Source organism: Fibrobacter sp. UWH4, assembly GCF_900142475.1.
In the GTDB taxonomy this organism is placed as follows: Bacteria; Fibrobacterota; Fibrobacteria; order Fibrobacterales; family Fibrobacteraceae; genus Fibrobacter.
The window spans coordinates 346,030-403,700 of the sequence record NZ_FRAY01000005.1; the positions used below are offsets into that span (position 1 = coordinate 346,030).

Here is a 57,671-nt window from a genome sequence, read left to right on the forward strand (position 1 = left end):
ATTTCCAGGTGCCTCCCAAAATCAGGGATAACGAAATTGATGCGACGCTCCGACTCAGTTTTTGCGTGGACGCGGGTGGTCATGTGTATGACATCAAGGTGTTGGAAGAATCCCCGGCGGGTTCTGGCCTTGCCGCTGCTGGCCGCGAAGCCCTTTCTCGCATGACATTTACTCCGGCTGAAAAGGCGGGAAAAGCGGTGCCCTTCTGTGGCATGGAACAACCATTTGAAGTGAAGTTTAGGGACTAATGGCTATGAGGTGTGAGCTCGGGCCTAGCGGCCCTTTGGGCTATGAGGATTGATGAATGTGTAATTATGGTAAGACAAAAAAATCTTGGTTAAGAGTTTTTTCGCTCATAGCTCATAGCTCATGGCTCGTAGCTATTTTCCTCGCTGTTTCTTGTTTCGCGGCGCAGTCTTCTTATGACCTGATGGAACGCGCGAACGCACTTTACCGCGATGGAAAATTCAAGCAGGCCATTATGCTTTACCGCAAGGCGGAATCTCGTGGCGCCGACCCCGTCGCGACCAGTTTCAACATCGCCAACAGTTATTACCAGCAGAATGACTTGCCGAATGCCGCCGCCACTTATCGCAAGGCAATCGATTTTTCGAACGGTTCGTTCGCTCCCGCTCTTTTTAACATGGCGAGTGTCTATTTTCGGCTCAAGCAGTATCCCGAATGCGTGGCGGCGTATCACCGTGCGTTGAAACTGGAACCGGAAAATGTTTCCGGTTGGCTTTACTTAGGCGAAGCCTACAGTAAAACCGGCGACGCGGTCGGCGCCCTGCGTGCCATTGAAAAAGCCTACCAGCTTGACAAAGAAGACATCAGCATCGTGTACCAGCTTTCCGAAGCGAATATCTCGCTCAACGATTTTGAACGCGCCGTTGCCGTAATTCGCGAAGGCTATGCCGCTCACCCCGAAGAAATTGACTTCTTGGTTTACCTGGGTGACGTTTACCGTCTGAACAAACAGTATGAAGAAAGCGCTGGCGCTTACCGCGAAGCATTGGGCGTTCGCCCTGATGACCCTGCAACCATGTATAAGCTCGCCGATGTTCTCGCCGAAGACAACAAGCCTTTCGTGGCGATGGACGTGCTCAACAATCTCACGCAAATCAAGCCCGACTTTAGCGACGCCGCCATCTTCCTCGGGAACCTCGCATACGACGCCAAGTTCCTCGACCGTGCCGAATCCGCCTACGAACTTGCCGCCAAACAGGGGAACGCCGAAGCCGTATTCGGCTTCAAGAATATGGCCTACGATGCCCACGCTCAAAAGCGCGATGACGAGGCTCTCCGCCTGCTGCGTATTGCCCAAAACTATTTCCCGGATGACGTTACCTTGCAGGCCGACATTCTCGAGTTCGAAAAGGAATAAATAATTGAAGACCGGAAATTCTTTTTTATATTCTCTCTAAACAGGAGCCCTTATGAAAAAGCGTTTTCTCCCTCTCTTTGCCTTGATGGCGTCATTTGTCGCTTTCGGCTGCAGCGACACCAAAAACCAAGTTGCCGAAAAAAATGCTGAACAGGCAAAGCCTGCTGCGGAATCGGCAGAAAAAGCGGCCCCCGCAGAAACCGCCAATGTCGTTCATGTGGCTAAAACGATCAAGCTCGCAAATGGCGCAAGCGTGACCTGGATTCAGGACAATCAGGGCGAAAAGCTGAACCCCCGCAGCCTCTTTAGCGATGCAAGCGATTCCCTGTTTGCAAGTTTGAACTTGCCCGACGGCATTCCCGCCTCGGTGAGCGTATTCCTGCTGCAGGTCGCTGGCAAGAACATTCTGTTTGATGCCGGCCTTGGCGCGTTCGGCGGCCAAATGTTGAACCGCCTTGAAGCCCTCGGCGTAACACCCGAAAACGTCAACTTCATTTACTTGACGCACTTTCATGCTGATCATATTGCAGGCATGATTGCAAAAGACTCTACTGGCAAGGACGTAAAACTCTTTAAGAATGCTGCTGTCTACGCGGGCAAAATGGAATACGATGCCTGGATGAACGACATCGCGAAAAATGATTTGCAGAAGGTGATTATGGGCATCTATAAAGATAGCCTGCATTTGTTCGCTTTTGGCGACACGTTGCCGCAGGGGGTGATTGCACTTGACGCCGTGGGGCACACGCCCGGCCATACTGCGTTCCAGTATAGTAACCTGCTCGTGATTGGCGACCTGATGCATGGTTATGCGTTGCAGAAGGACCACCCCGAAATCAATTCCAACTATGACATGGATAAGGAAAAATCCATCAAGAGTCGCAAGCGCCTAATGCAATACGCCCGCGACAATAAACTTACCATGGCCGGCATGCACCTGCCGCCGCCGGGATTTGCGGAATAGTTCTGTGCGGACAAGGATTTGCCTATGCAATGGAATGCTGAAACAAAAAAACAAATTGAATCTCGCCTGAACGACAAGGAAAATTCGCTTGCGCCTTACGCTTGCAAGTCTGCACAGGCGGTTCGTTTTCATGAGGCTCCCAAAGATATACGCCCGGATTTCTTTCACGATTCGGACAAGATTATCCATTCCTATTGCTACAGCCGCTACATCGACAAGACCCAAGTTTTTTACCTGGTCGAAAATGACCACATCACGCATCGCGTGCTCCATGTGCAGCTGGTGGCGAAAATCGCAAGGACCATCGGGCGTTTCTTGAACTTGAACGAAGATTTGATCGAAGCAATCTCGCTAGGACACGATGTCGGCCACACGCCTTTTGGACACGACGGCGAACGCATTATTTCTGCGTTTTTGCAGGAACAGGGCGCTGGCATTTTTGAACATAACGTTCAAAGTTTCCGTTTGTTCCACGACCTCGAAGCCTACGGAAAAGGCCTGAACCTTACCGCACAAGTGCTTGACGGAATTATCTGCCACAACGGCGAAATCCTGCAGAACAGCTACGGCTGCGACCGCAGCAAGACTCCGGAAAAGTTGCTGACGGAATACCGCGAAAGCCTCAACGGGAATTTCAAGTCGAAAGATATGGTCCCGATGACGCTCGAAGGCTGCGTCATGCGCATCTCGGACGTAATCGCATACATTGGCCGAGACATCGAAGATGCCATCATCTTGAAACTGGTGGAACGCGAAAGCCTGCCCCGCGAAGTCACGGAAGTGCTTGGCAACAAGAACGGCGAAATTGTCGACACGCTTATCAAGGACCTCGTGAACAACAGCATCGACAAGGAAACGCTCAGTTTCTCGCAGGAAGTTTTTGATGCGCTGAATCGCCTGAAAGATTGGAACTACAGGAACATTTACCTGAACCCGAAAAAGTCTACGCAAGACACAAAAATCAAGACGATGTTCCGCACCGTTTTGGAAGAATGTCTCGATGAACTCGGTTCTGACAAAAAAGTCACCGGAATCAATCACTGGTTCAATTCCATGAGTGCTGAATATAAAGAGGCAACATCCAAGTTGCGCGTCGTTGCCGACTATGTTGCAGGTATGACCGATGATTACTTGATGAACGCCTACAAGGAAATCGTAGTTCCCAAGTCGTTCGGGATTAACTTTAAGTAAAAGTTTTGCTTGCGACATTATTTGTCGCATACATCTCCTATATTTTTATCGAACTTTTTGACAATTTGGATTAAAAAGGCGATATATAATGGCGGCTCCATGTGAAAAGTTATGTGGGCGACACCGAAAAGAACATCCGCAAAATGTTCAAGGAGGCCGAAGAGTCAAAGGCTATCTTGTTCCTTGACGAAGCCGATAGCTTGATTCGTGACCGCAATGGCGCAAATCACAGCTGGGAAGTGACTCAGGTGAACGAGATGCTCACGCAAATGGAAAACTTCAAGGGGATCTTTATCGCCGCTACGAATTTTGACGGCACGCTTGATATGGCCTCCCGCCGTTGCTTTGCGCTCAAGGTGAAGTTCGGCTATCCATCTTGAACGCCCTCAAGTCCGAAATGGCCTACAAGGATGGTCGCGAAGGAAGGACCATGGGGCTGTAGGGGAGGCGAATGCCCTTTTTAGCATAAAATAGCCGTTGTAAATCATTCAATATTTTTTTAGGATATGACGCTTAATTTGCTCTGTTTGCTTTTTCTCAGTATAAATTTAAGGTGAAACAAGAAAAAAGGATCGAAAATGAAGCGTATTCTTGCTAAAACCGCCCTCATCGCCCTCGCAGGAACCCTTTCGCGACCGCAGCGACACTCCCCACCGCCAAGGAAGTCCAGGCCAACATGGGTTTGGGTTTCAACATCGGCAACTCGATGGAAGTGCCTAATGATCCGACCGGCTGGGGCAACCCCTACCCGACGCAGGACCTGATGGATTCCATCAAGGCAGTCGGCTTCAATACGGTCCGAATTCCCTGCGCCTGGGACAGCCACACTAGTGGAGGCAAAGTTACCGAAACTTGGCTTGACTCCGTAAAAACGGTGGTCGACTACGCCATGCGCGCAGGCCTCTATACGATTTTGAACATCCACCACGAAGGTGAAGGTGGCTGGTTCCAGAGCAACATTGGCACGAGTGTCGATAACACCATCGACAACAAGATGAAGACTTACTGGACGCAGATTGCAAATAAGTTCAAGGACTACAACGAACGTTTGATTTTTGCTGGCGCCAACGAACCCGGTCCGAATGTGAATACGTGGACCTCGCAGCATGTGTCTACGCTTATGCACTACTACCAGACTTTTATCGATGCCGTTCGCGCTACGGGAGGCAACAACGAGACCCGCACCCTGGTTATTCAGGGCCTTAACACTGATATCGACAAGTCTGTTGCAAATGCTCCGGTGACCACCTTCCCGACGGACAAGGTCGAAGGTCGCCTGATGTTCGAAGTGCACTACTACGATCCGTACCAGTACACACTCATGACTGGGGAACAGGATTGGGGTGCAAAGGAACCCATTCAGCCGCAGTACTATTACGGCGACTACACCAAGGCGAGCGAACCTAAACGCAACGCGGGCTACAACGCCTGGGCGGGTTCCGTTGATTCTAAGATCGGAAGCATCATCCATCCGCAGGAACAGTTCGCCAAGATGAAGACGAACTATGTTGACAAGGGTTACCCGGTCATCGTGGGCGAATTTGGCGCAAATGTCCGCTCTCCGGAATTGAGTGGCTCCGACCTGAATCTCCACAAACAGGGCCGCGTGCAGTGGCATAAGGATGTCGTTTCGGCAGCCAAGCAGTATGGGCTCACGCCAATCCTCTGGGATATGGGTAACGAAAGCGATACTGGCTATGACAATATGGCTTACATCCGTCGTCAAAGTGCGCCGGTGGGCAAGGTCCTCGAAACGGATGTCATCAACGCCATGCGTAGCGTCTATGGGCTTGGCGACTACGTAAATACGGGTGTCACCCATGTGGAAGACTTCATTTCGGGAGAAAGTTCGACCGCGCTTAAGAGCTTTGCTAAAACGAGTGTCAAGTTCACCCGTAACGGAAACACCCTTTACGGTATAGGAAACATTTCGCTTTATGACCTGAAGGGCAACCTGGTCCGCACCGCCGGCAACAACGCCTCCGAAGCGACCACCATGCAACTGCAGGGAATCCATCAGGGAGTCTACATTGCAAAGTGCCAGGGCCAAACGATGCGTATCCAGGTGAAGTAAAAAATAGCTGCTTTGACCGCTGCTGCATAATCACGGCAGGGTCGCAACATACGGTTTGGCTTGACAGAACCATATAAGGCACTGTCAAGCCTTTTTTTCAAAAAAATGCTAAAACCGCTCTGTATGTCAATAATTGTCGCGTGGAGAATGTATATTAATGGGCGAAATCAAATAACGCAAAGGAGCTTTTATGGAAATTGACAAGAACTGGCCCGTAAGCTGGATGGAAGACGTGGGTGTCACATGTACTGAATGTGGCGAGTCTTGCGACATGGATGGACATTTTACTGAAGTTGCCGGCGATGAGCGCTTGAATTTCTATAAGGTCAGATCAACGACTCTTCGCGGGAAAGAGAGTCCGCATTGCGGAAACGAGATGGAACTGGATGTACGGTTCTGGAAACGCGAGTTTATGGGCGTTCGCCCTGATGGCAGGGAAGTATGCCGCGTCTTTACTCTGTGGGAACGCGATGAATGCCCTGGCTGTTCGCCGGATTCCCTTTTTGGATATTACGAGACGGACTGCCCCGAAATGCATTCCGCGGACCTCACTCTCGATGATTCCAGTGCGCAGGAACTCGTTGACCTTCTCTACAAAACGACCCATGACGAGGCTCTGCTTGCTGTTGGTGAGTCGTTGGAGAAAGGGAACTCCGTGGAATCCGTAATCCCCGAACTCAAGCGGATCATCGATGCTCACGATGACGTGCTGAAGGATAAATACCTGGGCGATTTTTTGCCGTAAATGGCCATATAAAAGCCAAAATTCCCTAAAAATTACCTGAAAACGACAAAATCGAGACAGTATTTGTCGCATGGGGTTTGTATATTACGTTTTAGATTTATGCGTATATTTGCATTTATGCATAAATAAGCGATAATATAATGCAGCCGGCAATGTGGCGTTGATGCGCAAACTCAATGCCTTTGACAGGAGGTCATTTATGGCGACAATACATCTGGACAATAATCACGAAGGCTTTGCCGATTTTTGCAAGCGGGAGGCGGCCGGTCTCAAGCTCACGAGCGACGAGATGCATCAGGAAAACAGGGAACAGGAGGAACTGAACGCACTTCAGAAAAAATGTTTTGAACGCAAGTGCGCGTTGCTTTACAATAATCTGGACCTGATTCTGCGGCACCGGGACGAAATTATCGCAACCCCGCGGTATGCGAATATCGATGTACAATACGCAATCAAGGGTGGCGGGCTTTATGTGGGACACCTGTCCGCTGTAAGGCATTTTAACTTCGCCGGCACCCTCGTCAGCATCGGCCTCAAGCTATCCTCGCTCCTCAAAATCTGGGACAATGAACAGTTCAAGGTGGAATGCAAGTGCGGCGGCACGGCGCTCATCCGCTCGTTTTCGGGTTCGCCCCTTTCGGGTGGTTCGCAGGCGACTGCGGTTTGTCCCAAGTGCAAAAGGGAAATCCGCGTCAATAACCGTAGCTTTGGCGGTTATTGTGGCCTGATGAGCATAGGGCACGATAGGGATATCGAAAAGGTCGTAAAAAGCATTATCGCCAAGTGGATCCTTGCCGAGGTTGCATACGGAAAGAATGCTGCCGAAGGGAAAGATGCGAAATGGAAAAAAGCGGGGCGCGAATTGCATGACGACGGCGAGCCCTGTAACCTTGAAACTATGATCAACGAACTGAAGCTGAAGGAATTCCGGCTTGCTTCACGATGATGAAATATAAGGACGGTAAAAATGGAACAATGCAAAATCAAACCATGGAATATCCGCAAGCTGCACTTCGCAATCGACCAGCTGCAGGGTGCGGGGAAACGCAGGGACCGGAAGGAAATGCACCGTGAGCTGGATGTCATGACGCGCCTGCTCTGCGAATCGCGCAAGATGACCTTGCCCGACTATGGCCAGGCGGGCGGAGCGCCAGTTTCGGGCAACGGGATGAATATGGCGGTGTTTACCGTCAAGAAGGGAAAGTTCCCGCAAGAGATTGAAATGCAGGAGAATTACTTCCCTTGCAGGCTTGTCGAGGGCGAACATGGCGATTGCCTGGTTTGCGTTGTCGCCTCGGCAGAAATTGCCAAGGCGTTGGCTGCGAAATTGGAGGTGGACAGCTACATCTTCATGGAGCGCGTGGGCGCCCGTGCACCTGAATTCTCGCAGTATTCCAAGACGACGGATGACACCGGCTATTACTATCTGGTCCAGGTGAATTCGAGCCTTCCGCTTCAGGAACCGTCGGCAGTATTCGACGCCATCGCGCAGATCGATGCGCTTGTGGATGGGCTGGACGAAAAAACGCGGATGATGCTTTCCGAAGAGAACGTGGATGAATTTTTGGAATTCCGGAAGCGTGCGTACTATATGCATAATGGCCTCGGAAAAAACGAAACTTACGAGGCGGCTCTTGATTGGCTCAGGGTACAGCAGTTCGCGTTGGTGGAGTTGCCTGAATCGGAAAAGAAGCTTACCCCCATGTTCAACCTTACCCGTTTTGAACTCTGCATGAACCATCTGGGGTACGCCGTAAAGAAGATTGCAGGGGACTGCCGTTACGTTGTATTCAATACGCATGAATCGGCGACCTTCGAGCATAACATGCAAACGGTCGCGGAGCGCATGCACGCCGTAACAATCCAGATGTCGCCGGAAGAGAGTCTCTCCTTGATTGCGGAAAGCCTCCGCGACGAGGTTCTCTGCTACGACAAGGAAAAATACTACAGCGTAGAAGCCCTGAACGAGAAGGAGTATTTCCCCATAAACGCGAGTGTTCCGAAGCGGCTAGGGAGCTTTATGCGGGCCGTGTACTATTGGGGCGCCGCGCTCCGCCCAGTCTTGGACTTGAAATGATGGGTGAAAATGCGATAAAAGAGCGATTTTAGAAAAAAAATATGATACGCTGTCCTCTTTTTTATAAATTGTTGGTATGCCGGAACAGCAGCAGATACTCTTTATGCAGATTCGGATTCTGAGGATGGCCTCGGAACGGTTTTGCCTGACATTGAAGGCTACTGCGGAGCTTTTCAAGAAGTTCGATGTCCTCAGGTATATCCGCGAATGTTTTGGTATTTTCCATGTAGAAGGCGACGAGGCTGTTTTTGAAGATGTCAAGGCCTACCTCAAGGCGAAGGGGGCTGATTTATGAAGCAGCTGGAAACAGGACTGATTCTCTATCACGGAAGCTATTGCGCCGTGGAAGAACCGGATTTGGACAAGTGTGCGAAATTCAAGGATTTTGGAAGAGGGTTCTACCTCACATCTTCAAAAGCTCAGGCGGAAAACTTCGCGAAGATTTCTGCGGCAAAGGCCAAAAACCGCGGGCTGATTTCTGAGAATGAGCGATTTGGTTTTGTTTCGTCTTTTTCGGTGACGGATGCGGCCGGACTGAATTGCTTTTATTTCGATACCGCTGATGTCGCCTGGCTTCACTGCATCGTAGCTCACCGCAGGAGTGGCGCATTCGTTGACCTTCGTAACGAGATGGCTGACTACGATGTTGTGTCGGGCAAGATTGCGAATGACGATACCAACGCAACGATTCTTGCTTACATGGGAAATGTTTTTGGCCCCATGGGGAGCGAACAGGCCGACAACATGTGCATAAGCCTTTTGTTGCCTGAACGCCTGCAGGACCAGTTCTGTTTCAGGAGTATGGCAGCCCTTTCTAAACTCCGGTTTGTGAAATCCGAGCGGGTGATTTTGAGGTAGTCTATGGCAAACGACAAAATTTTGTTTTCCATGGACTTGACGGCGCTTATGGCGGTTGAGAAAATCGCAAAGGAAACCCAGAGGTCTCCCGAAGATGTCCTTGTAGATTTTATGGAATCGAATACGGCGAAAATGCTTTACGACGATTCGAATAAACTTTGGTGGGATGGACCAGACGCCACCGCCGAAGAATTCAAGCGGGAAACGCTTTAGGCTTTCTCATTCAAAATAATCACCTCCGCTCATAATATGACGGCGGATTGTTGGATTGTTTATTGTTGAAAATGCGGCAGTATTTGTCGCATGCGCGATTTATATTTATAAAAAAAGGATATTGACATAATGAAAAGGTAAATCCATGAAATACGAAGATCGCAGAAGCCCTGAATACGTGAATGGCATAATCGACCATCTGATTGAGGATTCTCGCTGGATAAAGGCTCAAAAGGAAACCGAAATGGAATGCAGACTCCACCAGGAGATGCAGCTTCTGGCGCGAAAAGTCAAGGCCAACGCCCGCTTCGAACACAGCAAGGAAAATATCGCTAAGCTGTTGCGGCTGAACCGGCGACTTCACGAACTCCAGGACGAATGCGCCAAAACCGCATTTAATATGTACAAGGATTTGACTGCGCTTATGGAGCAGGGCAAGGCCTACTACAAGACTTTTTGCATAGAAAGTAAAATCATTTACGAATCCGAAGAAGATTGGGAAAGCGAGGTTGGCGGTCTGTACGATTCCTACGACCGGGGGAACCGTTTTGAAGTCCATATTAGGGATGCTCCTGAAAAGGTCCCTGCCGACTACAAGGAGTTGAACGCCTGGCACGAGGAACTGAGCTGGAACATCGAGTGCCTGGAACTTCCTGAATTCAAGAATGAATATATCTGTTTCGCTATGCACAAGTTCTTCGCCGATGGTTGCTATTCCCTAGAAGATGCCATGCGCATGAAATTGGAAGATTTTTATGTGCACACGGAGATATACATATAAAAAATGTATTGAGGTAAATTATGTGGAGTAAAACAAGACAAATTCTGGAAAGCCGGCTTGCGGAAAACTTAAAGGGGCGTGTGAGCTATCATTATGACGTCTATCGCACCAAGGGCTGCAAGGAGAAACACGATTGGTGGACTGAGATGCACGTGCTGTCAATCATTGTAGATGGCGAAGCTTGGTTTTGCACGAACCCACAATTTTATCGTCAGTATTATCGTGACGGGTTTTATCGATTTGATAAAAAAACGATAATGATATCATCCGCGAAACGGGGCTGGTTGCAGGTGGTTTCTGGGAAACAGGGGCGATAGGGTATATCCGCGAATACCTGAATGAACTTTCTATTGGCCAGGCGATAACGCACGACAACTATTTTATCCGCCTGCTAGCAGTCCTCGATGTTCGTCTAGGGAAACGAAAAATCAAGGCCCTCGTGGACAATGTCGAAAATGAACCGGAAAGGTTCCGCAAGTGGATTCTGTTGAGGGGCGTACAAAAGTGAGGTTTTATGCGAATATCTGAAAACGCCGCTGGAAAGCTCATGCAAGGGAGTCCATAATGTTTGGCAGACTGCCATCTGGGCGTTCAACAACGAAGTCTCAAAAACACGCAATGCAATACTCCAAAAATACGCGACACAATCCGGCGTGGCACAGAAGGATGCACTTTTTCGGTGGAAAAAGTGCAGTCAAGTGTCAATAATTCGGTAGGAAAAGTGCGTTCACGTCGAAAATCACACTTTTTTAATGTTTTTCGTGGAAAAAATCACACATTTATAAAAAAAATTGTGCGTTTGGATTGAATTCTAGAAATTTCGTTAAAATTGGCGGTTTTGCGCTTTTTCGGTGGGAAATGCTTCCGTGAATTAAAGAAAAGCTGCAAAATATGCGAAAATAATCTCTAACATCGTCCGTTTAGGTCGTAATTTTTATATATTAGGAATGAAAAACTACAAAATATGCAAAAATAATTCCTAAAAAGGGGCGGAAATGTACAAAAGGCAGGCCTATCTGGACAAATTGGTCCATTCCATCGGGAATGGCTTTATCAAGGTGGTTACCGGAATTCGGCGTTCCGGTAAGTCCTTTTTGTTGAACACCCTCTTTTACGACTATCTGAAATACAATGTAACGGATGACGAGCATATAATCCGGTTTGCATTCGATTCCGCCGAGGACCTTGAACGAATCGGCGAAAATCCGATTGAACTGCAGTTGAAGAAAAGGCAGGTAGATCCGACAAAGTTTATGGACTATTTGAAAACGTGCATCAAAGAAGGCGAACGGTATTTTTTGTTGCTGGACGAAATCCAGGAGCTGGGTGCGTTTGAGTCTGTCTTGAATTCATATCTTCGGAAACCAGAATTTGAAATTTTTGTAACGGGAAGTAACGCGAAGTTCCTGTCGAAGGATTTGATTACGGAGTTTGCAGGCCGGAGTGACCAGATTCATTTGTTGCCGCTTTCTTTCAGCGAGTTCATGGAAATTTTTTCTGGGGACAAGTACCAGGGCTTTGCGGAGTATCTGCTTTACGGAGGCTTGCCGCTAGTGGCGCAGGAACGCGATGCCGAAAAGAAGCGCCGCATTTTGTCGAGTCTTTTTGACGAAGTCTATATTCGCGATGTCGTCAAGCGGAATAAAATCAGGAACGAAAACGATTTAAGGGACTTGATTGATGTCTTGTCTTCGTCGGTGGGTTCGCTGTCGAGCGCAGAAAAGATAACGAACACGTTCCATAGCGAAAAAAAATCCAAGATAACCCGCAACACCGTAGCGAAATTTATCGATTATCTGGAAGATGCTTTCCTGATAAGTTCGGCCTCGCGTTATGACATCAAGGGCAAACGATATATCGGAGCTCCGAAGAAGTTCTACTTTGCGGATTTGGGTCTGCGAAATGCGCGACTCAATTTTAGGCAGTTCGAAGAAACGCACCTGATGGAGAACGCCATATACAATGAATTGCTATATCGCGGTTTCAACGTAGATGTTGGCGTGGTGGAACTTGCGCAAAAGAACGAGAGCGGTTCTGTTTCCCGCAAGAATCTTGAAATAGATTTTGTCTGTAATCTAGGGTCGGAGCGTTACTACATTCAGTCGGCATTTTCGATGCCCGACAACGAAAAAAGGGCCAAGGAAATTAGGCCGTTCAAGACGGTTCGGGATTCGTTCAAGAAAATTGTCGTCACAAAGGATTTTGTGCCGGCCTTCTATGACGAAAATGGAATTTTAACCATGAACGTCATTGATTTCTTGATGGAACCGAATAGTTTGATTTCTTTGGGGTGACATAAGCTTAACGATTTTGAGGGGAAAGCCTTCCCCTCGCTCGCACTACATTGCTCGCTACCCCTTCTAGCGGGCGCTCAGTCGCCGCGCCCGCAACACCCAGGGCTTATTGAAAGAAACAGCAACTAGTTGTGCTGAAGATGTGAAAAACGGGGCTGTTTAGCAGCCCCAGCAAAAAAGAACCAATTGATAATCAACAAGAAATTTTTAAGGTTTGCTTAAATTCCGCATCAAAGCGTTCTTTTATTTCTTTATCCGTATCGTTAAAGAACGGAAGGCCGATGAGGATATATTCGTTAGATTTTTCAACAATGACATGTTTCAGCCCATAACGTTTTGAAATTTCCAACAGGAATTTTTCTTTCCAACCGTCATTATCTTCGCCTGCGAGATGTTTGCCCTTGGGTTCAACAAACACTTGATAATACGCATTGTTATTGCCATTCCTTCCTTGTAACAACAACAGAAAATCAGGTTGAAAGCCTTGCCCTGTTTCAAAGTCAAAAATCTTATAGACTTCTTCGTTTCGCAAAAGTTGAAAAGACTTGTATTTGTCTTCTATATTAGATTTGCGTGACTTGATATATTCAATTAGCTTTCGCTCCTCTTCTGAGCCCCAGAAGGAATCAAGCATATACCAGTCTTCATTTTTCAGTTCCTTTTCAAGCCGTTTGTTTTCTTTAGCATCATCATTCTCATCATCTATAAGAATCATCTTCTCTTTTTTGAAACCAATTTTTCCTTTCTCGTCATCAAAAGAGAATACGTCGGAAAATTTTACCAACTTAAAATCAGAGCCAATATAGGGTTTATCATAAGATTCTAATTCACGCTGCAAATACAACATAAATCCTTCACACATCTTCAGAAGCTCTGCATTTGGAATGTCTTCAAATTTCATCGGTGCCGAAATACAGATTTTCGCATCCTTTACAAAATTCAAAAAATCATCCATACTATCAACATTGAATCTTTTGCAAACATTCTCATAGTTGAAATAAGATGATGAATTTGCATTCAATCGGTGAATGACTTTGTACTTGATATGTCGCGGAATTTCTGCAAAAGAGATAGCCTTTGTTTTTGTTGGCGCAGAGTCACTAATGTACAATGTATCTTCTTTTTGAGATAGATTTACTGCTTGCACCTCAGAATATAATCCCTTTATACTCCATTCAAATGCGGGGAGATTTTTGAAATCCTTTGGTAAAGTCTTTAAGCGCCTATTGGGATTTTCTTTTTTTTCGTTGACAAAGAAATACATTCCATTCAAGAAACTCTGATATTTTTCTTTGACATTGAAGGTCTTTTGCGTTCGCTTATCTTGCATAAGGCCGCGATTTTTCAATTCATTAGAAAGGTCGGAAATGTACTTTTCCTCGTCTTCGGAATGGAAGTAAAATTCTTCCAAAATCCGCAATTCATTTTGTAGATCGTCATCAAATTTTCGACGACCTTTTTCTTTGTCCTTGTACGCGAATGGGTAATAACGAACGCCACGACCTATCAACTGGACTTCACTCGTTGTATGCGAACCAACTTTTTTATTTTTGTAATCAGTATCGCGACCGGTGTAAAGACGAACAATATCGTATAAATTTAGAACGTCCCACCCTTCGGTCAAACGTTGAACGGTAAAAATTGCACGAATATGATTTGAACGATCTTCTAGACTATTCAGCAAATAATCTATTTCACCATCTGTTTTTTCTTTTTGCGTTTTATTCGTTTTTGAGTTCGTTATAACTATATTTCGTTCCTGGAAACTCTCACGAATATAAGCAGCTACGTTTTCAAAAGAGATTTTCCGCTCTTCCATATAGAGACGAATTCTCTCAAAAATTCGACCATCAAATGAATATGTTTTATCGGCTTGATCGTCACTATCATTTTTTATTTTTGAAAGTTTTTTCACAAACCCAAAATCGGCCCCCTTTACATTTTTGCACAGGGTAAGAAACCACTGATAATCCGCCTTTGAATTTTCAATTTCCTTGCTACGAAAAAGTATGACAGGCTTGAAATTCGGAATACCATAATCTACGCCAATTCGATATCTGTACCAATTCAGAAGAAGAGCTTGAAGAACGCGTTCTTTTTGTTCAAGATTTGAGCGAACTAACCGAATATGCTTTGTGCATTTAGCTTCCACAAAATCTTTCAGCTCGAACTTTGTAATTATCTTGTCTTCATATTTTTCTTGAATTAGATCATTTCTTGGTATCGTTGCGGTAAATTCTAGAAGAGCGTTCCTATTCTGTTCGGCAGCGTAAGAAACTCCATCTTTGCCTTTCTTTCCCAATATATAGTTGCAGATGGTTGTTTCCCATGATTTCTCGATATCGTCGTCCTTGGCACTGTCTTTTAGTTCACCTATAAAGGATGGCGTCTCAATTTCTGTTTGTTCCTTCTTTTTCTTTGCTGTGCTGGCGTTAAGATGATGGGCTTCATCCCCAATAAGAATCAGGTCTCTTTTTTGAAGGTCCGAAAGAAGTAAAGCATTTTCGCTTTCCTTGTAAATATCGTTGTGTAATTTTTGAATGGTGGTAAATTTAATCTGAATGTCGTCGCTTGAATTTGAGAATACGTCGACTTCGCGAATGCAGATTCTTTTGCCATCAATTACAATGTTTTCTTTAAACAAGTATTTGTTGTGGCTACCGTTGATGAAATTTGCCTGGGTTTTTCCGAGAATTGCGTTTTGGTTCACGAAAAAGATGAAATTACGAAATCCCTGTTTGTAATAATACAGGATTAAAGCGGCCATAACAAGAGTCTTGCCACTGCCGGTTGCCATGTTGAACATTAGGTGATTCGGATTCTGTTTTTCGCCCTTGCTCTTTTTCTTTTCGCGAGTAATTTCGTTTACTAGGAAATTTTCAAGCGCCCTGCGTTGCCATTCATAGAGCGGATATCGAAGATTGTCCGTTATATACGAAGGAATGTTGTATTGTTCCTCGTCAAGAATTTCTTTTTTACTTTCAATGTCTTCAAGTAGCATTATTTACCACCTTTTTTCAGTTGGTAAAAATCTTCTGTAACAGCAATGTCGTTCTCGGAAAGTCCGTTGCTTTTGTCTTTGCGATCATCAACATTCACATAGAGTTGGTTTAAATCTAACATCCGTGCAAACATCTCTTTTTGTTTCTTGAGCGATTGCTTTTGAAATTGGATACTTTCGATTTCTTTACTGAATTCTTTTACGCGAACATTATAATGCAAGAAATACTTGGAGCAGAGTGTTTTAAATAGTTTTACCAATTCTTCATAAGATTTGCAAGCAGAAATTTGTTCCATCGCCATTTCATTTTTCTTGGCAAGTTCCAGATAGACGAAAGAGCCTCCACCTTGCCAATTGACTGATTTTGAAATGCCGCCGTTTTCTCCTTCAAGTACTTTTTTCATCCTCCTTAACGTTTCTGTTTCTATATAATCCATCTGATCAACGCCAATATATTGCCTATTCATCTTTTGTGCAACAGCTGCCGTAGTTCCGCTTCCAAGAAAGAAGTCCATAATTAAATCATTTTCTTGTGTCATGGCACGAACGAAAAAAGCAACAACGCTTTCTGGTTTTGAATTGGTAAAGTTTATTCCCATGTTTTTCAGATGGGTGCTAGCATCTTCATTTGAACCAACTCCTATTGCTTTTGATAAATATTGTTCGTCAATAAATTTCTCTGGAGCCATCGCTTTTTCTTGAGGCATTTGAACACGAACGGAAAATTTTTTTGATTTAACAAGGAAATAACATCCTGCATTCCAATTTTCTTCAAGAGTTTCTTGAGCCCATGTAAACTCCCCTCTCAAAACCACTTCATTTGTGTTTATCCCGTTTTTAACTATAACAGGAGTAATCAATTCGACCCTGTCTGGTTTGCCAGGCTGATATGTACCATCGCCGATGTTAAATTTGATTGACCCTTTAGGAAAAGCCAAATTATGAATGCTGTTTCCCGTATGTAGTATGGGAGCATCTCCGTTTTCCGTATTTTTGCCAATATATTTTTGCGATGTATTTTTATTCTTTTCAAAACAAATTATGTATTCAACGGCGGAACGGCTTTTGTTTGAGAGCGAATCAGGATTATCGGTATTTTTCCAAATGAAAGTTTCTACAAAATTTTTTGCACCAAATAGCTCTTCCATTAAAACTTTCAGCCAGTGAATAGCGTCTTCTTTTATATGGCAAAGAAGAATGCCTTCATTTTCGAGCAGATCCCATGCAAGTTTCAATCGGTCTCTCATAAAAACAAGCCAGGTACTCAATCTGAAATTTGAGTTATAACAAAAAGTATCATTTGGCTTTGGTTTAGTGAAATAATACGGGGAATCAGTGTAAACCAACTTCACTTTCTCTGCAAATTCTTCTTTGAGTGATTGCAGGGCAAGCAAGTTGTTTCCTTTGATAATCAAATTATCCGTAATCGTATCCTCGGCAAGACCTCGTTTCTTATTTATTTCTGCGTCACGATTAAATGAATTAAATACGGATTCTTTTACCTTTTTATTTTTCCCTAGTTCAAAACGCTTTGCATTACAAAATGCTTTGGGTGAAAAAAGATTATCAATTTCGTCGCGAGCAAGAACTTCATTGAAAAAGACTTCACGGCGTTTGCCCTGTCTCTCAATGTATTTATCATTTTTTTTATCAAACTCGTAATAAGTATCGTCTCCATCTTCTTTGCGCTGTCCGCCTTCTAACACACAATCTTTAAATGGAAAATTGAGCACCACTTCGTCCCGATCAATAAGGGATATATCCCCAGAGTACAAACCAATTTGACCGAGATACTTTGAGTAAGAATTACATCCTGAGTTGTATTCCAAAAATTCCTTAAATTGAGCGGTATTAAAGACAAAACTATCCAAGATGGGTGTGAAGAAAGTTTTTTTAGTCTGTTTGTTTTTGAGGAGCAGCTCAATAAGCTTCACATCGCCGCGTTCGGCATAATCCTTTATCACATTGACTTTGAGGTGTTTTTCACTGTCAACGAATTCAGGAACAGAAGAGAGGAGTTCTTCTACCTTAGACTTGAGTGCATTAGTTTCTAGTTCCACCATATTTTGTTCCTTATCAAGAGTTGTTTGAATCCGCTCTTGTTCAAGTGCTCAAAGGGAACTCTGGCCAAAATCGTTGGAAAAACAAAAAAGGCGTGGAGTCGTCATAGTGCTTACCGCTACTGAGGGCTACCACACCCTGTTGATTGATAAGCACAAACGACCCACGCCCCAGATGGGACGTGAGCGTTCGTCTTATTCTCAATCAACGTAAAAGTGGTAGTTTCAGTAGCGAGAATAAGAGTCGAAACTCAAAAAAACCGGCCGCTCCGAACCATTCGGTACGGGGCTATGTCATGGAAAATGATAGTAAAAAAAACAAAGAATAAGGCGATTAGAACCAGAAATAGACTGGTTTGCCCATTTCCTTCGCCTTGTGTAACGCCTGCATCAGTTTTTCAAACGCGGCCTTCTCCAGTTCACCGGTTTTCTTGTTTCGGAAACTTTCGGCGATGGCGATAGCCGCGTCGACCTTGCCTGCAGGAAGCTCTTCGTTTTCGTAACGGTCGATAAGCGTTTCCAGTTTCTCGTTGAATGCGCTATAGATGTCCCATAAGGTCTCGTTTTCCCTTTCGAACATTTTGAACTGCACAAAATGGTGCAACTGGCGGTGTTCCGGATCAGTATTTACATATATGGTCCAGTCATCATTCAAATCGTGAATTGGGATAAAGATTTCGTCGTAGCGTTCCATTACATTTCACTCCTGTATTTAATCCTGAAATGAGTTAATGCTTCTCGCTTGGCTTTTGGCCGACCATGCTGTTTGCCATTTGCGTCAATATAATTTCGCACATCTTTACCATGTATGTCAAGATACAAATTATATGGAACGCTTTTATCCTGTAGTCGCAGATAACCTCCACCGATATCGGCTACTACGGAAATTTTCGTTTTTTCGTTATGCCACTCGACCTTGTTGCCATGAACTTCTGCATGGGCATCGGGTGCAAATTGACTGATAATCTCGTTGATGTTCACCGATGTCCATTCCTCGGAATGGGCAATGTTCCTTTTCTTGCCTTGCATGATTTTTTCCATTAATTCAGAATCATGCTTTGCAAATTCCCTCTGGGCATCAACCGACGACGAGTACACATCTTTTGAGTCCATTACTTCTTCCTCCTTTGTGCAGACAGGGCGTAACTTCGGGTTCGAAAATCTGTAACGACATTGTATTCTACTCCTTGTTCAAGCATCAGTCGTTCATATTCCTTTCTAAGCGGGCCGTAGATTGTTAAATGTGAAGGTCTTGCTATCAAAAGTTTCGTCTTGAAGATGAATTCGTGAAGAGGTCGCATTTTTTTAGAGCATCCCAACGTCCCTACGACATAGGGAATATTTTTCGGATATGATTCCAGTGCAAATAGAGTTTGCAAGTTTCCTATCCTAAAGTTGGGAATGATCTTTTGTCCCGACAAGGCGACAAATGCGGTAGCCAACTGAGAAAGCCATATGTTGAACTTTTGCTGTTGGAAAGGCCATCTTATTCTAGGGCTTAAGTCAAACCCTCCGAATCCCTTGAAAAGCCCATACAAGTTAATTTCTTCAAAAATACGCTGAAGTCTTCTTTTTATGAACAAGTCATCGGAAAATGAACTCAGCAAGTTCTCATTTGGCTTTTTGCAACAACGGATCCTTTGGATTGGTTCTATGAGTGTAGGCGGTTCTTCAAGAATCACCTCCCTGGGAAATACGGGAAAACCGTATCGGTTAAATGGCCATTTCGCCATTTTTAACTTTGTTCTCAACAAAAGAGCGAGTTCGTATAGATTCATGATTTTCATAAATCGTCCTTTCTTAGACCATACTTTCCATATTCGCAACTGGCCTATAGTTGTGAATCGGGGATTCGGTCCTTATTCGACATTTTGTCGCACACATTTTTCAGGAATAAAAAAGGCGTGGTGTCGTATGCACTTACCATTGCTGCGGGCTACCACACCCTTGACTCAATAAGCACAAACGACCCACGCACCATTAGGCGTGAGCGTCGGTCCTATTCTCGAGTCAATTGAAAGTGGTAGTTTCAGCAATGAGAATAAGAGACGAATCTCAAAAATTCCGATCGCTCCGCACCATTCGGTGCGGGGCTATGTCAATCTTTATTTTAGTAAAAGGGAGATTCCCGGTCAAGCTGGGAATGACAAAATGGGGTGTAAATGGCTAGTTGATTCCGTTTGTGTGAAACATTATGTCCGAAAACGGTATTTTTTTTGTTTCACATAATTGAAAAGATTGTGCAAATTCTGCGTTTTACGCCGTTTGTGTGAAACATCTATGCTAAAAATTATTCAATACGTTTCACATATTTGTAAAAATAAGCTATTTTTATTACTATGGAACACCAAGCCCTGATAGCAGACCTGCTCAACAAAAAGAACATCCTCGTCAAAGACCTGAACAGTCTCGTTTGGGGCAGCATCGAGGTTCGGGAACGTGATGGAAAGTCCTACATCTACATCCATAAGCGTGACGGCGGCATTTCCAGGACGCGGTTTGTCGGCAACTACTCGGAAGCGCTGTTCAACCAGATAACGAAGAACAACATCGAGGCCCGCAGCCTAAAACGGAAAATCCGCGAACTTGCCAAGGAGCTAAAAAAACTAGGATACGAGGAGGGCGAACTTTCTGAAGCCGTCAAAAAGAACATCGACCTCGCCAAGCGTAACATGGTGGATTCCATCTACAAGCAGGCAAGGCTCGAGGGTATGGCGGTCACGTTCCTGGACACCGAGACCGTTGTCGAGGGCGGGCAGATAAGTAACCTCTCTGTAGGCGACGTGCAAAAGATCAATAACCTGAAACATGCATGGCAGTTCATCCTTGACGAGGGTGTGGTAACCGCCCCCTCGGACTACAACATCCTTTGCTACATCAATAAGCTTGTAGAAGAAGGTTTCTATTACACGGCGGGTGCCCTGAGGGACGTGCCCGTGAGTATAGGCGGAACCGCGTGGAAGCCTGAGATTCCTATCGAGGGCGTGGTAAAGAACGATTTGCAAGGAATTCTCGCCATTGAGGACGTGTACGAGAGGGCTATAAAGGCGCAGCTGTACATTTCAAGGGGTCAGCTTTTTATTGACGGGAACAAGAGGACTGCAACACTCTTCGCGAACCACATCCTGATTTCCAACGGTTGCGGTATCATCGTTGTGCCCGAGGAGCTGGTGCCTGAGTACAAGAAATTGCTGATTGCCTTTTACGAGACAAACGACAACACGGCCGTGTTCAAATTCCTTTTCGACAACTGCCTGTTGAAACTCAAATAAATTTTTTCGGATATTTTAGGTTTTTGACTTATGTGACAGTATTTGTCGCGTAGGGAATGTATATTCCCTATTTGGAGGCTTTATGCAGAACGAAAAAGATATGGATACCCTTTCACTAGTTGACGTGGTGACGGATTACGCTTTTGCGCTGGATACGCTGGACGATTACGACCACCAGCGGCTTGTGCTGCGCAAGTCGGCCAATGCGGAAAAGTTCCATGCGACATACGAGAACGCAATGGCGGCGATTCAGGGGCTCAAGGAGAAGTTCGGCGGCAGCGAGTTGTTTGCCCATGAGAAGGACGACTCGTTCAAGAGCAGCATTGGGCAGATTTACCAGACCTTCGGAGGAGTGGAACTCTACCCGAGCGTGGAACAGAAGGCGGCGATGCTCCTCTATCTCGTCACGAAGAACCATTCGTTCAGCGACGGCAACAAACGCATTGCGGCAACGCTCTTTCTGTGGTTCCTGCTGAATAACGGCATTTTGTACAGGGCCGACGGTTCCAAGCGAATCGCCGATGCCACACTCGTTACCATGACGCTGATGATTGCCGAGAGCCGCCCCGAGGACATGGAAATGATGGTGAAGATCGTGGTGAACTTGATGGGGTAAGATTGTCGAATCCCGCAAGAACCTAAATTGCGTTTTGCACGCAATCAAACCTGCCTTGTGGTTTTACGGCCATTATCACAAGCATTTCGAAGGCGTGGTGCAACACGATGACGCTTCACACGATGCCACGCGGCAAACGCGCTACATCTGTCTTGATATCGCAGAAATGATGCGGGTGTTTTAAAACCCTTGGCATACGTTAGTATTCCGAATTCAAGGATAATATTGTCATTTGTTGCAAATGGAAACTATGTTGTAGGATAGAAAAAAGGAAGGATAGTGTGTTTTTTAAAAAGCAAACGTTTGAGCAGGAGGCCCGCAAGTACTGGGAAAAACTTCTTTGCGGAATACTGGTTCCCGGAGAACGAGGGTGCTCGCCTTCCGAAGGCGAAGTCCTTTGTATGTATAATGACATGAAAACGCGGCATCCTAACTGCGTGTGCAATATATTGCGGTCGGGGAAAGGCCGAGGCGACGTTTTTCAGCCGGGTGACAAAATAAGCGGAATCAGGATTTCCTTTACGCTTGATGCAGCGTCGTCTGTTGAGTTTATTTTGGCGTCTTCGCTGTGTTATGTGCATTTTAAAACCGGCGGAATCGCCCCTTTTTCGCGGCGGGTGGATACCTGTGACTTGTCGCCGACTATGCGGAATATTGAGGACTTCGTCAACAATTTTCCAGCACACCTTGCGGCGTTTGAAAAGAAGAAAATTGAATTTGAAAAGAAAGCCAAGCTTAAGGAAATGGCGAAGTTAAGCCTGAAAACATGCGTTTCCCAGATGATGGAGGAATTGGGGTACGGATGGGACTTGGCGGATAAGGGAAAGTTTTTCCTGCTTCGGGTTACATTGGGCGAAAAACGGATGGTTGAAGTATCGCTAAACGAAAAAAATTTCGCAAAGAGAATTTCTGTCTTACCTGGGATGCTCAAAAAAATTGAAGGCCTGCTAGAAACGATGCCGTTCCCGGTGAACATCTCGAATTTTTGACAAAAAACCGTTCTTGTGCGATAATAAATGTAAAAACGATAAACGAGTAACTATATTCTCACTATGCTACACTTGAAATTTGCCCTGAATCTGGAACATCTCGCCGACGAGATGATCGAAGCCCTCACTGCCGCTTGGACCGACCCGTTCAACGCCCCGGTCGTGATATTCCCGGACCCGAAACTCGAGCAGTGGTTTCGCCTGCGCTGGATGAAGAAGAAGGGCGTACTCGCCAACCTGAACAAGAGCACCATTGACAGGTTCCTGTTCGACATCTTGGTGGGAGAAGGTGTCGTCACGGACAAGGAAGGTAAAACAACTCGTCTCTGCAAGCTCTCGGCGGATATCCTGATGAACGTGATTCTCGCCTACCTGACGAGCGAAACGGACGGTATCCCGAACTACAAGCGCATCGACGACGAAGTGACCCGCTACCTCACGAACGCGAACGACCCGGAGGGAGGACTTGACGAAAACCACCTGTTCGATTTTGCCCTGAAGATGGCATCACTCTTCCTGGAATACGAGACGAGTCGCCCGAGCGGTTTCGCAAAAAATGCGAATGGCGATGTAGATGGCATTCTCGACCACTGGAAAGCGGGAAAACTGCAGCCGTTCTTTGCGAATTTCAACGGCAAGCTCGCGGGGCGCGAGGCATGGCAGCAAAAGCTGTATTCGGCCATTTTCCACAAGCAGGGCGACAATGAATCGCTATTGACCCGTGCTTTCAAGGAAATGTCCCAAAAATTGCACGAAAATCGGAATTACCTCACCATCCCGTACCTCTTCGAGGCTCTTGAAAACGGTAAATTCAACGAAGAAAAACTTCCGCACGGCAGCAACGGCAAGGTTCTCCCCGTCTTTATCTTCGGGCTTTCGGGTATGGGGCAGTTTTACCGTGTCATCTTGCAGAAATATGCCAGCGAGCACGACGTGTACGCATTCATCCAGAATCCGTGTATGGAATTCTGGGAAGACGCGTTTACCGCCCCCGAGAAAATTTGCAGGAATTGGGAAGTTTCCAAGACTGGTGAATGGAAATCGGGTACCGGCGATGCCGCGCACATCAAGGACAAGATGAAAATCATGGAAACGGGAAATCCCGAATCCGGCGACCCGACGACGGACATCGAGGATATTTCCGAGTGCGCAGGCAACGGTACGCAACCTGCAATGCAACCGGCAGAAAACGACCTGCTCGTAAACTGGGGCCGTTCCGGACGCGACAACATAAAACTCTGGTGTCAGGCGACCAACTACGATTTCGACTTCAACGGCATTTTTGACAGGGAGGGGCGCGAAATCGAATTGCCGCAAGACACCCTCCTGCACAAGGTACAATACGCCGTCGCGCATCGCGAAAACAACATGGACGGTCTTGAATCCTGCGTAGGCGACGGTTCCCTCGACGTGACCGCGGCACCGACCCGAATCCGCGAGATCGAGGACCTGCACACCCAAGTCTGCAAGTTGCTCAGAAAGGGCGCACGCGTTGAGGATATCCTGGTGGTATCGCCCTGCCTCGACGATTACCGCACGGCAATCAACATGGTGTTCGACCAGAGCGAAAAGATGCGCATCCCGTTCTCGATAGTCGATTCGCCCGCAAGGAGTTCCTTGACCGAAAATGCACTCGCGAGCCTGTTCACCGTCCTTGACCAGAAGGGGATTTCTAGGCCCGACTTCTTTGCGCTGGTCCGCAATCCCGTTGTGCAGGCGGTCCGCAAGATTACCAACGAGGAGGTGGACGCCTGGCAGAACTGGGTATCCGAAACGAATACGTTCCGCCCCCGCGACAAGCAGGATGACTGGGACAAGGTCAAGAACCGCCTGCTGATGGCCCAGATGACAACATACGAGGTCAACTTCGACGGCGATACGCTCCGGCCCTTCTCCGATATGGCCTGTTCCGACAAGGCGTCGCTCTGCAAGTTTATCGACTGCATCGAAACACTTGAGGATTGGGTGGAATTCGGCAAGAACAAGTGCAACGACCTGGACCTGCTCGCGGAACATCTCGACAAGTGGATTGCCATGCCGCACGTTCCCGATGCGCTCAAGAGTGAAACCATCGTCTACAGGCGCGTCGCCGATGCGATTGCACTTCTCGGCTGGCAGAATGCGGCCGGCCAGAAGGATATCTCGATGAAAATCGTGGAACAGGCCCTCCTTACCGCCGCACAGGGAACCGAATACAGTTGCGGGAACATTTTCGTGAACGGGATTACCTTCATGAAGTTCGCCCCGAACCGCACGCTCCCCGTAAAACATCTGTTCTTTATCGGCGCCGACGCGATGTCGTTCCCTGGGGCAAAACAGCACAATACGCTCGACCTGCGCAAATCCTGCAGGCCCTGGCCCGGTGACGATTCGCCCGTACTCAAGAACCGCTATGCGTTCCTGTGCCAGCTCATGAGCACGGGGGAAGGTTTCCACCTGAGCTACGTGAACAAGGATATCAAGAAGGATGCGGAACTGTACCCGTCGTCGGTGGTAAACGACCTGCGGAAATTCATCGCCGTGGAATGGAAGGAAAACGAGATTAAGCTCGACGAGACGCGCGATGTAACCGAATTGTTCACGCCCAAGAGCCTGCGCAACAAGGAAGCGTTCGAATGGATGCGCCTCTCCGAAGAGGAACACCAGGAAAAAATCAGGAAGCGCCGCAGGGAAAGGCTTGGAAAGTTGGACAGAAGCAAGCAGAAGGAATACCTGGTGCGCATTCCGGAACGTGTGGGTTTCTACACGCTCGCAAGCTTCCTCAAAGACCCGTTCCAGTTCCGCATCTCGCTCATGCTGATTGACGAAGATGACGAGGATGTCGAGAAGGAACTTTTCGAACCCGTCTATTTCGACCATCTGGATACAAGTATCGTGCTGAAGAAGGCGCTGGCCGCCGAACTTTCGGGAGAATCGGAAGAACTCGAAAACTTCAAGAAAGACCTCGAACTGAAGGGAAAGACGCCTAACGGCGAATTCGGGGCAATCCAGTGGCAAACCATCGACGCCAAGAAAAAACTGATTCTCTCCCAGATGGGTGGCACTCCCGAGGCACCCGGCCTCGTGCAGGACATTCAGGCAAACTGGTCGTACGGCCAAAAAATCCAGGATTTGCAATTCACACGTACCGACGGTTCCCAGTGGCTCCTTTCCGGCAAGCTGGACTGGAGCAACGCAAAGAAAATCGAAGACGTGACGGAAATAATCGAGGTCAGCTCCACAAGCAGCAAGAACGAAAAAATTTCCTTCGACAAGTACATGTCCCCCTATATCAAGGCGCTTGCCGTCATTGCGTACAAGGGCTCCGCCAAGCCCGAACTTGAAAATACGCCGCAGACAATCGGCGTCTCCATCTATTCTTGCGACAAGGAAATGAGCGGCCCCGCAAAGACGAGCGTAATCATGACTCCCGCAGACGCCCGCAAGAAAATCGAGACCATATACACCACCGCATTCGGTGACGAGACGACAAAATCCATGCCGTTCAGTAAGGCAGTCCCTGCCGACCTCATCGGCGAACTCAAGGAAAAGAATATCTTCAGCTACGCCGAAAAGCTTCTGAGCGATTCATGGGCATTTTTCGACAAGAAGAGCCTTTTCAACCCCTTGACCGATGTCGGTTTCTCTCCCGATAAATTTGCAAGCGAATGGGACGAAGCGACCGATAAAATGAACAGGCTCATCGCCATCAAGAAGTATGTAAAGCCAAAAGAGCAGGACGGCGCGGAGACAACAAAGAAGGCTGAAACAGGCAAGGCGGCTACGGCTAAAACCGCCACCAAAAAGACTACGGCAAAGAAAGGCAAGGCAAAGGAGTAGAGGTGAGTATGTCCGAAGAAATCAATGAATTCAAGATAAACAAGTTCACTCCTTCCAAGAGCATCTACATCGAGGCTTCCGCAGGCACTGGCAAGACCTATACTATCCAGCTGATAGTCGCGCGTATGCTTGCCGAGGGCACTCCGCTCAAGAAAATCCTGATCGTGACCTACACCGAAAAGGCGGCAGGCGAACTGAAGGACCGTATCCGCAAGAAAATCGACGAGGTCCTGCAAAAGGGCAGAATCGACAAGAGCGAACCCGAACTTTCGCCCGAACAGATGGCGAATTTCCGCAAGGCCTACCAGGATGTGGACAACGCGGCGATATTTACCATCCATTCCTTCTGCCAGAAGGCGCTCAAGGAGTATGCCTACGATGCGGGCAGACCGTTCGACATGGCGATGGTCGACGATTCCGCCGTCGAGGACATGGTAGACCAGTACATTCGCGACAAGTGGAGCAAGGATGACGAATTCATCGCCCTGCTGAGAGAAGCCGAAAGCACTTCCAGCCTTATCGAGAACCTGAAAAGCTATTTCATCAAGGCTGTCGACATGTACAAGGGAGTCGACGCAAGCGGCAAGGAAATCGTCACGATTGACGAAGTCGAAATGCCCAAGCTAGGCGAAAAAGCGCTGTCGCTGGAAGAACTGGAGAAAATCGCGCAGGCGAATAATTTCGAAGAACTCGTGTCTACCCTTCATCTGGAAGGCCAACTTGAAATTTTTGAAGCGAACACGGACAAATTCTTCACAAAGAAAAACACGGGGCCTATTCCCGAATTTCTCAACAGTCTAAAGAAATGGAAAAAGGGCTCTCCGTTATACGACGGTTCGTTCAAAGATGGAAAATGCCCGCAAGAAGACTGGCCCAAGGATATGTATGCGTCTTTTTGCTACCTAAAGGAACTCAAGGGATTCCTTTCCGACATCGACAAGAAGGTTGAAAAGGTCAAGCTCCACAAGTTCCTTATCGCCCACACGCCGCAACTTTTCGACGCATGGCAGGCATACAAGGCCGAAAACAAGTTGCAGTCGTTCAACGACATGATTCTTTCGGTCCACAAGGCCGTCATGGAGCCCGGCAGTGCGCTCAAGGAACGCCTCAGCGCGCAGTACACCTACGCCATCATTGACGAATTCCAGGACACGAACCAGCTGCAGTGGGATATCTTCAGCAATGTGTTCCAGAACTTCGTGGTAGGCGACCCCAAGCAGTCCATCTACAGTTTCCAGGGCGCCGACGTGAACGTGTACAAGAAGGCGACAGGCGAAATCGGCAAGAAAATTGACCTCGTGCACAACTTCCGCTCCACGGACGGAATTATCAACGGCTGCAACGCGCTATTTTCCGGCAATTATTTCGCACCCGCAGAAGGGATGCCCGAACTCGTGAAGTTTACGGATTCATACCCTCCCGAAGGCGAGAACGCAGGCCAGAAGAAGAAGGCGCCCGAAATCGACGGCAACGAAGTCCGCTCCATCTGGCTCAGCGAGAAGGACATCTCGGCAGACAGCTTCGCTGCAACGGCAGTCGCGCATATTATCGACTGGTGTTCCTTCCGCGAAGACGGCGAGACGACGCGACTTCAGGTGTTCGACAAGGATTACGGCAAGCCCGGTCACGATTCGGTACTCAAGAACGTGACGTTCAAGGATTTCGCCATTCTCGCAAAATCCCGCAGCGAGATGGAAAACATCGAAAGCATTATGCGGAATGTGGGCGTACCCTACACGCAATACAAGGAGACGAACCTGTTCCGCAGCAGGGAATGCGCCGAATGGATTTCGCTCTTCCGCACGATAAACGCCCCCGATTTTTCTTCATGGAACAGGCAGCTGCTCAGCGAAGTGCTCATTACCGACTTCTTCAAGGATGTCGTCGCCGAAAGGGAACGCGCCACCCGCGGCTCGGAACAGTCCAGCGGCCTCGAGGAACTGCACTACGCCGAAAGCAAGGAATTTGACGACCCGAACAACCCGGAACGCCTGCAGATTGCCTCCTGGAGGACCCTCGCGCTGAAACGCCGTTACGCCGAAATGCTGGAACGCATCTACGACGACACGCAAATAGAATACCGCCTGATGGATGTTTCCCGGTTGCAGAGCATGGCCCGCCTGCGCCAAATCGGTAACTACGCCATCGACTACCTGTACAATCACAGGTGCTCGCTCGACGACCTTATCCGCCACTTGCAGGGGCTCGCCCGCTACGAGGAATCTGCCGACGACGAGAACGGCGACCTGGTCGAAAAGGGCAGCGACTTCAACGCCGTGCAGGTAATGACCATCCACGCGTCCAAGGGCCTCGAATTCCCGGTAGTCATTTCGGTCGCGGGCTTCAAGCAGTTGCCTAATTCCAAGCCGCCCTACATCACCCACGGCAAAGACGAGTCGTTGCATCTTGGCTTTGGTGACACGGCGAAGGAATGCCGCCAGCGCGAAGAGATGGAAGAATGGAAACGCCTGTTCTACGTGGACTTCACGCGCGCTTCTTCGCTGTTGCTTATCCCGCGTTACGACGTGTGGTACAACAAGCCCAAGAAAAATGAACCTGCAACAAAAAGTGGCTACTTCAAGCACGTCCACTTCCTGGTGGACGCCCTTGAGAACTTTGCCGAAAAAAGCACAAACCTGTACGACCGCTTGCTAAAAAGCGATCAGTGGGTTACCGTGCAGGAAGGCATCGCCGAAAAGGCGAACCTTGTCAAGGACATTCTCGCCAGGACAAACGAGGCAAACAGCAATACGGTCGACCTCGACAAGGCCATCACGGAACAGAAGGTGGAAATCGCTTCCCTGCAGGGCAAAATTGCAGGCGCAAGCATAATGCAGTATTCATACTCTTCGCTTTCCGGCCGAGCTGAGACGCCCATTGCCGAAGCCGACGACAGCCGTACCGAAAAGGAAGGCGAATCTACGGCAGAAGAAATCCCCGTACCGGGTATGGAAAACTACCCGCGTGGTTCAAAGGTGGGCGATGCGCTCCACAACATCCTCGAACGCATGCGCTTTATGGCATTCGGGGAAAGGTTCAAGTCCCTCGAAGATGCGCTCGGGCACAACCCGAATATCGAAACGTCAGAACTCGAGAACGTCATCGAGGAAGAATTCAAGGCGCAGTCGCTCCCGATAGCCGCCCACAAGAAGGAATGGACCGAAATCACCGCGCGCCTCGTGTGGAACACGCTGCACGCAAGCCTTCCCGTAATCGAGGGTGCAGAAATCCACCGCGACGCAACCTTCAGGCTGGTAGAACTCCCCCTAAACGACCACAAGCCCGAAGTGCAGTTCGGCATGAACGCCTATGCCGGAAACCCGGAGGATAGCGGCACGGACGCGCCCCCTGCAGAAACCGAGGCGCTTACGATTCTGCACCGCGTGTGCAAGGGTTTCATCGATCTGCTTTTCGTGCGCGAAGTCAACAAGCAAAAACGTTACTCCATCCTTGACTGGAAATCGGACTCGCTCGAAAACTACGGCGACGCGGAAATCAAGAAAAAGGTGGACGAGGACTATTCCGTCCAGCGGGTGCTCTACAGTTACTGCCTTATCCAGTGGCTCAAGCAGTTCTACGGCAAGCGCGCCGACGGATCGGGCGAAGGCCTCGACGAACAGCAGATTTTCGAGCAGCACTTCGGCGGTATTTACTACGCGTTCCTCCGCGGTACGGACGGTGCCACGGGCAAGGGAATCTACGCGCACACCTGGAAGGATTACGCATCCCTTGAAAAGGCATACGGAGAAGTCAAGAAGTTGATGAGCAAGAAAAAGAAGGACGAGGGAGAAAACTAATATGGACACAAAGATGATAGATACGTTCTTTGGCTCGCTCAAGGATATGCGCGGCATCGCCGAGCTCGACAAGCACCTCCTTCACGCACTAATCCGGATGCAGCCCGACATCAGTGAATCCACACAGAAATTCCTGTGCCTCTGCTTTTCGCTCTGGGACGACGGCAACACGCGTGTGCCGCTAGATGCAGGCGAATTTTCAAAACGCTGGATGCGCAAGTGGAACGGATTGCTCCTCCTGAAGGAAACTGCCGGCAACGCGGTCACTTCCACAGACGGAATTGACTATTTTGAACAAATTATCAGTACGGGTGTAGAGGAGATTCTCCACAACTGCGCCAGCAAATTTACAAGCATCATTTCTACTCTCGAGACAAGCGAAGTCAGCGAAGGCGCCATCTCCACCCCGCTCATACTGACACGCGTCGCGGGCGAACTTCCCTACCTGTACCTCGACAGGCTTTTCCGGGCAAAAATCCTCATCGAGAAATACGCCGGCACGCTCTTCAAGGACGGCGGCGACAAATTGCCGAGCGAGGCGGATATCGAAAGCATCCAGAAAAAAATTGCAGGCATCGCCACGTATAAGAAGGACGAGCAAGTCCTTCCGTTAAATCTGAACGCAGAACAGGCGCAAGCCGTAATCCGCGGGCAGCGCGAAAACCTCATCATCACGGGCGGGCCCGGCACCGGCAAGACAACTGTCGTGCTTTACATCCTGTGGAGCATCCTGACCCAGGGCGACCTGAAAAAGCCCAACGACGAAACATGCTGCTGTTCCATCTACCTCGCGGCACCCAGCGGCAAGGCTGCCGACCGCATGCAAGAAAGCCTGCAGAACGGGCTCAAGGGCATAAGGGATGAATTCAAGTACGAGGCCGGTTCGGGCAACACCGCCGAGAAGAAGGAATCAAGAGTCTACAAGAAGCTCAAAGATCTCGAAGGTTCCACCATCCATCGCCTGCTCAAGTATTCCAGGAGCAACAACGGATTCTCCTTCAACGCGAAGGAACAGTTTTCCGAAAAATCCATCTTCGTGATTGATGAAGCGAGCATGATCGATATCAACCTGTTCGCATCGCTCCTGCAAGCCATCCCCGAAGGTGCCAAAATTTTCATTCTCGGCGACCCGTACCAGCTGCCTTCCGTAGACGCTGGCGCCGTGCTGGGTGAAATTCTCAAGCCCAGGTCAAAGAAGGATTTCACCGTCAGACTCACAAAGTCGAACCGCTTTACCGACGATTCCGTTATCGGGAATCTCGCAAAAGAAATCAAGGCTTGCGCCGAAGACAAGAACGCCACCGCTCCCGTCCACAAGTTCACTCCGCATCCGGCGCTTGATAGTGCCGTAGTGCCGGACGCTCCCGCGAAAGACTCTGGCACGGAAGTTCCAGCGCAAAGCGAGAATCTCCCGAAGGACGCGGTATTCTACTACTCGCTCCCCGCAGGTACGCAAACCAAGAAACAGGAAACCGAAACGCTCGAAAAGATTCTGCATTCCTGGATGGGCGATTTCTATAAACTTTCGCAGATGGCGCTCGAAATCGACCCGGAAAATCCGGACAAGGACAAGTGCGAGGCAATTTGGGAACTCTCGCTTAAAAAGAGAATTCTCTCGGCAGAACGCCGCGGAATTTTCGGTGTAGAACAAATCAACAAGTCTGCGTGCAAGCTCATTCGGGATTACGGCGCCAAGAAATTCACCGACCGCTATTTCCCGGGAGAACTCCTGATGATTACCCAGAACCAGGCAATGTACAAGCTGTACAATGGCGATACAGGTATCGTGGTGTACAAGGATTCCACACCGTACATCATGCTCAAGAAGGCGAGCGAGAACGAGACAGGCTTCGTGTTCTATCCGCTTTCCTGGTTCCCGACCGATGCCATCGAGCCGGCTTTCGCGATTACTATCCACAAGTCGCAGGGTTCCGAGTACGATCACGTGACGATGTTCCTCCCTAAACAGGAAGGCCACCCGCTTTTGAACAACCAGATTCTCTACACGGGAATCACCCGCGCCAAAAAGACCGTGACCATCATCGCCACCCCCGAAACCTTCAAGGCGGCTAGCGAGACGGTCATTGAGCGCGACACGGGTATCGAGCTGTAAGGTTCAGCTTTTTTTGCCCGCGGAGGCCTGCTTTCGTTGCAAAAAATTCCGAATTTCGCCAAAAAAGCCTTTTGGGGTAGAATTTTACCGTTCGGGGTGTTGAAAATTGCTGTTGTAAAAAATGCAACGGAATTCGTCAGCATTTTGTAATATGTAAACTTTTTCTACCTTTTATTGGGTAAATTATAGACATGCCTGAAGTATTAGACTATTTGGAATACCGCGAGTTTCTGAGGGACTGGTTTGTCGAGACCAAGAAAGGCAGCCCGTTTACCTCGTACCGTTATCTCGGCCAGAAGACCGGTGTGGACCCGGCCTGGCTTGTGCGCGTGTTCCAGAAAGAGGGACACCTGAACGAGAGCACGCTTCCCGCGTTCATCCGTATCTGCGGCCTGGACGACCGCCGTGCCGAATACTTCAAGACTTTGTACCGTTTTAACAAGACCAAGGCGAAACAGGCTCTTTCGGAATTGTATTACCGGCTTATGGAGCTCCGTTCCATGGAAACGCGAGTCCTGTCGACGCCTGAACTTTCGTATTTCGGCAGCTGGGCGTGTGCGGCTCTCCGTGCCCTGATCGGCATCACCAAGGACACGAGTGATGTCGGCAAGCTTGCCAAGGGGCTGAATCCGCCCATTTCGCAGGACGAGGCGCGCTCGGCACTCGGAATCCTGAAGCAGCTTGGCCTTGTGGTTCCCGACGGCAACGGCGGCTGGAATATTACCGACCAGATTATCAGTACCGGCGGCGAGGTCAAGAGCCAGGCGGTGCGCGATTTCCACAGGCACACGCTCGAGCTTGCCCAGGAATCGATTGACCGCCACAAACCCGAGGAACGCGACATTTCGTCGGTCGTGTTTACTGCCGACGAATCCGACCTGCCCGAAATTCGTCACCGCATCGAGGAATTCCGTCGTGGCTTGCTGCAGTTTGCCCGCCAGAGCGAACGTGCCGACCGTGTGTACGCTTTGAATATCGCGATGTTCCCCCTTTCTGACAAGGTGGATGACCCCGATACGGGTGCCTCCCCGCAAAACAAGGGGGTCTAATGTTCGGTCGCAACGAATTTTTGTATTTTTGGAATGTGCAACGTAAATCGTTCGACATGGCCCGTACGGCAAAGACCGTATCTTCTGCTGCCTTGCTCCTGACTTTGGGGCTGGGTCTTTCGGCATGTGGCGATGGCGGCACCAAGACGGCAGGCGGTGGCCCGAGCGGTACCGAGGCGGGTAATGCGATTACGGCCGAAATTTTGACTGCGGACAAGGTCCCTGCGGCTTTGGCTAGGGTTCGCCTGATGGACAGCGAAGGCCTGGATTGCGATAAGGCTTATTCCGCCCAGACCGACAAGAAGGGTAGCGTGACTATCGAGGGCGTGACCGAAGGCGACTATACGCTAGAGGCGAGTCTCAATGGCGAAGCTCTGCAGATTCCGGTCAAGGTTTCCGGCAAGGATGTTGACTTGGGCAGCGATGAGCTCAAGAAAATGGCGACGGTGTCGGGCAGCGTGGGCGATCCTTCTGCCAATGGTACGGTCAAGGTTCGCGGTATGGAACACTCCGCCAGGGTGGTGGACGGCTCTTTTACGCTCGATTCACTTCCCGAAGGCGCGCTTAGCTTGGTGTTCATTTCTGATGTCGATAATCAGGATACGACGAGTACTTACCTGAAGGCCGTTGCCGGTGAAAAGTCTACATCCAGTACGTTCGCCGAAGAAAGCCGTGCGCTCCTGCTCGACGATTTCCAGGATTCCAACTACCAGAACCGCTTTATGCCGGCCCGCACCTACGATGGTGGCTGGTGGTTCTTCAGCTATTCCGAAAAAACGGTGACTCCTGACAGCACGCTTATTTTCGGCAAAAATCACATCTTTAAGCTCGAAAATGAAGACGGAAATATTGTGGCCCATGTGGCTGCCGAGATGGGCGAAAGCTTTGAAGATTCTACCGGCGAACAGTATTGGGCGTGGGCAACAATGGGTGTTGAACTTGGCAAGAGCGACAAGAAACTTTGTAACGACATCTCGTCGGTCGATTCCGTCGCATTCCGCATCAAGGGTAAGGGAATCATTGTCTTTACCGTGGTCGATGCGAACTTGCCGATAGAAGACCAGAAGATAGCCAGGTTTGAATACAGGATGTCTGACGAATGGGAGCGTGTGAGCGTTCCGCTGGCCGATATTTTGAATAGCCAGTATTCGTACAAATGTGTGAACCAGCTCGACTGGGATTTCAAGGCGAACCCTGCAGAACCGGTTGTGGAAATCTGGCTCGACGACATCGAACTGATCGGCGGTGACCGCCTGTCCATTTGGGAAAAATAGCTATACGTCATTGCGAGGAACGGAGTGACGAAGCAATCCAATGGTAACGTAGTTCATTCGGTAAAATCAAACCAAGAAGACATCTATAGGAATTTGGAAGAGGTGGTTCGCAAGTATGCGACGACCTCTTTTTTGCGCCCTGTGGCGGACCATACTCGCGAGGCGTTTGAGAAGGTTTGCGAGTTCATCTACAATTTCTATGCTGCGCGCAATACAGGGGGCGTGGGTGCAGACCGTGTCGGTGCAGGCTGTGCCGAATTGGTCCTCGATTCCGGTTGCGGTACCGGCGAAAGTACGCTGCACTTGGCAAAGAAGTTCCCGAATGTCCCGGTTATCGGAATTGACAAGTCGGCGGTGCGCCTGACCAAGGCGGGGAACGAACGGCAGCTGGAATGTGCGGCGGAAGGTGAACCGTGTGGCGCCCCCGCAGGTGCGTCTACCGGGATGGCGGTCCCTTCGAATGCCTTCTGGGTCCGCGCGGAATTGCTCGATTTCTGGCGGCTCGCGCTCGAGAAGGTGTTGGCAGGGGAGTGGAAAATTTTGCACCATGCGCTCTACTATCCGAACCCGTGGCCCAAGGAAAGCGAAGCGACCCGGCGTTTTCATTTACATCCGATTTTCCCGACGATGCTCCGGTTGGCTCCCGTGACGGAACTCCGTACCAACTGGGAAATTTACGCTCGCGAATTTGCCGAGGCGGCCCGCATCGCTGGCGACTGTCTCTCGTTAAATGTTCATGTCGATTGCGCGAATTTTAGTCCCGAGAATCCTGAAACGGCGTTCGAACGTAAATACAAAAATGCGGACCAGGAGCTTTTCCGTACCCTAGTCCGCAATAATTCTAAGTTCTAAGCCCGGCCAACTAAGCTTTGCCCACTTAAACCCTTAGTAACTCTGAATTCCGAATTCCGAAATCCGAATTCCGAATTATAGTCTATCCTTGATCCACTTGAGGAACGCCTTGTTGTTCCTGGTGAACTTGACTTCGATCGGGGCGCCTTCCTTTACGATAAATTCAGAGAGTCCGTATTTGCGGTCCGGATTTCCCCAGTCGTAGGTGTAGCCGAGTCTGGTCCACGGATGTCCGCCGTCCCTGCTGTAGATGGTGGCGCTCGTCTTGTCGAACCAGTTCTTGAACCACATCGCGTTTTCGCTCATGTCTTCTTCGAAGGAGCTCGAGAAGGTGGTATTCATGAGTCCACTGTTGATTTCGGGATAGTAGGCGGGGCGGAATACGTCGGATACGTTCGCCCAGAATACGGTAAAGTAGTTGTTGTTGGTTTCCGGCGACATACCGATGAGCTGCTTGAGTCGCAGATCCCAGTTGTCGACTTTTTCGTGGTTTTCGCGGAACCAGCTGAGGAATTCCTTGTCGGTGAACGCCCAGATGACCTTGTCGGTATGCGATATGGTTTGGCCGTCCTTGAATTCGTCGGGGGTGTTGTGCCAGGTGACTAGGATAACCTGCGAGTTGTCGCCGCTCAGGCTCGCCATGTCGGAACTGCCTTCGATGGAAACGAGCGGGTAGATGTCGTCTGCGGTCAGGTTCTTGGCTTTCTTGACGGCCTCGGCGTAGAGTTCGCGGTTGAGCGAGTCGCGGTCCATGAAGGTGACGACGTTGCCCTTGGTGTCGATGACATCGCAGTAGGGAATGTTCGGGTAGCCCGCAGCGACTTCGTTCCGTTCGAAGTATTCCTTGAGGAGTGCGTCGTTGTGCGAGAACAGGTTGTCGTTGTCGAGGAAAGAAATGACGATTTTGCAGAATCCCTGGTCGGGAATCTTGACGGCGTAGGGGAATGCCTTCTTGCCGTTGTCGGTGGTGTCGAGCTTGAGCCTGGTCTCGTCATCGCCGCAGCTGTATTCGTAGCTGTAGAGCGGGGCGATTCCCGGCTTCATTTCGCTGATGAACAGGTTGTCCTGTTCGTTGCTCCAGCCGGACTTGACCATGATTTTCTGGGGGCCGAGCGTCATGTACTGCGGCATCACGTTTTCGCAGTAGAAGGCCGACTGGCGGAATACGCCGATAATGCCTGTCTTGTTACGGTAAACATCGGGGTCGCTGGGCTTGAGGCCCTTGGAACAACCCGTAAGCGCGGCCATGGAAATGGCGATAGAAACGGAAAGTTTAAGGAGTGTTTTCTTCTTCATCGCGGCTAAATATATAAAGAATGGCTTGTTCCTATGACAATCCGGTCCGTTAAAAGCTATCTTTTAACTCGTAAAAAACATAACGAGGTCTATCATGACGTTTGAAGAAATGTTCGCACTGGCCTGCCAGCGCAAGAAGGAAATGCCCGAAGGCAAGGGAACCACGGAACTTTTCAAGAAGGGCCCGCACGGTATCGGCAAGAAGCTTGTCGAAGAAGCCGCCGAAAGCTGGATGGCCGCCCGCTTTGAAAGCCGCGACGCCCAGTGCCTCGAACTTTCCCAGGTGCTTTACTATGTGGCCGTGATGATGGCCGAAAAAGGTCTCACCCTCGAAGAAGTGTACGCAAAACTATGATTAAGGTAGCTCTCCCGAATAAGGGCATGCTCTTTGAGCCCACCCAGGAACTTCTGAAGGCTTGCGGCTACAAGGCTTCCAAGCCGTACAAGACATTGACGCAACTCGATACCAAGAACGGGATTGAGTTTTTCTTCCTCCGTCCCAGCGACATCCCCATGTACGTGGGTCGCGGCATTATCGACGCGGGTATTACCGGAATCGACTTCAACGCCGAAGCCAAGAGCCCGGCGGTCAAGGTTCTCGACCTGCCTTATGGCGCCTCCAAGATGTGCGCCGCCGTGCCGAACGAGAGCCCGGTGCAGTCCCTCGATGAACTGAAGAATTCCACTATCGCCACCAGCTTCCCGAACATCGTCGAAGGCTACTACAAGAAGCCGATGGATTTCGTGGTGCTCGAAGGCGCCGTCGAAATCTCGGTGAGTCTCGGCGTGGCCGATGCCATTGTCGACGTGGTCGAAACGGGTACGACGCTCAAGCAGGCTGGACTGCGTATCGTGGGCGAGCCGCTCTTCCGTAGCAATGCGGCCCTGTTCTGCAACCCGCAGAAGACCGAACTCGAAGAGGTCAACACGCTTATCCGCCGCATCGAGGGCAAGCTGGTCGCCCAGTCGTACATGATGATCGAGTACGATTGCCCGGCCGAACTGCTGCAGAAGGCTTGCGAACTGACTCCGGGTCTCGACGCCCCGACGGTGACCAAGTTGCACGGTCGCGAATGGTATTCCGTGAAGGCCATGGTTCCGCAGGAAGAAGCCAATTCCATCATGGACAAGCTCTGGGACGCCGGCGCACGCAGCATTCTCCTGTTCGGTATCAAGAGCGCTAGAATTTAACGCGGAGCGTTAAATTCAGTATGCAGTGGTTAGTGATTAGTACACAGTCCGTAAGGCGAAACGTTCCTCCTAACCACTAACCACCAACCACTAATCACCTTTGAAATGCATTCTCTCGCTTACCTAGCCCGTCAGCCGATTCTCGATCGCGACGGAAAAATTTACGCCTACGAACTCCTGTTCCGCGATTCGCCCGAAAGCGATATTGCGGTCATTGCTAGCGATGTGCTCGCGACGGCGCAGGTGCTCGAGAACGTGTTGAACAATATCGGCATCCAGCGCCTGATCGGCAAGAATAAGGCGTTCGTGAACTGCAGCCGTAACATGCTGCTCGACAACCTCTTCGGACTCCTGAACCCGAAGTACTTTGTGCTCGAGGTCCTAGAGGATGTAGAAGTCGACGATGCGATCGTCAAGGCCGTCCAGCGCTACAGGGCGCTCGGTTTCGAACTGGCGCTCGACGATTTCATTTTCAACGAGGAATTCATCACGCGGTTCAAGCCGCTGTTCCCCTACGTGTCTTATGTGAAGATGGACGTAGTCGACAATTCGCTTCAGTCGATGGCTGCTGCGGCGACCTTCTTCAAGACGATGGGAATTAAGCTCCTCGCCGAAAAGGTGGAAGACGAAGCGACTTTCAAGCGCTGCGAAGAAGCCGGTTACGACTACTTCCAGGGCTTCTTCTTTGCAAAGCCCGAACTGGTGACCGGCCGCAAGATCGACGCTACTTCGGCGACTATCCTGCAACTGCTCCTCCGCATCAAGTCGCGTCCGAGCCTCGAGGATCTGTGCGACACCCTTTCGGCTCACGAGGATATCTCGCAGAACCTGCTCCGTTTCGTGAACTCCGATGCGCAGACCAGGCACGGCCGTATCGCTTCCGTCAAGGATGCCATCGTATGGGTCGGTATGCAGCGGATCCAGGAGTGGCTGATGCTTATGCTCTACGCGCGCCCGGAACTTGGCATGACTCCGCAGAGTTCGCCCCTGTTCCAGAACGCGAGCCACCGTGCGAAGTTCCTGGAAAGCCTCGCCCGCACCATCGACGAGAATGACGACGATTTCTGCGCGAAGGCGTTCATGGTCGGCCTCATAAGCCGTATGGATGCACTTGTGCGCGCCCCGCTCGAGACGATCCTTCCGGATGCTCCGGCCGACGACGAAATGCAGGAAGCGCTCCTTAACCGCAGTGGCCGTCTGGGAGCCCTCTTGCGCCTAGCTGATGCCGTGGAACTCGACGACCGCGACTCTATCCGCACGAGCCTTTCTGAACTGAAACTGAATTCGGCACAGCTGAAACTCTGCATCAACGAGACCTACAGCTTTACCAATGAACATTGAGCCGCAAAGCCTAGAAGCGTTAATTGGGGAATTTTCGTCGCTCCCTGGAATCGGGCACAAGACCGCCCGTCGCCTCGCTTATCATATCCTGACCAAGCATCAGGCCGATGTGGAACGCTTTGCCGAAAACCTGCTGAATGCCAAGAACAGGGTTCACCCCTGTCCGCGCTGCTACGCCTTTACCGACGAGGACCTGTGCCCCGTGTGCAAGTCGCGTCCCGACTCCAAGTCCATCTGCGTGGTCGAGAAAAGTTCCGACATCGTCCCGTTCGAACGTTCCGGAATTTACAAGGGCACTTACTTTGTTCTGGGAGGCGTGATCTCGCCGCTCGACGGTATCGGCCCCGAACACTTGCACCTGCCGGAGCTGGTCCGGCGCATTAAGGAAGAAGGTGTCGAGGAATTGATCCTCGCTCTTGGTTCCAGCCCCGAGGCGGACAGCACCGCCCTGATGCTCGACCGGATGCTCGCGGGCGTCAATGTCAAGCGCACGCGTCTTGCCCGCGGAATCCCGATGGGCAGCGACCTTGAATTTGTCGATGAAGTCACCATGCTCCGCGCCTTCGAAGGGAGAGTCAGCTTATGATGCAGGAAGAAAAGAAAGTGCAGTCCCCGAAAATGGCGAAAGGAATGAAGGCGAACTTGCCGCCGAAAGTGAAACACCATGCTCCCGTGGTGGTGGGCGGCTACAAGATTGTCTCCGCAGAATTTGTGAAGGGGTCCACAAGTATCAAGCATCTCCCCGAAGAAAGGCTCCCGCAGATTGCCTTCCTGGGGCGTTCGAATGTGGGTAAATCGTCGCTCATGAATGCCTTGATGGGCCGTAAGGACCTGGTAAAAGTCGGAAGAACCCCCGGAAAGACCCGCGAATTGAATTTTTTCAAAGTCAACAACCGCTTTTTTCTAGTAGATTTACCTGGTGTAGGCTTTGCAAAGGTCAGTAACAGCAAGCGCGACCAGATGTCCGACTTTATCCGCGACTATGTGGAAAAGTGCAAGGACCTGAAAGGTCTCGTGTATTTGGTGGATGTGCGCCACGGCGGACATGCCATCGATATCGAGACGGTCGAGAACATCCACGCGTCGGGCTGCCCCGTACTGATTGTTGCGAGCAAGCGCGACAAGGCGAATCAGTCGGAACTTTCGAAGGGCTTGCGCTCGATCCGTGAAAATTTCGGTCTTGAGCAGAACCCGCTGAGTGTGAGCTCTCTCAAGAAGTTCGGGTTGGACGCTTTATGGCAGAACATTTTGGAAGCTCTAGGATTGACCGGACAAGAGAATGTATAAGAAGGCTTCGAGGAATTGGCAACGCTTGACTTTGCCGGCGAGGATGTTTCACTTGCTCGGCATATTCTTGTTGCGCCGTCCTATGGGCCAGCTTTGCGCCCTTTTCTTCAAGGCTGTCGCCAGTCTCTTCTCGCGCAGCCGTAACTTCAAGACCGACTCCCGAAACATTATCATGCAGACCTTCTTTACGGGGGTCGAAATATTCCCGATTCTCTTTGTCGTGGCGACCTTGTTTGGTACCATTGTGATTATCGAAGTGATTTCCATGATGGGAAAGATGGGCTTTTCCGACGTGGTGGGAAGCCTGATCGTGGTGGTCATCATCCGCGAACTGGGACCTATCCTCACGGCGTTCCTGATTGCAGGCCGAAGCGGTTCTTCCCTTACGACCTACATCGGTAGCATGGTCATCAATTCCGAAGTAGATGCCTTGGCGACTATGGGTGTCGATCCGATCCGTTTCTTGGTGATGCCGGGACTGATTGGTGGTTGCATCGCCTTGTTCATCATGAACTTTTTCTTTAGTCTGAGCGCCATTTGTGGGGGATACCTAGTGACCAAGGGCGCTGTTCTGCTGAGTGGCAACATGATTAATATCCAGTTGACTTGGTCGTATCTTAGCCATGAAATCCTGAGCGCCATCTCGATGACGGACTTCGTGTTCATTATCGTGAAGCCGCTCGTATTCGGTGCGATTATCACGACCAACGCCTGCTACCAGGCCCTGAACATCACTCGCGACGTGCGGCAGGTTCCCAAGGCGGTGTCCCGCTCCGTGATTAAGTCGTTCTTGTACGTGGTGCTTGCGGACGTGTTCCTGTCGCTAGTCTATTTTGTTGAATACATGAACAACTTCTCGACGATTATCTAATGCTGGACGAAGCCTTAAGAATGGAAGATGTTCACCTTGCGTATCGCGATATCGCAGGGACGATGTTCTCCAAGCCCCGGACGCTTGGTTTTTTCCAGCGTGTAGAAACCGACCCGCAAAAGGAACTTTTCTCGGATGTGAATTTGAGTGTGAAGCGCGGGGAAACTATCTGCATTGGCGGCGGTTCCGGTCAGGGCAAGAGTGCCCTCTTGCGAATTATCGCGGGTCTGATTCGTCCGACTCGTGGCAACATCTTCTATTTTGGCGAATATATTCCTCCTGAAAGGCTGACTGCGCTCGAAGTGGCAAAGCGTCAGGTGGGCATGGTGTTCCAGAACGGGGCTTTGATTTCGAACCTGCGCGTACGCGACAACATCGCCTTGCCGCTGCGTTACCACAAGGTGGGCACTCCGGCCGAAATCGAGGAAAAGATCAATATGGCCATGGACCTGATGCGAGTCCGCGACGAGGCCGATATGTTCCCGCACATGCTGAGTATGGGCATGCAGAAACGTGTGGCGATTGCTCGTAGCTGGGCGATGGACCCGAAACTGTTGCTGATGGACGAACCGACGGCGGGACTTGACAACTACAACCGCCGCAACCTGCTGCCGCTGATTGACAACATGCGTATGCTGTTCAAAACGACCATCATCATCGTGACACATGACCTGATGATTTCCAAGGAACTGGGCTGCAATATCTGCTTTGTCCATAGCAAGAGCTTGACCGAGCCGCATTCCTTCGACTACTGGGTCAATTCCGACAGCGACATTTCCAAGGAACTGTTCCGAGATCTTTGCAACAGCGGGTAAAAAATAATTATTTGTTGATAGATTGTTGATAAATTGAATTGTCTGCGGGGAAATCGTAAAAATGTCCGTAAAACTTGCTTACACGACCCTTTGACCCCTTGATTTATCTAGGAATTTTTCTAATTTTGAGACTCAAAAAATTTGACTTTTAATAAAGGTTACTACAATGAAAAGAACATTCCAGCCTCATAATCGTAAGCGCGCCAACAAGCATGGTTTCCGTGCCCGCATGGAAGACCGTTGGGGTCGTGCTGTTCTGAGCCGTCGTCGCGCCAAGGGTCGCAAGCGCCTCACCGTGAGCGACACCATCTACAAAAAGTAGGATTGGCTCATAGCCTCGTTGCGCTCCTATAGGCTGCCTAACCAGCCAGCTTATCGGCAAGTAGCCGTCCATGGGAAGTTCATCCGCACGCCGTCTTTCACGATGCGTTGGATAGAAAGCCCGGACGGTTTTTGTCGTTTTTGCTTTTTGGCGAAAAAGAAGAACGGTAACGCAGTTTACCGCAACAAGTGCCGTAGATTGCTGCGGCCCCTGTTTTTTGAAAGGGTTCCCCATATAGCGAAGCCCGTTTGGGCGATGATTATCGTGAGTGACAATTCCGAGGTCATGTCCTCGGCGCGCATGCGCGAATCGGCGCTCAAGGTGTTCAAGAAAATGGAATGGACCGAGGGGCTCGACCTGGGGAACTTGCCCAATGGATAATGGTGGGGACAGCGGTTTTTGGGGAAAGCTTCACGGCGCGTTGAAAATGCTCCTGATTGCGCCCATCCGGCTGTACCAGTTGATTCATCCTTTCTTCTTCAGTGGCGTTTGCAGGTTCCAGCCGACATGCTCGCAGTATGCCATCGAGGCCATCCGCGTACACGGAGTGTTTAAAGGTTTCTATCTTGCGGTTTTCAGAATTTTAAGGTGCAACCCGTTTTGCAAGGGCGGTTATGACCCGGTCCCGCCCAGAAAGGAAAAAAGATGAACAAGAATACTATCATCGGATCCGTTCTTATCGGCGCCATCATGATTTGGTGGTTCTTCATGAACTCGGCGAACAACGAGGCTGCCGCAAAGGCGAAGCTTGCGCAGAAGGCCGCCGCCAAGGAAGCTGCCGCCCAGGTCGCCGATTCCTCCACAGCTCCGTCTGCAAACGGACTCGTGCTCCCCGGCTCCACTGCCGAAGTCAAGGCCGCCCCGGTTCTCGGTGCTCCGGCAACGGACAAGGTCACTGAGCCTGCCGAAGTGGCCGGATCCACCGCCGATAGCGCAAACGTCATTGCGAGCGAAGCGAAGCAATCCACCGCAGATTCTGCCGCTGCAGAAGCCCCGAAGGTTGTCGCCCAGCGCACGGTCACGGTCGAAACCGACAAGTTCATCATGACCCTGAGCAACAAGGGCGGCAAGGTCCAGAGCGTTATCGTCAAGGCCCTGCCGGATTCCGCAAACCATTTCCCCGAACTCATTCAGGATACCGCGCTCGGCGCCCTCGACCTGAACCTCGGCGGTGCCGACCTTTCCGAAGTCCTGTTCGATGTCGATGCTCCGGAATGGATCAATGTCGAAAACGATACTACGGTACAGTTTGTCTTTACTGATGCCAACGGCAACCAGTTGGTGCGTAGCTACGGCTTCACCAAGGCTGGCGTCGCTGTTCGCCAGGTGAACAAGTTCAAGGGCTTCCGCGTCGACAAGTACGAGCTTTCCTGGAAGGGCGGCATGCGTGAAACCGAAGAATTCCCGAAGGGCAAGAGCTTCGGCGGTACAAGCTACTTCTTTAGCGAAGTGATTTTCAAGAACAACGAAATCACCGAACGCGAAACATTCAACGATGCCATGACCTTCGACAACGCCAACTACTACTGGGTCGGCATGCGCCGTAAGTACGTGGCCATGTCGGTGCAGTTCGATTCTCCGGTGCCGGCACAGGTCAAGGCCAAGCACATCAATTTGGCTACCGAGGGCAACCCGGATCCGGGTACCTACAGCCTCTCCATTGCAGACGCCGTGCGCGGCGATTCCGTTGCCTACAATTTCATGGTGCTCCCGCTGGAATGGTCCGAAGTCGAATCGCTCGGCCAGGGCTACGAAAAGATTATCGTGACGGGCTCCAAGTGGTTCCCCGGTTCCAGCATCTGGTTCGTGTGGATTTGCGCCATGCTCCTCAAGCTGCTCAAGTTCTTCTACTCCATCATTCCGAACTACGGCGTCGCCATTATCCTTGTGACTTTCATTGTTCGCGGCATTACGACCCCGTTCACCATCAAGCAGCTCAAGTCGACTTCTGCCATGAGCAAGCTCAAGCCGCAGCTCGACGAAATCAATGTGAAGTACCGTAGCGATCCGCAAAAGAAGCAGGCCGCCATCATGGAGCTTTACGCCAAGAACGGCGTGAACCCGCTTGCGAGCTGCACCGGCGGCTGCCTCCCGATGATTATTCAGATGCCGATTTTCATGGGCCTCTTCTTCGTGCTCGGTCGCGCCGTTGAACTCCGCGGCATGCCGGCCTTCCTCTGGATTACCGACCTCAGCCGCAGCGACGTGATTTTCCACGGCTTCAGTATTCCGTTCCTCATGCCCGATGGCCTCGCTCTCCTCCCGTGGATTATGGTGGTTACCACCTACTTCCAGACCAAGGTGACCATGAGCGGCAACGGCGCCATGGACCCCGCCCAGGCAAAGATGATGACTTGGATGATGCCGGCCATGATGTTCCTCTTCAGCGCGGTGATGCCCTCCGGCCTCGTGCTCTACTGGATTGTGTCCAACTTCTGGAGCATCATTCAGTACAAGATTATCCGCCGCGACAACGGCAATAATGGACCGAAAACCGTGAATGGCAAGAAGGTCGTCGACGCCGAAGTCGTGAAGTAGTAGAGTTTTAACGGAGAAAGTCCCCGGTCCGCATGGCCCGGGGATTTTTTGTTCGTTAGATTGAAGGTTATATTCTTGTAAACTTCTTGTAAGAAAACTATATTTGTTTACGGATATAAACAGAGGATTCCTTATGAAAAAGATTCCGGTTTTTCATGCGTTATTCATTGTTGGTCTGCTGGCCTTGTCTGCGGTCTCTTTTGCAGCCGAGGGGACGAAGTATTTCTGCTTCAAGGAAGTTGATGAAGACGATGACTCCACTGCGGATCGACTGGAATTTCGTCAGGTTGTATCTCAGGTTGAACCTGATGAGGCGGATGAAACCTGCTTTGTGTACTGGTTCGATGAAACGGTCCCAAGTCAGGTGCGTGATAACATGACGGATGCCTATGGGTACGTTAGCGGTTGGCTTGGTTCGAATTTTGCCTCGGTTGTGCTGAAATCGGATATCGCGTTTGCGGGGCATACGGAGTCTGGTTGTACGGGGTCCCCGGACGGGTTCAAGGGTAAGTACCTGGAATTGACCGAAGGTCGTTCTATTAGCAGTGAAGCCGGAAAGCGCTATACCATATCGGGACTCTGCTATGAGTCTATAGATGATAATGATGGTATCGGTTTTGTTAGCATAGTTCATGGTTCGGCTGGAGGCATTTTGAATGTCAAGTTCTCGGATGTCTATTTTAGCTTGTCTGGTGACGGTTCGCATGCGGGAGTTGTGTCTCTCGACTTTGAATATTATTCTAATTCAATCAGAGACATTGAAATTGAGGACTCCTATTTTAAGGCGGATTACGCAGGCGCCCTGTTCGGCTATGCCAAGAATTACTCTGGCTCGATAGAAAATGTAGCGGTAAAAAATGTGACTGTGGATGCCTACCATCATGCGGGGGCTGTCGTGGGTTTCGCAGAAGAAGGCGGTATGGCCTTGAACAATGTAGCTGTAACCGATGGCAAAGTCAATGGCCAAATTAATGCTGGCGGTCTTGTTGGTTTTACCGATGGTTCTATTGCGATAACGAAGTCTTATTATCGGGGGTCCGTGTCGTCAAAAACGAGAGCGGGTGGCATATTGGGGTATGTTGAGGGCAATGGGTCTATTGACATCAACAATACTTTTACGAAAGGTGGTATTTCGGGAGGCTCCGTTCAGGGAGCGAGTGCCGTTGGATATATTATCGGTCAGACGAGCGAAGCCTATGACAATAACGTAACATTATATAACAACTACCACTTTGGCGAAGATGGCGTTGAACTTGGCGTGGGTGGGGAAGAATTTTATCAGAACGGGTTTGTCTGGTCTGAGGGATCTGATAAGATATATGCGAATGTGCGCAATGCCTATGGTTCGTTGACGGCAACGGGAGATTTGAATTATTATAGAAATGATGATTGTGTAGAAGGTGGAATGTCTGCTTGCACGTCATATATGGATTTCTTTGCTGGAACGTTTGCGTCGCCTTTGATCCGCTCTGCGAATGGAATTGCTTCGGAAGCGGACATGAAGTCAGGACTCTTTGCGGCTCTGTTAAACTACAATTTAGAATCCAAAGGAAAAACAGCCTTATGGGTGAGCGATGGCATTTTTAATGATGGCCTGCCCTCTTGCGTGAACACGACTAAAACACCTAATCATTTGGTGGTGGTGCATACAAAGAATTTAAAAGATCCAGAAAAAACAAGTTTAGGACTTAAGGATAATTGGGTTCAGTTCTTAAACTATAATGGTGATTACTCTCATTCTCTTATAGCTTCTAGTTACATTAGTTATACGGATGCGTCTGGTTCGTTGAACTCTAATGTTAAGGTTTCAATTGAAAACATTGTTGCTGCTGTTGGATCAAAAGCAATGCTTGTTGATAGTGTTGGCAATATAATTTCGTTGCCGAATGAAATTGATTCTTATTTCGTGGGCCTAGTTGTTCCGCCTTCGAGCTACGATGTCGTTTACAAGTATTGTGACAGTCAGAATAACTGTAGAGATTTTGAAGATGTGACAACCACTGCTTTAGGCTTCTTGACCCCAAGAGTGGACTCTTTTGTAGATGGGAGCGATGCTCCGCTGCAGCTTGTTCCGAATGTGGTGAGTTATAGCGAAGGCTTTGGCCTAGAATATGTGTTGAACTATGAGCTTGAATTGCTAGATGAAAATGGTAGCGTGATTAACGGTTTGGCTTCTACAACCCCCGCAGGTATGGAGTTCTGGTCGTTCCAGGACATTGCCCAAAATATCAGGAATGCCGGCATAAGCGATGTTAAAACAATCGTTCTGAAGTATTCATCGGCAACGTATGGACATTACCCGATGTTGGCTATTGCAAATCCGAAAGAATTTGATTTTGAGGTTGATATCTATGGCTTAGATAAGAATAGTTCGATGGTGGAAATGATCGAGTCTAGTGCGTCTGCGGAACCGTACGATTTGCAGCTTCCTTATGGCGCGGGAGTCAGGGTTAGTAGCATTGGAAAGTATTGGACTGGGTATAAGATAAAGGACACGTATTCTGTTACTTATCTGTATGACGCAACCAAGAATGGTTGCTCGGCCCCCGAACTTGATAGTAGCGGTGTGGAAAACTTGTTCTTTGGAACGGTTGATGCGCTTGTGGAAAAAATGGGCGAATGCGGGACCGTGAAATGGACTATTTCGGATCTCGATGTAAATAAAGCCGAAGATCTGGTTATTCTGGATAGCGTCAAAAAGGCTAGTTTTATAGCTCAAAAAAAATACGGCAATACAGTCACGGAAAAATTGTCCATTGTTCCCGATTACACTCTTGTTAATTATAACGTGTCCTTTGATTTGAATCTGCCTGCAGGAATGGATCTGTCTTCGGTGTTTCTGGGACGCAGCTGGTTTACGATAGATCCTTCGAAAATGACGGTTGAAGGCCCTCGTTTCCCCAGGATTTATACAAACGAATGTCCCACGATGTTGGCTTGGTCGCCGAAAGAAAACGCAAGCGAAGTCACTGCTGTCGTCAATACGTTCTTTGATCCTCAGTACTATAAAGACTACATTAATAGCAGTTTCTTGTATTTCAATCCTGCCACTGGACCTGACAGCAGTACTACCGCCTATGTTTATTGGAATGATGTCTGTAACGTTATTGATGCCAGCAAGATTCTTCCGCTTAACTATGTGATTGATTTTGATGGGACGGTGGATTTGTCGGATGATCCCCCCGTAACGGTAACGTTAAAACAGTCTTTTAACGAAACTGATATTGAACATGGAATGTTGAACGAAGAAGATGTGAATAAAGCTGGCGAATACCACCATCAGGTAATACTCCCTGTTGCCGACGATACCTTGATTTTTAAGGTGAGTTTCCAGACACGGCCTGGTTACTCCATATCGGAACTGGAATTCGTGAAAACGGATAGTGCCAGCCCTGCATATACGCCTAACACGACGGGCGAGACGCTTGATTTCGAGTTACATGCATTGAACTTTGGTTCAGACGATACGACTCTGGTCGTAAATACAAGGACCTATTCGTCCATGACACTTAACGTGGCTCTCGAATATGCGAAATATCGGGTGACCTTTATTCGTCCGACCGTAAGTGCCCCGACCGATATGGGTGGCGATTTAGTGGATTACTATGTCCCGGATAGCTATTTGGGTAGCCTGTGGCCCGATTCAAAGGAATATACTATAGAAAGTGGCTCCGATGTGACGATGCCCATGTTATATGCGGTCAATGGTTGCCTTGCCTGGTCTACGGAGCAGACTTTTGGACTCAATAATCTTTCCGTAACAAAATTTGACAATAATGTAATCCAGGATTTATCGACGACGGTTTACCCTGTTTACTATGCTCTCGGGACAAAACCTGACTGTGCGGATTTGGGGAACTTGACCGTGACGGCTCATGGTGAAAACCTGGATGGCTTGGAATTGTGGCAGATTATTGGAGTGGATGACGATGTCGCGGGCACCAAGGCTGATACCATTAAGCATTCGTTTGTCAGGGATGTCGATGACGAAACGCTTTTTACCTTGCAAGTTCCAAAGGTGATGACTTTTGATCCTACTACGGGTGACAGTGAAGCGATTCCGTTCTCCTTTAAAATCCATGCAATTCCTGCCGAAGGCTATTCAGAAAACGACAAGTCGTTCTACCAGACAAGTGCTGGTGCTGCCGCCCAGCGAATCTACCTGACGCAAATCGTGGCTGAAGATAGCGATATTGAATTTAATGTCGACTTGGGCTTTGACTATACAGTAACATTTGACGTTAATTCGTTACAGGATACGATCGTTGTCTTGGCTGATAACTTCAGCTCTCCCAAGACGATGAATTTTGGGGATAAAAATAGGTTCCCCAATGCGTATGTCTTGAGTCCGACTCAGTATATTGATCTGTACGAGTTTAAACCGCTCCAGTGGAGCCTGGAAAAAGATGACGAGAGCCTTGTTTCAAGCACATTTGATAAGGAATTCTTGGACAAGTCATCTAAAGTTTATACTGTCTCTGAAAATGAGGTGACGCTGTATCCGGTGGAGGCTGTCGTAACCAATGCAATAGAGGGATTGAAAATGGGGGTGGTCGCCTATGATGAGAATGGTGAACCGTTGATGGGTAGTGGGTATTATCATGGCGGGCTTGTCCTTACCCAGGTGACGGATGCCGGCGATACGTTTGTTCAGAAGTCCAGAATGTATCCTTATGGACCGTATTATAGCCATGTGTTCCTGTACCCGGCCGTCGACGATACCTTGACCTTCCAGGTTTCTACAAATCCGGATCACGGCTATGACATTAGTATCGACGGCTTTGAAAACGGTTGGGTGAAAACGGAACTGGAGGGCTTTGGTTATGATGCGGCGACAGGAACGCTCAAGATTCTCCCCAATTTAATGAACTCCTTGAACTTTAAGATTAGCTATTCGTATAAGCATTTTGATCTGGCGTTTGAGTATCCGAACGATACGAGCCTTTATGTGATGAACAAGATCGATAGTGAGTACAGTATGGATTGGTACGGTTCCATGGAACAGGCAACCTTGGAAAGTGTAGAATCCCCGCTCCTGTATAATTCTAGCGGTTGTAGCGTTGGTTGGAAAGTCAAGGGCACTACGGTTGATTCTCGCCCCGATAATTATGGTTCAAATATCCGGTCCGTCGTGGGAGACTTGATCGCTACGGAAGATTCGGTGGATTTTGTGAATGTCATGGTTCCAGACTTGGATAATCCGGTTTGTTCCACTGGTACTAGAGGGCTCATTAACATTCAAAAACTGAATGTAGAGGGCGACGGTGAGTTTTACCTGGTTCAAAAGATTGGCGATACGGTACTGACGCATTCCTTTGAAGGAAATTCGTTGATTGTTCCTGGATATTATGAGTCTGGAGAAATGCCGGGCGTCAGGCTTGTTGCCGTGGCCGTTCCGAATGAAGGCTACGTCTTGAATAAGATTACTTATGAGATGGATAATGGGAATGTTCTAGATGTCGATGATAGTACGGAATTGAACATTACGTCTGAAGGTACATGGAATGTTGTGTTCAGCGAGTATGTCCCCGAAGCCGAATACATCTTTACGTTTGACATGAATACGGAAGATGAGGTGTTCTATGCCAACAAGTTCATGGGCGACGAAGAAGTCCTTCGGGATGCCTATGACGAGGGATGGATCTATAGCAGAGGATCTCAATTCCGGAGGGAAGCTTATACGGCGGATAAGTGCCTTGCGGGTTGGTCTGTAAAGCCCGATTCGGGACGCGCTTATGTGATGCTTGATGACATGCTGCTAGAAGAACTTGAAAAAGCCTATCCGGATGGGGACAAAATCAGGCATGCGACTCTTTATGCTCGTTGGACGAGCGATCTTGAGGAATGTGCTGGCGAAGATATCCGGTATGTCCGCGTCAAGGTGGAGCAGAAAAATGGTTCTATTGCACTTGTCGAGCGTAGACCGCCTATGTACTACCGCGGAATGATGAAAACGATGGAACCGGTTGTTCACAAAATTGGTGATGATGGAACGGTTGTCTTGCCTGCTGACCTGAGCATGTATCGATGCCCCGGCTATGGCGTTGATTGCCTGGATCTTGCCGATTCGGCAGTAATATGGACTGTGGAGGCTACCCCGGATTCGAGCTATGTTCTGGATTCGCTGGTCGTACTCCGTGGCGAAAGGTCGGTGAAGGTTGTTTATGCGGATATGGGTCTGGACTGGGACTACTATAATTGGAACTTTGATAACGCGCTGCCTTACATTTTGCCGGGCAACCTTGAAGAATCTACTCTCAAGGCTTATTTCTCCAAGGCCAACAAGACGCCGGTTATGTTTGCCGACAGGCGAATCACGAATCGCGGAAACGCCTTGCAGCTGAACATTCGGGCGAGCGACTTCGAGCCGACTCGAATTGTCTCTGTCCACTTGCGTATTGTCAATACGGATAACGGTGAGGTCGCTGTCGATACGTTGCTGGCGGATTCCGTAGCGAGTGGTCTCGAAACGAGCTTTGTTTCCTTCCTGAAAAAGAGTGGCCACTATAAGGCGGTCGTAACGATCGAAGACGATGCCGAAATGGACGAATTCTACCAGGAATTTACAGTCAGCAACGAAATTGCATCGGTCGGAAAGGAGGGTTGGCAGATGCTCTCGCTCTCGGCTGTGGACACGTCGGCTATCAAGTGGGAAACTGGCGATCCGGTTTTCTACTGGTGGGACGAATACGGTACGGGCGAATTCTGGCAGTACAAGCAGTTTAGTAGGGGAGACTCGGTGATTCCCACTCGCGGAACATGGTACAGTTCCCTCGAAGGACTCCCGCTCGTCTTGCGCGACGATATGGAAGATGACGGCAAGGATATTGTTTGGAACCTCGATAGCGTCAGTTCCGGCTGGAACCTGGTGGCAAATCCGCACGGATGGCCTGTCGGTCTGTATTCGTATGGTGCCGACTATGTCAAGGATATCGACGAAAAGTCGGAAATTGAATTCTGGCGTTACAACCCGAAGACGGGTAGCCCGGAAGAACTCATCGACGGCAAGACGACCCTGGATCCCTACGAAGCGATTTGGGTTAAGGTGAACAAGAAAATGAAATGGGAAATCTCTGCGGAACCGGTGTTCTGGCAAGAAGAAGAGCCGGAGGAAAATCATGAGCCGTGGCAGGAAGAATTCCCGCATGAGTGGGAAGACGAATGGTACGACGATCCGAACCAGGAATGGCTTGAGTACGAAAAGTCTCGGACCTTGCCCAAGCGCGTGCTTGCGAAGGCGACTACTAAGGATCGCTGGGTCTTGCAGGCCGTACTTTCTGACAAGAACGGCAAGCAGGATGCCTGGAACATTCTGGGGGCGGGCAACAACCCGTTCAACGCCGAAGAACCTCCTGAAAGCATGGGCGACCATGTGAATCTTTCGATTGTCGAAGGCAAGCGCGCTCTCGCCAAGTCCATCAAGTCGGCAAGTGACGAAATGGAATGGACCGTGGCCCTGTCCGCATCTAGCGATCGCGCGGGTTATCTGACGCTCGTCGGTATCGATGGCGTGAAGGCCTACGGTTACCACGTGTACGTGACGGTGGACGGCAACACGACCGAAATGAAGGACGGCGTTCCGCTTAAGGTGCTCCTGAAGTCGAATGCGAAGACTGCGACGGTGCGTGTGGCTCCTGCCGCGAAGGTGGTGGCGCAGAACTCGCTCAAGGGCCTGCGCTCCGCAAGGCTCGGCGGAAAGTTGCAGGTGTCCTTCGAGGCGACGGGCCTTGCGGGCACCAATGCGCGCGTTGACCTGCTGGATATGAAGGGGCATGTGATGTCGATCGTGAACGCGAGGACCCTCGAGGGCACGAACGCATTGGTGCTGGACGCTCCCAAGACCGGCCTCTACATGCTCCGCGTCCGCGCAGGCTCCAAGCAGCAGGCTGCTAAAATCGTGGTGCAGTAAATCTTGAATGGCGGCACTTGTGGCGTGGCTTGTAGCAAAACGGCGTCACAATCCGGTGCCACAAATCACACGTTTTTGCAGTTTATAACAAAGTATCCCTGCTTTGCAGGGATATTTTTATCTTTGGGAGCGAGTTTGGAAAAATATCAGGAGACCTTATGAGACTCGGCACTGCAAAATCGATATTTTTGCCTTTAGGGGCGTTTTTGCTCGTGGCCCTGTTTTGGGCATGTTCCTTGAATGTCGAGGCGACGAATCCATACCCGCAAGAAAATCCGAGTGCCACTACTCCTGACTCTGTGAAGACGCCTAGCCCTGTTGTGACTACAGATACGTCTACTCCGGGCTCTTCAACTCCTGATACTTCTGCTCTTGACAAGTTGCCATCAGACGTGGATAGCTTGAACAAAGTGCCGCAAGAAACGACGTTCGCAAAAGATACGATTGTAATTCGCGATACGTTGGTCATTTACAAGGATACCGTTTACGACACCCTTTACGATACGACTTCGTACAATAGCTTTGTTTACCGAAAGAACGCCAATGGAAAACTTGACACGGTGACTGGATGGTCTAGGCTGTTGAATTGCGATATTGGCGATACTGCATTCTCTTGCACAAGAAAGCCTAATTATACAGGAGTCCTTCCGTTGTGCGGGTTGGCCATGACGTTTACGAAGCGTAACGATGCTGAATATGAACTGGTTAAATTGGATACCAATGTCGTGTATGTTCAAGTGCACGATACACTCTACAAGGATGCGTTTCATGTTCAACTGAAAGAATGCGTGAATGATACGTCCTTTATTAACTATGGTGAATCCCGAGTGATGGACTATATTCCGCCTGAAAGAGTTTACATCGCTCCGGCAGATCCATTTGATTCTACAGAAATACGTTCGCTTTTGGATACGCTTGACTTTTCCGCTGGGGATGATGCTAAAATTGAAATCAAGGCTTATTCGTATTTGCAATTTGACGGATTGCCCTTGCGGGCTGTAGAAATGGTGCCTATAGATACGTTTGCCATTGCAATTGGTAGTGAATTAAAATGGTATCATTGGCCAGATTCGATAAGGATAGTGGAAAGCATCTATTATATCTCCAATACGGATTTGGAATCGGATACGACGATTGCATGGACTCTGAAATACACCCGTTATGAGCCTGAACGCTCTGAAACGGATTCTATCCAGGTGACGTCATTTATCAAGGTGAAATAGAAATTGCCCGCTTGCGCGGGCCATTTTTACTTGTACTCGTCGCCGACAAGTTCTTTTTTGAGAAGCTTGTACTTCGTCTTGATGGCGGTGCGGAGTAGCGGCCAGCCCACCTTGTCGAATGTCTTTTGCCAAAGCTTGTCGGCCACATGGAAGGCGGTGCTTCCGACTGCTTTCGGGAGCCACTCCTCCTTGAAATCAGGAGCGAGGCCCGCGTCGCAGACCATCTTGTGGTAGTCCGCATTCAGGGCGTCGTAGGCGCCGTGGCGAATAAAGTGCACCTTTTCCATAAAATCGAAACGGCGCTGTAAAAGCTTGCGCTTGATAAAGCCTCCACCCTGCGCAATCAGTTCGGGGTAGGCGAACAGGGCGCGCAAGTGGGTGCGGTAAAGCGATGCCGTCTGCACCTCGGCTTCTTCGAAGGCGCTCGACAAGCCTATCTCTAGGCGATGTACCACTTCATAAAAGGTTTCCTGTTCCGGCGTTTCGAGCAGGTGCAGGTAGAATGCACCAAGAGCTTCCTGTTTCAGGTACAAGAAGAACGATTGCAGGTGCGGACGTACTTCGTCGTTTTCCGTTAGTGAAACCGCATCGGCGGTACTTGCTTCGGCACGGCGGATAAAGTCGGCGAAGTTGTTCTGAAAATAGACGATGGAATCGTTGACGAGCAGCAGTCGCGTAATGCTGTTGAATTCCACGAAATTGTTGTGACCGTTGGCGACGTCTTTGAGGAACCGGCGCCACATGCCGAAATCGAATCCGTGATTTTCGGTCAGGTAAAGCTTGATCCCGTTGTCTTCCAGGAACGACATTGTCTCGGCCGAAAGCGGACGCTTGTTCGTGAGCAGTACGACGGTAAAGTCAGTCTCGGCGAGATGCTTTAGCGCAAACCGCACATACCCGGGGAGAGTTTCCCCGGTCTGGTAGCTGGCGTAGAGAATGATTTTACCGTTGCTGGACATAATTAGTAAATAATAGAAAGTTATATGAGTGTGTCATCCTGAGCGGAATCACGAAGTGATGGAGTCGAAGGATCTCAACCACGCATCAAGTCATTCCACTCGGGGTTCATTGAATTTACAAGACTATTTTTCTTGTCTCTTCTCCATCCTTTAAGTTGCTTTTCTCTTTGAATAGCATCTTTTATTTCTGTGTAACGCTCGAAGTAAACGAGTTTGTTAATTTTGTATTTAGATGTGAAAATGGCTCCAACGCCTTCAATATGTTCCAACGTGCGACGTTCTATGCTGTTAGTAACACCGACATAAATAGTGGTGTTATTTTGATTCGACATTATGTATGTGTAGTAATCGCTTGGCATGTTTTTAGATCCTTCGACTACGCCCTATGGGCTCCGCTCAGGATGACACGTTAGGGAAGCCTTCAGAACGAATTATGCGGATGGCACTTAGGCATTATTGAAATAGAGTTTACCTTCTCCTTTGGCTGCGACCGGCACCCTTGCGGGAGCCGCCCTTGCGAGGCTTGCTTGCGACATGGAATCCTTCGCGGTCATCGCGGGATGCGCTACGGGAATTTCCGCCCTTGCCGCGAGAACTGCGACCAGAACGTTCGAAGCTCGGAGCGTCGGAATCGAACTTGCCGCCGCGAGATTTTCCGCGGCCGCCACGGTTCATGTGGCTGTGTGCCGAAACAAATTCCGGAACATCGTCGTCAAAGTCTTCGTCGGGCTGGCTCACGTAGCCGAGGGCTTCCGCCGCGGCGGCGCGGTCAGCGCGTTCATGAACGTCGCGGCTGCGGTAGTCGTCGCGCGATTCGCCTTGACGGCGGCGCTTCTTCGGTTCGCTGCTGAGCTTTTCGATAATGCTGAAGTCCGCCTGACCGCGCAGCGGGTCTACCCGCAAAAGGCGCACCAGCACCTTGTCGCCGCGCCGGAACGTACGCCCGCTCTTCTTGCCGAAGGCAAGTCCCTGGTCCGGGTTGAATACGTAGAAGTCATCGCCTGCGATATCGCGGAAACGCACCAGGCCTTCGGCAATCGGGTCTGCGATAGAAACGTAGATGCCCCATTCCTCGATGCCCGAGACGGTTGCCTCGAAGTCATCGCCGATGTGGCTCTTCAAAATCCAGCAGCTGCACACCTTGATGGCAATGCGTTCGGTCTTCTGGTTCTTGACTTCGTTTGCCGAAATCAAGTCGCAGACTTCAATCACGCTGTTCTTGCGTTCGGCAGTAATCTCGGCGCCCTTGCGCGCGAGTTCACGGTGACACCACAAGTCGGCGTAACGGCGAATCGGGCTCGTAAAGTGGGCGTAGTCCTGCCAGTTTAATGCGAAGTGGCCGAAGCTGTTGCTGTCGTAATGCGCCTTCTGCATGCTGCGAAGAATTCGGTTTGTGAGAGTCTCGTCGCCTTGGGCACGTTTCACCAAATGTTCGTACAGCTTGAATGCCGTCGGGTTCAGGTTCGTGTCGCCGCTGCGGGGCTTGCCCAGGTCGCGCAACATCACCGGAGAATCCTTGAACAGGTCCGGGTACATGTAGTACAGTTCCATGATGTCCTTGGTATCCGGTGCCTCGTGGATACGGTAAATGCCCTGGAGCTTACGCTTCTTGAGCTCCTTCGCGCAGCAGTTGTTTGCAATGAGCATGCATTCTTCCACCCACGAGTTAGATTCGTCGGTCGTGCGCGGGTAAATCTTTTCCGGTTCGCCTTTCTCGTTGAACTTGCAGCCGAATTCGGTGCTCTGGAATTCCAGTAGGCCGTCCTTGGTGCGGTTCTGTTTCAAGAGTGCGGTCACCTCGGCGAGCGCCTTGATGTCGTCGTCGCCGTTCTTCATCATTTCCATCGCCTGCTCGTAGGTGATGGACTTGGTAATCTTCACGATACTGCGGTGGAAATCCCAACTGAGCACGTTCGCGTGTTTGTCGAGTTCCATCATGCAGGTGAATGCGCAGCGGTCCACACCCTGGTGCAGGCTGCAAACATTGCTCGAAAGCTTATCCGGGAGCATCGGCACGGCAGTCCACGGCAGGTACTGCGTATAGCTCCTTTCCAGAGCCTCTTCGTCGAGCTCGGAACCTTCCGGCACGTAGTAGCTCACGTCGGCAATGTGCACGCCCAGCCTGTAGCCCTTGGGGGTGCGTTCCACGCTAATGGCGTCGTCGTGGTCCATGGCGCCATCGGGGTCGATACAGAGAATCGTGAGCTGCCTGTAATCCACGCGGCCCTTGAAGTCCTTGCCGCACGGCTCCTTGACGCCGTCCACATACTTCTTGATGGCCGGGCTGAAGTCCTTCGGCAAGTTCGCGTCTTCCATGAACTTTGTCTTGACTTCGTCCCAGCTGATATTCATCGCTTCGGCAGTGCGGTCGACCTTTGCCAAGTAGCTGTGCTTGAGTTTCGGGTGCGGGTACAGCGTAAAGCTGATGGTTTCGCCTTCCTTGCCCGGGGCCTGCCTGCGGTGGCACATCTCGTACACCTTGCCGGTTTCGAGTTC

General features: G+C 49.6%; 44 protein-coding genes and 2 pseudogenes (2 of these 46 only partly in view). 37 read left to right on the forward strand and 9 right to left on the reverse strand.

The annotated features are described in order from the left end of the window. The 15 genes and pseudogenes from BUA93_RS11270 to BUA93_RS11340 form a co-directional block, all read left to right on the forward strand. Positions 1 to 248, forward strand: the 3' end of a protein-coding gene (locus BUA93_RS11270) for an energy transducer TonB (RefSeq protein ID WP_254793953.1). The gene continues 376 nt to the left of window position 1, outside the view; 248 of the gene's 624 nt are visible here — the last part of the coding sequence; its start codon lies beyond the left edge, outside the window; its stop codon occupies positions 246 to 248. Between the two features lie 182 nt (positions 249 to 430). Then, the gene (locus tag BUA93_RS11275; protein WP_254793954.1) at positions 431 to 1,384 is read left to right on the forward strand and encodes a tetratricopeptide repeat protein; all 954 of its coding nucleotides are present in this window, start codon (positions 431 to 433) and stop codon (positions 1,382 to 1,384) included. Between the two features lie 52 nt (positions 1,385 to 1,436). Next, positions 1,437 to 2,348: an MBL fold metallo-hydrolase gene (locus BUA93_RS11280; protein ID WP_072979429.1), complete on the forward strand. Its 912-nt coding sequence runs from the start codon at positions 1,437 to 1,439 to the stop codon at positions 2,346 to 2,348. Between the two features lie 24 nt (positions 2,349 to 2,372). Beyond that, entirely contained in the window at positions 2,373 to 3,539 is a 1,167-nt protein-coding gene (locus tag BUA93_RS11285; protein ID WP_072979431.1) for a deoxyguanosinetriphosphate triphosphohydrolase family protein, read from the forward strand. A gap of 110 nt (positions 3,540 to 3,649) precedes the next feature. Further along, positions 3,650 to 3,981 (forward strand): annotated as a pseudogene (locus tag BUA93_RS11290) (AAA family ATPase); the annotation flags it as partial. A gap of 234 nt (positions 3,982 to 4,215) precedes the next feature. Then, a complete protein-coding gene (locus BUA93_RS11295; RefSeq protein ID WP_083597377.1) occupies positions 4,216 to 5,613 on the forward strand; it encodes a glycoside hydrolase family 5 protein in 1,398 nt (465 codons plus the stop codon). A gap of 190 nt (positions 5,614 to 5,803) precedes the next feature. Next, on the forward strand, positions 5,804 to 6,358 hold the full coding sequence (locus BUA93_RS11300) for a hypothetical protein (RefSeq protein WP_072979435.1): 555 nt from the start codon (positions 5,804 to 5,806) through the stop codon (positions 6,356 to 6,358). 199 nt (positions 6,359 to 6,557) lie between these two features. Further along, positions 6,558 to 7,304, forward strand: coding sequence for a hypothetical protein (locus tag BUA93_RS11305; RefSeq protein ID WP_139258006.1), 747 nt, complete (start codon positions 6,558 to 6,560; stop codon positions 7,302 to 7,304). A 21-nt stretch (positions 7,305 to 7,325) separates the two neighbouring features. Then, positions 7,326 to 8,435: a hypothetical protein gene (locus BUA93_RS11310; protein ID WP_072979439.1), complete on the forward strand. Its 1,110-nt coding sequence runs from the start codon at positions 7,326 to 7,328 to the stop codon at positions 8,433 to 8,435. A gap of 76 nt (positions 8,436 to 8,511) precedes the next feature. Further along, complete coding sequence (locus BUA93_RS11315; protein ID WP_072979441.1) at positions 8,512 to 8,730, forward strand: DUF3791 domain-containing protein; 219 nt, start codon at positions 8,512 to 8,514, stop codon at positions 8,728 to 8,730. After that, on the forward strand, positions 8,727 to 9,293 hold the full coding sequence (locus BUA93_RS11320) for a DUF3990 domain-containing protein (RefSeq protein ID WP_072979443.1): 567 nt from the start codon (positions 8,727 to 8,729) through the stop codon (positions 9,291 to 9,293). Before BUA93_RS11315 ends, BUA93_RS11320 begins: the two co-directional genes overlap by 4 nt. 3 nt (positions 9,294 to 9,296) lie before the next feature. Continuing rightward, positions 9,297 to 9,506, forward strand: a complete 210-nt coding sequence (locus BUA93_RS11325) for a hypothetical protein (RefSeq protein WP_072979445.1) — start codon at positions 9,297 to 9,299, stop codon at positions 9,504 to 9,506. Between the two features lie 145 nt (positions 9,507 to 9,651). After that, positions 9,652 to 10,287, forward strand: a complete 636-nt coding sequence (locus BUA93_RS11330; protein ID WP_072979447.1) for a hypothetical protein — start codon at positions 9,652 to 9,654, stop codon at positions 10,285 to 10,287. Positions 10,288 to 10,307: 20 nt separating this feature from the next. Continuing rightward, a complete protein-coding gene (locus tag BUA93_RS11335) occupies positions 10,308 to 10,604 on the forward strand; it encodes a hypothetical protein (protein WP_072979449.1) in 297 nt (98 codons plus the stop codon). A gap of 678 nt (positions 10,605 to 11,282) precedes the next feature. Next, positions 11,283 to 12,581 (forward strand): ATP-binding protein, encoded by a 1,299-nt coding sequence (locus tag BUA93_RS11340; protein WP_072979451.1) that lies wholly within the window; start codon positions 11,283 to 11,285, stop codon positions 12,579 to 12,581. A 193-nt stretch (positions 12,582 to 12,774) separates the two neighbouring features. Here BUA93_RS11340 and BUA93_RS11345 read toward each other — a convergent pair whose 3' ends face one another. From BUA93_RS11345 to BUA93_RS11365, 5 genes are all read right to left on the reverse strand, one after another. After that, a complete protein-coding gene (locus tag BUA93_RS11345) occupies positions 12,775 to 15,582 on the reverse strand; it encodes a DEAD/DEAH box helicase family protein (protein ID WP_072979453.1) in 2,808 nt (935 codons plus the stop codon). Further along, on the reverse strand, positions 15,582 to 17,645 hold the full coding sequence (locus BUA93_RS11350) for a site-specific DNA-methyltransferase (RefSeq protein ID WP_217651002.1): 2,064 nt from the start codon (positions 17,643 to 17,645) through the stop codon (positions 15,582 to 15,584). The genes BUA93_RS11345 and BUA93_RS11350 overlap by 1 nt, the downstream gene beginning before the upstream one ends. 331 nt (positions 17,646 to 17,976) lie before the next feature. Then, a complete protein-coding gene (locus BUA93_RS11355; RefSeq protein ID WP_072979455.1) occupies positions 17,977 to 18,336 on the reverse strand; it encodes a hypothetical protein in 360 nt (119 codons plus the stop codon). Continuing rightward, positions 18,336 to 18,755 carry a hypothetical protein gene (locus tag BUA93_RS11360; protein ID WP_072979457.1) on the reverse strand — a complete coding sequence of 140 codons (420 nt, stop codon included), beginning with the start codon at positions 18,753 to 18,755 and terminating at the stop codon, positions 18,336 to 18,338. Before BUA93_RS11360 ends, BUA93_RS11355 begins: the two co-directional genes overlap by 1 nt. Continuing rightward, positions 18,755 to 19,429 carry a hypothetical protein gene (locus BUA93_RS11365; RefSeq protein WP_139258008.1) on the reverse strand — a complete coding sequence of 225 codons (675 nt, stop codon included), beginning with the start codon at positions 19,427 to 19,429 and terminating at the stop codon, positions 18,755 to 18,757. Before BUA93_RS11365 ends, BUA93_RS11360 begins: the two co-directional genes overlap by 1 nt. A gap of 552 nt (positions 19,430 to 19,981) precedes the next feature. Between BUA93_RS11365 and BUA93_RS11370 the strand changes: the two genes are divergently transcribed. From BUA93_RS11370 to BUA93_RS11410, 9 genes and pseudogenes are all read left to right on the forward strand, one after another. Further along, positions 19,982 to 20,914, forward strand: coding sequence for a Fic family protein (locus BUA93_RS11370; RefSeq protein ID WP_072979461.1), 933 nt, complete (start codon positions 19,982 to 19,984; stop codon positions 20,912 to 20,914). A gap of 112 nt (positions 20,915 to 21,026) precedes the next feature. Continuing rightward, a pseudogene (locus tag BUA93_RS11375) lies at positions 21,027 to 21,530 on the forward strand (type II toxin-antitoxin system death-on-curing family toxin); the annotation flags it as partial. Between the two features lie 281 nt (positions 21,531 to 21,811). Continuing rightward, the gene (locus BUA93_RS11380) at positions 21,812 to 22,519 is read left to right on the forward strand and encodes a hypothetical protein (RefSeq protein WP_072979463.1); all 708 of its coding nucleotides are present in this window, start codon (positions 21,812 to 21,814) and stop codon (positions 22,517 to 22,519) included. A 63-nt stretch (positions 22,520 to 22,582) separates the two neighbouring features. Continuing rightward, positions 22,583 to 26,338, forward strand: coding sequence for an exodeoxyribonuclease V subunit gamma (locus BUA93_RS11385; protein ID WP_072979465.1), 3,756 nt, complete (start codon positions 22,583 to 22,585; stop codon positions 26,336 to 26,338). Between the two features lie 8 nt (positions 26,339 to 26,346). Beyond that, the gene (locus BUA93_RS11390) at positions 26,347 to 30,135 is read left to right on the forward strand and encodes a UvrD-helicase domain-containing protein (RefSeq protein ID WP_072979467.1); all 3,789 of its coding nucleotides are present in this window, start codon (positions 26,347 to 26,349) and stop codon (positions 30,133 to 30,135) included. Between the two features lies 1 nt (position 30,136). Further along, positions 30,137 to 32,248, forward strand: coding sequence for an ATP-dependent DNA helicase (locus BUA93_RS11395; RefSeq protein ID WP_072979469.1), 2,112 nt, complete (start codon positions 30,137 to 30,139; stop codon positions 32,246 to 32,248). A gap of 191 nt (positions 32,249 to 32,439) precedes the next feature. Next, entirely contained in the window at positions 32,440 to 33,297 is an 858-nt protein-coding gene (locus BUA93_RS11400; RefSeq protein WP_072979471.1) for a TIGR02147 family protein, read from the forward strand. Next, positions 33,297 to 34,571, forward strand: a complete 1,275-nt coding sequence (locus BUA93_RS11405; protein WP_072979473.1) for a carboxypeptidase-like regulatory domain-containing protein — start codon at positions 33,297 to 33,299, stop codon at positions 34,569 to 34,571. The genes BUA93_RS11400 and BUA93_RS11405 overlap by 1 nt, the downstream gene beginning before the upstream one ends. Positions 34,572 to 34,595: 24 nt before the next feature. Next, positions 34,596 to 35,423 (forward strand): tRNA (guanine(46)-N(7))-methyltransferase TrmB, encoded by an 828-nt coding sequence (locus tag BUA93_RS11410; RefSeq protein WP_175547428.1) that lies wholly within the window; start codon positions 34,596 to 34,598, stop codon positions 35,421 to 35,423. Between the two features lie 75 nt (positions 35,424 to 35,498). Here BUA93_RS11410 and BUA93_RS11415 read toward each other — a convergent pair whose 3' ends face one another. Next, entirely contained in the window at positions 35,499 to 36,719 is a 1,221-nt protein-coding gene (locus BUA93_RS11415; protein ID WP_072979479.1) for a hypothetical protein, read from the reverse strand. Positions 36,720 to 36,813: 94 nt separating this feature from the next. Between BUA93_RS11415 and hisE the strand changes: the two genes are divergently transcribed. The 13 genes from hisE to BUA93_RS11480 all read left to right on the forward strand — a co-directional run bounded on the left by hisE (position 36,814) and on the right by BUA93_RS11480 (position 54,216). After that, positions 36,814 to 37,074: a phosphoribosyl-ATP diphosphatase gene (gene hisE, locus BUA93_RS11420; protein ID WP_072979481.1), complete on the forward strand. Its 261-nt coding sequence runs from the start codon at positions 36,814 to 36,816 to the stop codon at positions 37,072 to 37,074. Beyond that, positions 37,071 to 37,910, forward strand: coding sequence for an ATP phosphoribosyltransferase (gene hisG / locus BUA93_RS11425; protein WP_072979483.1), 840 nt, complete (start codon positions 37,071 to 37,073; stop codon positions 37,908 to 37,910). Before hisE ends, hisG begins: the two co-directional genes overlap by 4 nt. 105 nt (positions 37,911 to 38,015) lie before the next feature. Then, positions 38,016 to 39,251, forward strand: coding sequence for an EAL and HDOD domain-containing protein (locus BUA93_RS11430; RefSeq protein ID WP_072979484.1), 1,236 nt, complete (start codon positions 38,016 to 38,018; stop codon positions 39,249 to 39,251). Further along, positions 39,241 to 39,837, forward strand: coding sequence for a recombination mediator RecR (gene recR, locus BUA93_RS11435; RefSeq protein ID WP_072979486.1), 597 nt, complete (start codon positions 39,241 to 39,243; stop codon positions 39,835 to 39,837). Before BUA93_RS11430 ends, recR begins: the two co-directional genes overlap by 11 nt. Next, positions 39,834 to 40,538 carry a ribosome biogenesis GTP-binding protein YihA/YsxC gene (gene yihA, locus BUA93_RS11440; RefSeq protein ID WP_254793956.1) on the forward strand — a complete coding sequence of 235 codons (705 nt, stop codon included), beginning with the start codon at positions 39,834 to 39,836 and terminating at the stop codon, positions 40,536 to 40,538. Before recR ends, yihA begins: the two co-directional genes overlap by 4 nt. A gap of 43 nt (positions 40,539 to 40,581) precedes the next feature. Further along, positions 40,582 to 41,409, forward strand: a complete 828-nt coding sequence (locus tag BUA93_RS11445; RefSeq protein WP_254793957.1) for an MlaE family ABC transporter permease — start codon at positions 40,582 to 40,584, stop codon at positions 41,407 to 41,409. Further along, entirely contained in the window at positions 41,409 to 42,224 is an 816-nt protein-coding gene (locus tag BUA93_RS11450) for an ABC transporter ATP-binding protein (protein WP_254793958.1), read from the forward strand. The genes BUA93_RS11445 and BUA93_RS11450 overlap by 1 nt, the downstream gene beginning before the upstream one ends. Positions 42,225 to 42,390: 166 nt before the next feature. After that, the gene (gene rpmH / locus BUA93_RS11455) at positions 42,391 to 42,546 is read left to right on the forward strand and encodes a 50S ribosomal protein L34 (protein ID WP_072979488.1); all 156 of its coding nucleotides are present in this window, start codon (positions 42,391 to 42,393) and stop codon (positions 42,544 to 42,546) included. Between the two features lie 18 nt (positions 42,547 to 42,564). Beyond that, positions 42,565 to 42,927 (forward strand): ribonuclease P protein component, encoded by a 363-nt coding sequence (locus tag BUA93_RS11460; protein WP_254793959.1) that lies wholly within the window; start codon positions 42,565 to 42,567, stop codon positions 42,925 to 42,927. A gap of 40 nt (positions 42,928 to 42,967) precedes the next feature. Beyond that, entirely contained in the window at positions 42,968 to 43,195 is a 228-nt protein-coding gene (yidD, locus tag BUA93_RS11465) for a membrane protein insertion efficiency factor YidD (RefSeq protein ID WP_371359327.1), read from the forward strand. Continuing rightward, positions 43,192 to 45,084 carry a YidC/Oxa1 family insertase periplasmic-domain containing protein gene (locus BUA93_RS11470; protein ID WP_072979492.1) on the forward strand — a complete coding sequence of 631 codons (1,893 nt, stop codon included), beginning with the start codon at positions 43,192 to 43,194 and terminating at the stop codon, positions 45,082 to 45,084. Before yidD ends, BUA93_RS11470 begins: the two co-directional genes overlap by 4 nt. 133 nt (positions 45,085 to 45,217) lie before the next feature. Then, positions 45,218 to 52,993, forward strand: a complete 7,776-nt coding sequence (locus BUA93_RS11475; RefSeq protein ID WP_072979494.1) for a hypothetical protein — start codon at positions 45,218 to 45,220, stop codon at positions 52,991 to 52,993. Between the two features lie 158 nt (positions 52,994 to 53,151). Continuing rightward, on the forward strand, positions 53,152 to 54,216 hold the full coding sequence (locus BUA93_RS11480; protein WP_072979496.1) for a hypothetical protein: 1,065 nt from the start codon (positions 53,152 to 53,154) through the stop codon (positions 54,214 to 54,216). 26 nt (positions 54,217 to 54,242) lie between these two features. Here the strand turns inward: BUA93_RS11480 and BUA93_RS11485 are convergent, their stop codons facing one another. The 3 genes from BUA93_RS11485 to BUA93_RS11495 form a co-directional block, all read right to left on the reverse strand. Continuing rightward, positions 54,243 to 55,175 carry a hypothetical protein gene (locus tag BUA93_RS11485; RefSeq protein ID WP_072979497.1) on the reverse strand — a complete coding sequence of 311 codons (933 nt, stop codon included), beginning with the start codon at positions 55,173 to 55,175 and terminating at the stop codon, positions 54,243 to 54,245. A gap of 74 nt (positions 55,176 to 55,249) precedes the next feature. Beyond that, complete coding sequence (locus BUA93_RS11490) at positions 55,250 to 55,534, reverse strand: GIY-YIG nuclease family protein (protein WP_072979499.1); 285 nt, start codon at positions 55,532 to 55,534, stop codon at positions 55,250 to 55,252. 109 nt (positions 55,535 to 55,643) lie between these two features. Further along, a protein-coding gene (locus BUA93_RS11495; RefSeq protein WP_072979501.1) for a ribonuclease R family protein crosses the window boundary here: on the reverse strand, positions 55,644 to 57,671 show its 3' portion. Its footprint extends 366 nt past the window's final position; only the last 2,028 of its 2,394 coding nucleotides appear in the window; its start codon lies off the right edge, out of view; it ends in the stop codon at positions 55,644 to 55,646.

What these genes read in the sequence shown, in the direction of transcription:
- BUA93_RS11275 (WP_254793954.1), top strand. Translation starts at nt 431, where the DNA reads ATGGAACGCGCGAACGCACTTTACCGCGATGGAAAATTCAAGCAGGCC.
- BUA93_RS11280 (WP_072979429.1), top strand. Translation starts at nt 1,437, where the DNA reads ATGAAAAAGCGTTTTCTCCCTCTCTTTGCCTTGATGGCGTCATTTGTC.
- BUA93_RS11285 (WP_072979431.1), top strand. Translation starts at nt 2,373, where the DNA reads ATGCAATGGAATGCTGAAACAAAAAAACAAATTGAATCTCGCCTGAAC.
- BUA93_RS11295 (WP_083597377.1), top strand. Translation starts at nt 4,216, where the DNA reads ATGGGTTTGGGTTTCAACATCGGCAACTCGATGGAAGTGCCTAATGAT.
- BUA93_RS11300 (WP_072979435.1), top strand. Translation starts at nt 5,804, where the DNA reads ATGGAAATTGACAAGAACTGGCCCGTAAGCTGGATGGAAGACGTGGGT.
- BUA93_RS11305 (WP_139258006.1), top strand. Translation starts at nt 6,558, where the DNA reads ATGGCGACAATACATCTGGACAATAATCACGAAGGCTTTGCCGATTTT.
- BUA93_RS11310 (WP_072979439.1), top strand. Translation starts at nt 7,326, where the DNA reads ATGGAACAATGCAAAATCAAACCATGGAATATCCGCAAGCTGCACTTC.
- BUA93_RS11315 (WP_072979441.1), top strand. Translation starts at nt 8,512, where the DNA reads ATGCCGGAACAGCAGCAGATACTCTTTATGCAGATTCGGATTCTGAGG.
- BUA93_RS11320 (WP_072979443.1), top strand. Translation starts at nt 8,727, where the DNA reads ATGAAGCAGCTGGAAACAGGACTGATTCTCTATCACGGAAGCTATTGC.
- BUA93_RS11325 (WP_072979445.1), top strand. Translation starts at nt 9,297, where the DNA reads ATGGCAAACGACAAAATTTTGTTTTCCATGGACTTGACGGCGCTTATG.
- BUA93_RS11330 (WP_072979447.1), top strand. Translation starts at nt 9,652, where the DNA reads ATGAAATACGAAGATCGCAGAAGCCCTGAATACGTGAATGGCATAATC.
- BUA93_RS11335 (WP_072979449.1), top strand. Translation starts at nt 10,308, where the DNA reads ATGTGGAGTAAAACAAGACAAATTCTGGAAAGCCGGCTTGCGGAAAAC.
- BUA93_RS11340 (WP_072979451.1), top strand. Translation starts at nt 11,283, where the DNA reads ATGTACAAAAGGCAGGCCTATCTGGACAAATTGGTCCATTCCATCGGG.
- BUA93_RS11345 (WP_072979453.1), bottom strand. Translation starts at nt 15,582, where the DNA reads ATGCTACTTGAAGACATTGAAAGTAAAAAAGAAATTCTTGACGAGGAA.
- BUA93_RS11350 (WP_217651002.1), bottom strand. Translation starts at nt 17,645, where the DNA reads ATGGTGGAACTAGAAACTAATGCACTCAAGTCTAAGGTAGAAGAACTC.
- BUA93_RS11355 (WP_072979455.1), bottom strand. Translation starts at nt 18,336, where the DNA reads ATGGAACGCTACGACGAAATCTTTATCCCAATTCACGATTTGAATGAT.
- BUA93_RS11360 (WP_072979457.1), bottom strand. Translation starts at nt 18,755, where the DNA reads ATGGACTCAAAAGATGTGTACTCGTCGTCGGTTGATGCCCAGAGGGAA.
- BUA93_RS11365 (WP_139258008.1), bottom strand. Translation starts at nt 19,429, where the DNA reads ATGAAAATCATGAATCTATACGAACTCGCTCTTTTGTTGAGAACAAAG.
- BUA93_RS11370 (WP_072979461.1), top strand. Translation starts at nt 19,982, where the DNA reads ATGGAACACCAAGCCCTGATAGCAGACCTGCTCAACAAAAAGAACATC.
- BUA93_RS11385 (WP_072979465.1), top strand. Translation starts at nt 22,583, where the DNA reads ATGCTACACTTGAAATTTGCCCTGAATCTGGAACATCTCGCCGACGAG.
- BUA93_RS11390 (WP_072979467.1), top strand. Translation starts at nt 26,347, where the DNA reads ATGTCCGAAGAAATCAATGAATTCAAGATAAACAAGTTCACTCCTTCC.
- BUA93_RS11395 (WP_072979469.1), top strand. Translation starts at nt 30,137, where the DNA reads ATGGACACAAAGATGATAGATACGTTCTTTGGCTCGCTCAAGGATATG.
- BUA93_RS11400 (WP_072979471.1), top strand. Translation starts at nt 32,440, where the DNA reads ATGCCTGAAGTATTAGACTATTTGGAATACCGCGAGTTTCTGAGGGAC.
- BUA93_RS11405 (WP_072979473.1), top strand. Translation starts at nt 33,297, where the DNA reads ATGTTCGGTCGCAACGAATTTTTGTATTTTTGGAATGTGCAACGTAAA.
- BUA93_RS11415 (WP_072979479.1), bottom strand. Translation starts at nt 36,719, where the DNA reads ATGAAGAAGAAAACACTCCTTAAACTTTCCGTTTCTATCGCCATTTCC.
- hisE (WP_072979481.1), top strand. Translation starts at nt 36,814, where the DNA reads ATGACGTTTGAAGAAATGTTCGCACTGGCCTGCCAGCGCAAGAAGGAA.
- hisG (WP_072979483.1), top strand. Translation starts at nt 37,071, where the DNA reads ATGATTAAGGTAGCTCTCCCGAATAAGGGCATGCTCTTTGAGCCCACC.
- BUA93_RS11430 (WP_072979484.1), top strand. Translation starts at nt 38,016, where the DNA reads ATGCATTCTCTCGCTTACCTAGCCCGTCAGCCGATTCTCGATCGCGAC.
- recR (WP_072979486.1), top strand. Translation starts at nt 39,241, where the DNA reads ATGAACATTGAGCCGCAAAGCCTAGAAGCGTTAATTGGGGAATTTTCG.
- yihA (WP_254793956.1), top strand. Translation starts at nt 39,834, where the DNA reads ATGATGCAGGAAGAAAAGAAAGTGCAGTCCCCGAAAATGGCGAAAGGA.
- BUA93_RS11445 (WP_254793957.1), top strand. Translation starts at nt 40,582, where the DNA reads ATGTTTCACTTGCTCGGCATATTCTTGTTGCGCCGTCCTATGGGCCAG.
- BUA93_RS11450 (WP_254793958.1), top strand. Translation starts at nt 41,409, where the DNA reads ATGCTGGACGAAGCCTTAAGAATGGAAGATGTTCACCTTGCGTATCGC.
- rpmH (WP_072979488.1), top strand. Translation starts at nt 42,391, where the DNA reads ATGAAAAGAACATTCCAGCCTCATAATCGTAAGCGCGCCAACAAGCAT.
- BUA93_RS11470 (WP_072979492.1), top strand. Translation starts at nt 43,192, where the DNA reads ATGAACAAGAATACTATCATCGGATCCGTTCTTATCGGCGCCATCATG.
- BUA93_RS11475 (WP_072979494.1), top strand. Translation starts at nt 45,218, where the DNA reads ATGAAAAAGATTCCGGTTTTTCATGCGTTATTCATTGTTGGTCTGCTG.
- BUA93_RS11480 (WP_072979496.1), top strand. Translation starts at nt 53,152, where the DNA reads ATGAGACTCGGCACTGCAAAATCGATATTTTTGCCTTTAGGGGCGTTT.
- BUA93_RS11485 (WP_072979497.1), bottom strand. Translation starts at nt 55,175, where the DNA reads ATGTCCAGCAACGGTAAAATCATTCTCTACGCCAGCTACCAGACCGGG.
- BUA93_RS11490 (WP_072979499.1), bottom strand. Translation starts at nt 55,534, where the DNA reads ATGCCAAGCGATTACTACACATACATAATGTCGAATCAAAATAACACC.